56 protein-coding genes and 5 pseudogenes (2 of these 61 running past the window's edge) are annotated in these 55280 nt (G+C 64.0%); 27 read left to right on the forward strand and 34 right to left on the reverse strand.

Features of this window, described 5'->3' with window-relative positions; all coding sequences use genetic code 11:
* The 8 genes from AB6806_RS20685 to AB6806_RS20720 form a co-directional block, all read right to left on the reverse strand.
* A protein-coding gene (locus AB6806_RS20685) for an ABC transporter ATP-binding protein (RefSeq protein WP_370955431.1) crosses the window boundary here: on the reverse strand, positions 1 to 256 show its 5' end (the start). It extends 860 nt beyond the left edge of the window; the window shows 256 of its 1116 coding nt (coding positions 1-256); its start codon is at positions 254 to 256; its stop codon lies off the left edge, out of view.
* Positions 253 to 2193 (reverse strand): glycoside hydrolase family 127 protein, encoded by a 1941-nt coding sequence (locus AB6806_RS20690; protein WP_370955432.1) that lies wholly within the window; start codon positions 2191 to 2193, stop codon positions 253 to 255. The genes AB6806_RS20685 and AB6806_RS20690 overlap by 4 nt, the downstream gene beginning before the upstream one ends.
* Positions 2194 to 2224: 31 nt before the next feature.
* The gene (locus tag AB6806_RS20695; protein WP_112764252.1) at positions 2225 to 3088 is read right to left on the reverse strand and encodes a carbohydrate ABC transporter permease; all 864 of its coding nucleotides are present in this window, start codon (positions 3086 to 3088) and stop codon (positions 2225 to 2227) included.
* Positions 3088 to 4011, reverse strand: a complete 924-nt coding sequence (locus AB6806_RS20700) for a carbohydrate ABC transporter permease (protein WP_370955433.1) — start codon at positions 4009 to 4011, stop codon at positions 3088 to 3090. The genes AB6806_RS20695 and AB6806_RS20700 overlap by 1 nt, the downstream gene beginning before the upstream one ends.
* Before the next feature lie 213 nt (positions 4012 to 4224).
* A complete protein-coding gene (locus tag AB6806_RS20705; protein ID WP_370955434.1) occupies positions 4225 to 5469 on the reverse strand; it encodes an ABC transporter substrate-binding protein in 1245 nt (414 codons plus the stop codon).
* Positions 5470 to 5531: 62 nt separating this feature from the next.
* A complete protein-coding gene (locus AB6806_RS20710) occupies positions 5532 to 6578 on the reverse strand; it encodes a LacI family DNA-binding transcriptional regulator (protein WP_370955525.1) in 1047 nt (348 codons plus the stop codon).
* A 233-nt stretch (positions 6579 to 6811) separates the two neighbouring features.
* Entirely contained in the window at positions 6812 to 7591 is a 780-nt protein-coding gene (locus tag AB6806_RS20715) for an SDR family oxidoreductase (RefSeq protein WP_370955435.1), read from the reverse strand.
* Positions 7588 to 7917: a nuclear transport factor 2 family protein gene (locus AB6806_RS20720; RefSeq protein ID WP_370955436.1), complete on the reverse strand. Its 330-nt coding sequence runs from the start codon at positions 7915 to 7917 to the stop codon at positions 7588 to 7590. The genes AB6806_RS20715 and AB6806_RS20720 overlap by 4 nt, the downstream gene beginning before the upstream one ends.
* 159 nt (positions 7918 to 8076) lie before the next feature.
* On the opposite strand from AB6806_RS20720, the gene AB6806_RS20725 reads away from it, so the two are divergent.
* Both AB6806_RS20725 and AB6806_RS20730 read left to right on the forward strand, forming a co-directional pair.
* Positions 8077 to 8994 (forward strand): LysR family transcriptional regulator, encoded by a 918-nt coding sequence (locus AB6806_RS20725; protein ID WP_370955437.1) that lies wholly within the window; start codon positions 8077 to 8079, stop codon positions 8992 to 8994.
* 137 nt (positions 8995 to 9131) lie between these two features.
* A complete protein-coding gene (locus AB6806_RS20730) occupies positions 9132 to 10391 on the forward strand; it encodes a phospholipase D-like domain-containing protein (protein ID WP_112764258.1) in 1260 nt (419 codons plus the stop codon).
* Positions 10392 to 10779: 388 nt separating this feature from the next.
* Here AB6806_RS20730 and AB6806_RS20735 read toward each other — a convergent pair whose 3' ends face one another.
* Positions 10780 to 10965 (reverse strand): hypothetical protein, encoded by a 186-nt coding sequence (locus AB6806_RS20735; RefSeq protein ID WP_112764259.1) that lies wholly within the window; start codon positions 10963 to 10965, stop codon positions 10780 to 10782.
* Positions 10966 to 11196: 231 nt separating this feature from the next.
* Here AB6806_RS20735 and AB6806_RS20740 point away from each other — a divergent pair, with 231 nt between their 5' ends.
* Positions 11197 to 12474 carry a DUF763 domain-containing protein gene (locus AB6806_RS20740; RefSeq protein WP_142021481.1) on the forward strand — a complete coding sequence of 426 codons (1278 nt, stop codon included), beginning with the start codon at positions 11197 to 11199 and terminating at the stop codon, positions 12472 to 12474.
* 246 nt (positions 12475 to 12720) lie between these two features.
* Here the strand turns inward: AB6806_RS20740 and AB6806_RS20745 are convergent, their stop codons facing one another.
* Positions 12721 to 12915: a hypothetical protein gene (locus tag AB6806_RS20745; protein WP_370955438.1), complete on the reverse strand. Its 195-nt coding sequence runs from the start codon at positions 12913 to 12915 to the stop codon at positions 12721 to 12723.
* 73 nt (positions 12916 to 12988) lie between these two features.
* Here AB6806_RS20745 and AB6806_RS20750 point away from each other — a divergent pair, with 73 nt between their 5' ends.
* From AB6806_RS20750 to AB6806_RS20765, 4 genes are all read left to right on the forward strand, one after another.
* Positions 12989 to 13405, forward strand: a complete 417-nt coding sequence (locus tag AB6806_RS20750; RefSeq protein ID WP_370955526.1) for a DUF1236 domain-containing protein — start codon at positions 12989 to 12991, stop codon at positions 13403 to 13405.
* A gap of 184 nt (positions 13406 to 13589) precedes the next feature.
* Positions 13590 to 13760 carry a DUF892 family protein gene (locus AB6806_RS20755; protein ID WP_370955527.1) on the forward strand — a complete coding sequence of 57 codons (171 nt, stop codon included), beginning with the start codon at positions 13590 to 13592 and terminating at the stop codon, positions 13758 to 13760.
* 385 nt (positions 13761 to 14145) lie between these two features.
* Complete coding sequence (locus tag AB6806_RS20760) at positions 14146 to 14445, forward strand: PRC-barrel domain containing protein (protein ID WP_370955439.1); 300 nt, start codon at positions 14146 to 14148, stop codon at positions 14443 to 14445.
* Between the two features lie 128 nt (positions 14446 to 14573).
* Positions 14574 to 14795 carry a hypothetical protein gene (locus tag AB6806_RS20765; protein ID WP_133561252.1) on the forward strand — a complete coding sequence of 74 codons (222 nt, stop codon included), beginning with the start codon at positions 14574 to 14576 and terminating at the stop codon, positions 14793 to 14795.
* 768 nt (positions 14796 to 15563) lie between these two features.
* Here the strand turns inward: AB6806_RS20765 and AB6806_RS20770 are convergent.
* Genes AB6806_RS20770 through AB6806_RS20790 form a run of 5 tightly spaced genes read right to left on the reverse strand, consistent with a single transcriptional unit; the run spans position 15564 to position 20365 of the window.
* Positions 15564 to 16577 (reverse strand): proline racemase family protein, encoded by a 1014-nt coding sequence (locus AB6806_RS20770; protein WP_370955440.1) that lies wholly within the window; start codon positions 16575 to 16577, stop codon positions 15564 to 15566.
* 34 nt (positions 16578 to 16611) lie between these two features.
* Positions 16612 to 17400 (reverse strand): ABC transporter permease, encoded by a 789-nt coding sequence (locus AB6806_RS20775; protein ID WP_370955441.1) that lies wholly within the window; start codon positions 17398 to 17400, stop codon positions 16612 to 16614.
* 1 nt (position 17401) lies between these two features.
* Entirely contained in the window at positions 17402 to 18235 is an 834-nt protein-coding gene (locus AB6806_RS20780) for an ABC transporter permease (RefSeq protein ID WP_370955442.1), read from the reverse strand.
* Positions 18235 to 19290 (reverse strand): ABC transporter ATP-binding protein, encoded by a 1056-nt coding sequence (locus AB6806_RS20785; RefSeq protein WP_370955443.1) that lies wholly within the window; start codon positions 19288 to 19290, stop codon positions 18235 to 18237. The genes AB6806_RS20780 and AB6806_RS20785 overlap by 1 nt, the downstream gene beginning before the upstream one ends.
* A gap of 31 nt (positions 19291 to 19321) precedes the next feature.
* Positions 19322 to 20365, reverse strand: a complete 1044-nt coding sequence (locus AB6806_RS20790) for an ABC transporter substrate-binding protein (RefSeq protein WP_370955444.1) — start codon at positions 20363 to 20365, stop codon at positions 19322 to 19324.
* Between the two features lie 107 nt (positions 20366 to 20472).
* On the opposite strand from AB6806_RS20790, the gene AB6806_RS20795 reads away from it, so the two are divergent.
* On the forward strand, positions 20473 to 21492 hold the full coding sequence (locus AB6806_RS20795; RefSeq protein ID WP_370955445.1) for a GlxA family transcriptional regulator: 1020 nt from the start codon (positions 20473 to 20475) through the stop codon (positions 21490 to 21492).
* Positions 21493 to 21901: 409 nt separating this feature from the next.
* Here AB6806_RS20795 and fhuB read toward each other — a convergent pair whose 3' ends face one another.
* The 5 genes from fhuB to AB6806_RS20820 form a co-directional block, all read right to left on the reverse strand.
* Entirely contained in the window at positions 21902 to 23890 is a 1989-nt protein-coding gene (gene fhuB / locus AB6806_RS20800) for a Fe(3+)-hydroxamate ABC transporter permease FhuB (RefSeq protein ID WP_370955446.1), read from the reverse strand.
* Positions 23887 to 24816, reverse strand: coding sequence for an ABC transporter substrate-binding protein (locus tag AB6806_RS20805; RefSeq protein ID WP_370955447.1), 930 nt, complete (start codon positions 24814 to 24816; stop codon positions 23887 to 23889). Before AB6806_RS20805 ends, fhuB begins: the two co-directional genes overlap by 4 nt.
* Positions 24817 to 24820: 4 nt before the next feature.
* Complete coding sequence (locus AB6806_RS20810) at positions 24821 to 27253, reverse strand: TonB-dependent siderophore receptor (protein ID WP_370955448.1); 2433 nt, start codon at positions 27251 to 27253, stop codon at positions 24821 to 24823.
* 124 nt (positions 27254 to 27377) lie between these two features.
* Positions 27378 to 28367, reverse strand: coding sequence for a FecR family protein (locus tag AB6806_RS20815; RefSeq protein WP_370955449.1), 990 nt, complete (start codon positions 28365 to 28367; stop codon positions 27378 to 27380).
* A 46-nt stretch (positions 28368 to 28413) separates the two neighbouring features.
* Positions 28414 to 28917 carry an RNA polymerase sigma factor gene (locus tag AB6806_RS20820; protein WP_370955450.1) on the reverse strand — a complete coding sequence of 168 codons (504 nt, stop codon included), beginning with the start codon at positions 28915 to 28917 and terminating at the stop codon, positions 28414 to 28416.
* Between the two features lie 151 nt (positions 28918 to 29068).
* Here AB6806_RS20820 and AB6806_RS20825 point away from each other — a divergent pair.
* A pseudogene (locus AB6806_RS20825) lies at positions 29069 to 29259 on the forward strand (IS3 family transposase); the annotation flags it as partial.
* On the opposite strand, the gene AB6806_RS20830 reads toward AB6806_RS20825, so the two are convergent.
* A complete protein-coding gene (locus AB6806_RS20830; RefSeq protein ID WP_370955451.1) occupies positions 29232 to 29735 on the reverse strand; it encodes a type II toxin-antitoxin system VapC family toxin in 504 nt (167 codons plus the stop codon). The pseudogene AB6806_RS20825 and the gene AB6806_RS20830 overlap by 28 nt on opposite strands.
* Positions 29732 to 30037: a type II toxin-antitoxin system Phd/YefM family antitoxin gene (locus AB6806_RS20835; RefSeq protein WP_112764270.1), complete on the reverse strand. Its 306-nt coding sequence runs from the start codon at positions 30035 to 30037 to the stop codon at positions 29732 to 29734. Before AB6806_RS20835 ends, AB6806_RS20830 begins: the two co-directional genes overlap by 4 nt.
* Positions 30038 to 30260: 223 nt before the next feature.
* Between AB6806_RS20835 and AB6806_RS20840 the strand changes: the two genes are divergently transcribed.
* Complete coding sequence (locus tag AB6806_RS20840) at positions 30261 to 30389, forward strand: beta-propeller fold lactonase family protein (RefSeq protein ID WP_370955528.1); 129 nt, start codon at positions 30261 to 30263, stop codon at positions 30387 to 30389.
* A gap of 390 nt (positions 30390 to 30779) precedes the next feature.
* Here the strand turns inward: AB6806_RS20840 and AB6806_RS20845 are convergent.
* Both AB6806_RS20845 and AB6806_RS20850 read right to left on the reverse strand, forming a co-directional pair.
* Positions 30780 to 31834, reverse strand: a pseudogene (locus AB6806_RS20845) (IS110 family RNA-guided transposase).
* A 188-nt stretch (positions 31835 to 32022) separates the two neighbouring features.
* Entirely contained in the window at positions 32023 to 36078 is a 4056-nt protein-coding gene (locus tag AB6806_RS20850; protein ID WP_370955452.1) for an autotransporter domain-containing protein, read from the reverse strand.
* 888 nt (positions 36079 to 36966) lie between these two features.
* On the opposite strand from AB6806_RS20850, the gene AB6806_RS20855 reads away from it, so the two are divergent.
* The 3 genes from AB6806_RS20855 (at position 36967) to AB6806_RS20865 (ending at position 38997) form a co-directional block, all read left to right on the forward strand.
* On the forward strand, positions 36967 to 37920 hold the full coding sequence (locus AB6806_RS20855; protein ID WP_370955453.1) for a MarR family transcriptional regulator: 954 nt from the start codon (positions 36967 to 36969) through the stop codon (positions 37918 to 37920).
* Between the two features lie 326 nt (positions 37921 to 38246).
* Positions 38247 to 38408 carry a hypothetical protein gene (locus AB6806_RS20860; RefSeq protein ID WP_370955454.1) on the forward strand — a complete coding sequence of 54 codons (162 nt, stop codon included), beginning with the start codon at positions 38247 to 38249 and terminating at the stop codon, positions 38406 to 38408.
* A gap of 37 nt (positions 38409 to 38445) precedes the next feature.
* Positions 38446 to 38997, forward strand: a complete 552-nt coding sequence (locus AB6806_RS20865) for a transposase (protein WP_370955455.1) — start codon at positions 38446 to 38448, stop codon at positions 38995 to 38997.
* A 268-nt stretch (positions 38998 to 39265) separates the two neighbouring features.
* Here the strand turns inward: AB6806_RS20865 and AB6806_RS20870 are convergent, their stop codons facing one another.
* Positions 39266 to 39613 (reverse strand): hypothetical protein, encoded by a 348-nt coding sequence (locus tag AB6806_RS20870; RefSeq protein WP_370955456.1) that lies wholly within the window; start codon positions 39611 to 39613, stop codon positions 39266 to 39268.
* Positions 39614 to 39950: 337 nt separating this feature from the next.
* On the opposite strand from AB6806_RS20870, the gene AB6806_RS20875 reads away from it, so the two are divergent.
* The 8 genes from AB6806_RS20875 (at position 39951) to AB6806_RS20910 (ending at position 44440) form a co-directional block, all read left to right on the forward strand.
* Positions 39951 to 40427 carry an Hsp20 family protein gene (locus tag AB6806_RS20875; RefSeq protein ID WP_370955529.1) on the forward strand — a complete coding sequence of 159 codons (477 nt, stop codon included), beginning with the start codon at positions 39951 to 39953 and terminating at the stop codon, positions 40425 to 40427.
* 98 nt (positions 40428 to 40525) lie between these two features.
* Positions 40526 to 41035 (forward strand): Hsp20/alpha crystallin family protein, encoded by a 510-nt coding sequence (locus tag AB6806_RS20880; RefSeq protein ID WP_370955457.1) that lies wholly within the window; start codon positions 40526 to 40528, stop codon positions 41033 to 41035.
* Positions 41036 to 41109: 74 nt separating this feature from the next.
* Complete coding sequence (locus AB6806_RS20885) at positions 41110 to 41847, forward strand: NADH dehydrogenase ubiquinone Fe-S protein 4 (RefSeq protein WP_370955458.1); 738 nt, start codon at positions 41110 to 41112, stop codon at positions 41845 to 41847.
* A gap of 9 nt (positions 41848 to 41856) precedes the next feature.
* Entirely contained in the window at positions 41857 to 42204 is a 348-nt protein-coding gene (locus AB6806_RS20890) for a DNA-directed RNA polymerase subunit omega (protein ID WP_370955459.1), read from the forward strand.
* Positions 42205 to 42453, forward strand: coding sequence for an SPW repeat domain-containing protein (locus AB6806_RS20895; RefSeq protein WP_370955460.1), 249 nt, complete (start codon positions 42205 to 42207; stop codon positions 42451 to 42453).
* Between the two features lie 26 nt (positions 42454 to 42479).
* Positions 42480 to 42641 carry a hypothetical protein gene (locus AB6806_RS20900; protein ID WP_370955461.1) on the forward strand — a complete coding sequence of 54 codons (162 nt, stop codon included), beginning with the start codon at positions 42480 to 42482 and terminating at the stop codon, positions 42639 to 42641.
* A gap of 10 nt (positions 42642 to 42651) precedes the next feature.
* On the forward strand, positions 42652 to 44040 hold the full coding sequence (locus tag AB6806_RS20905) for a Do family serine endopeptidase (protein ID WP_370955530.1): 1389 nt from the start codon (positions 42652 to 42654) through the stop codon (positions 44038 to 44040).
* 181 nt (positions 44041 to 44221) lie between these two features.
* The gene (locus AB6806_RS20910; protein WP_370955462.1) at positions 44222 to 44440 is read left to right on the forward strand and encodes a hypothetical protein; all 219 of its coding nucleotides are present in this window, start codon (positions 44222 to 44224) and stop codon (positions 44438 to 44440) included.
* Positions 44441 to 44472: 32 nt separating this feature from the next.
* Here the strand turns inward: AB6806_RS20910 and AB6806_RS20915 are convergent, their stop codons facing one another.
* Positions 44473 to 46686, reverse strand: a complete 2214-nt coding sequence (locus tag AB6806_RS20915) for an amylo-alpha-1,6-glucosidase (RefSeq protein WP_370955463.1) — start codon at positions 46684 to 46686, stop codon at positions 44473 to 44475.
* Positions 46687 to 46703: 17 nt separating this feature from the next.
* Entirely contained in the window at positions 46704 to 47798 is a 1095-nt protein-coding gene (locus AB6806_RS20920) for a glycosyltransferase family 4 protein (RefSeq protein WP_370955531.1), read from the reverse strand.
* Between the two features lie 870 nt (positions 47799 to 48668).
* Here AB6806_RS20920 and AB6806_RS20925 point away from each other — a divergent pair.
* A pseudogene (locus AB6806_RS20925) lies at positions 48669 to 49507 on the forward strand (IS3 family transposase); the annotation flags it as partial.
* Between the two features lie 262 nt (positions 49508 to 49769).
* Here the strand turns inward: AB6806_RS20925 and AB6806_RS20930 are convergent.
* The 4 genes from AB6806_RS20930 to AB6806_RS20945 form a co-directional block, all read right to left on the reverse strand.
* Positions 49770 to 50390, reverse strand: a complete 621-nt coding sequence (locus AB6806_RS20930) for a uridine kinase family protein (protein ID WP_370955464.1) — start codon at positions 50388 to 50390, stop codon at positions 49770 to 49772.
* A gap of 1 nt (position 50391) precedes the next feature.
* The gene (locus tag AB6806_RS20935; RefSeq protein ID WP_370955465.1) at positions 50392 to 50859 is read right to left on the reverse strand and encodes an SRPBCC family protein; all 468 of its coding nucleotides are present in this window, start codon (positions 50857 to 50859) and stop codon (positions 50392 to 50394) included.
* The gene (locus AB6806_RS20940; RefSeq protein ID WP_370955466.1) at positions 50849 to 51187 is read right to left on the reverse strand and encodes an ArsR/SmtB family transcription factor; all 339 of its coding nucleotides are present in this window, start codon (positions 51185 to 51187) and stop codon (positions 50849 to 50851) included. The genes AB6806_RS20935 and AB6806_RS20940 overlap by 11 nt, the downstream gene beginning before the upstream one ends.
* Positions 51188 to 51313: 126 nt before the next feature.
* Complete coding sequence (locus AB6806_RS20945; protein ID WP_370955467.1) at positions 51314 to 51739, reverse strand: VOC family protein; 426 nt, start codon at positions 51737 to 51739, stop codon at positions 51314 to 51316.
* A 115-nt stretch (positions 51740 to 51854) separates the two neighbouring features.
* Here AB6806_RS20945 and AB6806_RS20950 point away from each other — a divergent pair, with 115 nt between their 5' ends.
* The 3 genes and pseudogenes from AB6806_RS20950 to AB6806_RS20960 form a co-directional block, all read left to right on the forward strand.
* Positions 51855 to 52418: a TetR/AcrR family transcriptional regulator gene (locus AB6806_RS20950; RefSeq protein WP_370955468.1), complete on the forward strand. Its 564-nt coding sequence runs from the start codon at positions 51855 to 51857 to the stop codon at positions 52416 to 52418.
* 28 nt (positions 52419 to 52446) lie between these two features.
* Positions 52447 to 52851 carry a DUF1428 domain-containing protein gene (locus AB6806_RS20955; protein ID WP_370955469.1) on the forward strand — a complete coding sequence of 135 codons (405 nt, stop codon included), beginning with the start codon at positions 52447 to 52449 and terminating at the stop codon, positions 52849 to 52851.
* Positions 52852 to 53147: 296 nt separating this feature from the next.
* Positions 53148 to 53778: pseudogene (locus AB6806_RS20960) on the forward strand (ATPase, T2SS/T4P/T4SS family); the annotation flags it as partial.
* On the opposite strand, the pseudogene AB6806_RS20965 reads toward AB6806_RS20960, so the two are convergent.
* From AB6806_RS20965 to AB6806_RS20975, 3 genes and pseudogenes are all read right to left on the reverse strand, one after another.
* A pseudogene (locus AB6806_RS20965) lies at positions 53756 to 53974 on the reverse strand (transposase); the annotation flags it as partial. The pseudogenes AB6806_RS20960 and AB6806_RS20965 sit on opposite strands and share 23 nt — an antisense overlap.
* Before the next feature lie 275 nt (positions 53975 to 54249).
* The gene (locus AB6806_RS20970; RefSeq protein WP_370955538.1) at positions 54250 to 54531 is read right to left on the reverse strand and encodes a hypothetical protein; all 282 of its coding nucleotides are present in this window, start codon (positions 54529 to 54531) and stop codon (positions 54250 to 54252) included.
* A 197-nt stretch (positions 54532 to 54728) separates the two neighbouring features.
* Complete coding sequence (locus tag AB6806_RS20975) at positions 54729 to 55007, reverse strand: alcohol dehydrogenase catalytic domain-containing protein (RefSeq protein WP_370955470.1); 279 nt, start codon at positions 55005 to 55007, stop codon at positions 54729 to 54731.
* On the opposite strand from AB6806_RS20975, the gene AB6806_RS20980 reads away from it, so the two are divergent.
* Positions 54967 to 55164, forward strand: coding sequence for an amidohydrolase family protein (locus AB6806_RS20980; protein ID WP_370955471.1), 198 nt, complete (start codon positions 54967 to 54969; stop codon positions 55162 to 55164). The two genes, AB6806_RS20975 and AB6806_RS20980, sit on opposite strands and share 41 nt — an antisense overlap.
* A gap of 67 nt (positions 55165 to 55231) precedes the next feature.
* Positions 55232 to 55280, forward strand: partial view of a gamma-glutamyltransferase gene (locus tag AB6806_RS20985; RefSeq protein ID WP_370955472.1) — the start only. 287 nt of this gene lie beyond the right edge of the window; only the first 49 of its 336 coding nucleotides appear in the window; it begins with the start codon at positions 55232 to 55234; the stop codon falls past the right edge of the window.

A 55280-nucleotide genomic window follows, 5' to 3' on the forward strand; every position in this document is an offset into this window, starting at 1 on the left:
CGCGCTTGGCCGGGTCGAGATCGGTGACGTCGCGGCCTGCGATTAGGATGTCGCCGTCCGTGACCTCCTCAAGCCCTGCGATCATGCGCAGCAGGGTCGACTTGCCGCAGCCGGACGGGCCGACGAAAACGATAAACTCGCCGCCTGCGATCTTTAAGTCGAGGTCATGAATGACGTCGACCGAGCCGAAGCTCTTGCGAACGCCCTTGAGTTCGATGGTGGCCTTGTCTGGTGCCTGGCTGTGTTGCGCGCTCACCGGCCGCTCCTGATCCAGACCAGCATCTCGCCGGGATCGCGATTGTCCCAGAGGTGATAGGGCACGAGGCGCGCCGTCGTGGCGGCATAATCCGGCGGATGCGCATCGTAGAGCCGTCCTTCCCGTCGCGGCCACTGCTCGCGCAGCACCTGCAGATCGATGGCCATCGCCCCGCCGAGATCGGGAACCGGAACCGTCTTTGCAGCCGAAAGGTCTGCCGGCACGACGAGAGCGTTGAGGTCGGCGACATTGTCGACCTCCTCGGCGCAATAGATCAGCGGGCCGCGCGCGATTGCGACCCGGCCCAGATCGGCCTTGACCGCCGGGTGGGCATGGAGCGCGCGCACCGGCATCGGCAGGTCGAGCGAGAGCCGATCGCCATCCTTCCATTCGCGCGACAGATGCACATAGCCGTCATCCTTTCCCGTTATCGCGAGGGCCTCGCCGTTCAGCGTGACGGCGGCCTGGTCACACCAACTGGGCACTCTCAGGAACAAGGTAAACTGCGCGGGCCGCTCCAGCCCGATGGTGACCGCCACTTTTCCGTCAGCCGGATAGTTCGTGACCTGCGTGAGTATCACGCGCGTCGCGCCGACGCTGAGGCGCGCCGTGCTGGCACCGTAGAGATGTACGGCGATGCCGTCCGCCGAAACGCCATACATATAACTGCCTATGGCCGTAACCGTGCGGGCGATGTTGGGCGGGCAGCAGGGGCAGCGATGCCAGGTCCAGCGGTGGTGGCCGCCGCGGCTCTCCAGCGGATTATCGTAGAAGAAGCGCGAGCCGTCGATGGAGAGACCCGAAAGGGCGCCGTTATAGAGCGCCTGTTCCATGATGTCGGCATAGCGCCGGTCGGGTCCGCGTCCGAGCATACGGCTCGCCCACATCACCAGCGCCACCGCCGCGCAAGTCTCGGCATAGGCGCTCTCGTTGGGCAGGTCGTAATAGTCGGTAAAGCCTTCGTTGCTGGCCGCCGGGCCGATGCCGCCCGTGACATACATCTGCTTCGACGTCAGATCCTCCCAGAGCCGGTTGAGTGCATCCGTCAGGCTATCGTCACCGAACTCGGTCGCGACATCGGCCATCCCCGAATAGAGATACATAGCCCGGACCGCATGGCCGACGACCTTGCCCTGCTCGCGCACCGGCAGATGTGACTGGTTGTAAAGATAGGTCTTGTGGCGCCATTGCGCCGGATCGACGCCGCGAGCCGCTGCCTCGACATCGAAATAGTGCGGCTGCTGGCCACGCTGCTCGACGAAATAGCGGGCCAAGTCGAGATAGCGCTGCTCGCCGGTGGCGCGGCCGAGCCGGACCAGCGCAAGCTCGATCTCCTCATGTCCGCAATAGCCGGGCCTCTTGTCGGGTGTGGCCCCGAAGGTCGCGTCGATATGATCGGCATAGCGGCACATCACGTCCAGCAGCCTGCGTTTGCCGGTGGCATGGCAATAGGCCACCGCCGCCTCCATCAGATGGCCGGCGCAATAGAGTTCGTGACAATCGCGCAGATTGGTCCAGCGCTGGCCCGGCTGCATCCGGACGAACCAGGAGTTCATGTAGCCGTCGGGCTGCTGGAGGCCCGCGAACATCTCGATGATTGCATCCATCTTCGCCTCCAGATCGGCATTGGGCTTGCGATAGAGCGCATAGGCTGCGGTCTCGATCACCTTGGCGACATCGGAGTCCCAGAACATCTGGACGTTGACCGTGTCAGGCGTGCCGTCCGAGCGAAGGTGCCAGGGCATCTTCACCTCCGGCACCGGCCGCGTCGGGTCGATCTGGTCGAACATGCCGGCGGCGACGCAGCGGTCGTAGAGGATCATCGCCGTGCGATCGGCGACCGCATCGATGCGTGCTCCCCAGAAGCCGTGCACGTCGACATCGGGAACGGCAGGGGGCCTGAAGCCGCTGGCCTTGGGCTGGTCGTGAGAAGTCATGGCGTCACCGCTTCTGTTGATGTCGTGGCGTTCACTTGACGGCGCCCGCGGTGAGCCCGCGGATATAATAGCGCTGCAGCAGCAGGAAGAGGGCGAGGCAGGGCGCCATCATCAGCATCACGCCGGACTGCACCGCGCCCCAGTCGATGCTACCGAACTGCCCGGAACGGACCGCCGCCATCATCACCGGCAGGGTGTATTTCTTCTGATCGGTCAGCAGGATCAGCGCCGCCAGGAACTCGTTCCACGAGGCGAGGAAGGCGAAGATCGCGACCGTCGCCACGCCCGGCAGCACCAACGGGAGCATCACCCGGCGCAGCATCAGCAGGACCGAGGCGCCATCGACGCGGGCGGCATCCTCGATCTCCTTCGGCACGGCGTCGAAGGCGTTGCGCATCATGAAAATCGAGAACGGCAGATGCAGCGTCACATAGATCAGGACGATGCCGGGCAGCGTGTTTTGCAGGCCGAGCTTGGTCAGGATCAGGAAGAGCGGCGTCAGGATCGACTGGAACGGGATCATCACCGTCGAGATGATCAGCACGAATAGGAGGTTCTTCAGCGGGAAGTTGAAGCGCGAAAAGCCGTAGCCCGCGAGCAGGCTGATGATGACCGTGACGACAACGGTCGCCGCGGCAACGGTCAGGCTGTTGCCGGCATAGGTCCAGATGCCGACGCCGTATTTCGCCAGGTTCTCGTAGCTTTGCGTGCTGAAGCCTTCGACCGGCCAGGGCGGAAGCGGCGGACGCGCGGCTTCCGAGGAGGGCTTGAACGAGACCAGCGCGCTCCAGGCGATCGGTGCGATGAAGAGCAGCGAGATGAAGAGCCCGATCGCGTGGTAGCGCGTCACGGCGAAGAGGCGGCGGCGTGCGGTGGCTGCCTTGCGATTTGACATCACGCGCCCTCCGGCGTGCGCAGCAGGCGCAATTGCACGACGCTGATCGTGACCAGGATCACCAGCAGCACCATCGACATCGCCGCGCCGTAGCCCAGGCGGAAGGAGACGAAGGACTGGCTGAAAATCCAGTAGACGGCCGTGACTGTGCTGTTTTGCGGCCCGCCATCGGCGATGATGTAGAACTGGTCGAATGCCAGCACCGAGCCCGCCACCGAGAGGATCAAGGCCAGCGCGATGGTCCGCCGCATCAGCGGCAGGGTGATGCGGCGGAAGCGCTGCCAGGACGAGGCTCCGTCCATGCGCGCGGCCTCCTGCACTTCCGCGGAAATACCCTGCAGGCCGGTCAGCAGGATGATCATGTTGAAGCCGGCCGTCTTCCAGACGACCATGACGATGATCGACCAGAAGGTGCTGTCGAAGGAGGCCAGGAGGTTCACGGGCCTGTCCGTCAGCCCGAGCTTAAGCGCAAGAGGCGAGAACAGCCCGACATCGACGTTCATCAGCCAGGCCCAGAGCAGGCTCGCCGAACCGAACCCGACCACAACGGGCAGGAAGATCGCCGTGCGATAGACCTTGATCATGGGCCGCGCCTTCTCGGCGAAGAGCGCGAGCGGGAAGGCGACGGCGAAGATCGCGATGGTGACGACCACCGTGTAGTAGCCGGTGAAACGCATCGCGTTCCAGAAACGCTGGTCGCCCATCAAGTTGACGTAGTTGGCGAGGCCGATGAAACGCGGCCGGCCGAGCAGCGGCCAGTTGTGCAGCGACATCCAGAAGGCCATCCCGAGCGGGACGAGAAAGAACACGATTACGAGCAGCACTGCGGGGGCCACGAACAACAGCCCTGCCATCTGCCGACGGCGGAGGCGCGCACCACGCCGCGTGGCGGATCGCTGCAGGGTAGGAACAGGCTGGGTCATCTCGAATGATCCGGCGAGGTCTGGTGGGCGGGCTCCGGCAGGCGCTGCGTCATGCCAGGACGACCCGCAGGGCCGGCCCGGAACCCCGAGCGGTTATCATCGGAATTGAAGTCGAGCGTCATCCGTAGCCTTCCGATCGGGCGCATCGGTTCTGGGCTCCGGCTCGCTGCTGCGTAGCGCCCGGAGCGACGAGGACAGCGAGCTATCGCGCGCTCACTTCCCGGACTGGTCGATGATCGACTGCATCGTCTTCTCGGCCTTAATCAGCGAGCCTTCGACGTCGTTGCCGAAGAAGACCTCGTTCAGCATCTGCTTCCACGGGCCTGTGCTGCTGTTGACGATGTCGTTGTAGACCGGGGAAGACGGCGTTCTGCCGATCTTCATGGCTTCCGTCGCGGTCAGATAGCGCTGGTCGAGATCCTTCACCGCCTCGGCTGCGACATCGGCCCGCGTCGGCAGGCTACCAAGTTTGGCGAGCAGGGTCTGGCCTTCCAGCGAGTAGACGAAGGTCAGGAATTCCTTGACCGCCGGCAGGTTCTTGCGCCCAGCCGTGACGACGAAATTGTCGCCGCCGGCGAAGGAGGCCTTGCCGCCGGTCTTGCCGGGAAGGAAGGTCACGCCGAACTCGACCTTGGGGTAGTTCTTGACGAGATTGCCGATCGCGAAGGCGCCGATCGGCGACATCCCGATCCGATCGGTCGCGAAGCCGCCGAAGAAGTTTGCGCCGGTATCGGTCTTGGCACTCTCCGGCACATAGCCCTTCGCGACGAGGCTGCGATAGAGCCCCACCGCATCACGCATCTGCGGCGTATTCAGCGTCGCCTTCTTGGCGCCGTCAGTCAGGATCTCGCCGCCCGAGGCCCAGACCAGCGGCATGAAGGTAAAGGCGTTGCAGCCGCCGCACGCACCGGAGAAATAGAAGCCGCGGACGTCGCCTCCGATAGCGTTGACCTTGCCGGCATAGTCCTCGATCTCGGCCCAGGTCGTCGGGCCCTTCTGGGGGTCCAAACCCGCCTGCTTGAACAGCTTTTTGTTCCACAGCATCACCGAAGCGTCGGCCGACATCGGGACGCCGTAGATACGTCCTTCGTACGTACCTGCTCCGAGATGCGCTTTGGAAAGTTGGTCGAAGAAGGGGAACCCCTTGACCAAATCGGTGAGATCTTCGAGTTGGCCCGATGCCGCGAACGCCGGCGTATAGACCAGATCGAGAGAGAGCAGGTCGGGTGCCGAGCCGCCAGCGGCAGAGATCGCGTATTTCTGGACCATCTCGGTATTCGGCACGATCTGCAGTTCGATCTGTGTCTTGTGCGCGGCGTTGAACGCCTTCACCAATGACGGCATGAAGGCTTCGCTGCTGGAGCGCGACCACATCGTCAGCTTCTGCTGCGCCAGGGCTGCGCCGGCCGATGCCTGTATGGCAACGAGGGCGAGCAAGGCTGCCTTGGATCCCTTCATCTGCATCTCCTCCGATTGCGGCCTTGGTTTTTGGCGGCCGTTTTTGGTTGCTCATGCTCTCGCTAAGACGAGCGTACGATCAGGCTGCAAGGCAGCTTCCAGACTCCCGTTTCGACCGCCTCGCCATTGACCAGGCGCAAAAGCGCCAGCCCGGCCTGCCGGCCGAGTTCCTTCAGATTCATGTCGACTGTCGTCAGCGGCGGGCGCGTTTCCTTGGCGACGATCTCCCAGTTGTCGAAGCCGACCACGGACACGTCATCGGGCACACTCACGCCGCGTTCGCGCAGCGCGTCCACCACGCCCCGCGCAATCTGGTCGTTGCCGCAGAAAATGCCGTCCGGCTTATCGGCGCCGGACCAAAGAGCCTCGATGGCCTGGTGACCCCAATGTTCCGACCAGGAGCCGAAAAGGATCCTCGCATTGCTCGTCGCGCCGACTTCGGCAAGCGCCTGTGCGAAGGCCGAGGCTCGTTCGTGCACCACCTGAAAATCCGATGGGCCGGTGACGTGAGCGATACGTCGGCGCCCTTGCGCCAAAAGATGGTTCACGGCTGCCGTCGCACCTTGGCGGTCATCCGACACCAAGGTGACAGCATTGCTCGGGCCGGCGGTCAGGGCATAGACGACCGGCACCGAAAGACGAGTGAGGTCCACTGGCAACGGTTTGTCGATGCGCTTGCCGGTCGCGATGATGCCGTCGACCTGCTTGTCGAGCATCGCATTGACATGAATCCTCGCCAGGTCCGGGTTATCTCCGATAGCGCAGAGAAACACCGAAACACCGTGGTCAATCAGCCCTTCCGAGATCCCGGCCATCAACGGCAGCGTGAAGCGGCCATAGGTATCGTTGGTCAGCAAGCCAACGCTGAAGCTGCGCTTGCGTGTCAGGCTGCGGGCCAACGCGTTCGGCCGAAAGCCGAGCTCCCGTGCAACACGCTTGATGCGATCGCGCGTTTCGAGCGAGACGCGCCCCGTGTCGTTGAGAGCTTTTGAAGCCGTGGCGGTGCTGACGCGCGCGGCGTGCGCCACGTCGTAAATCGTTACCCGCTCGCTGGGCCCCGTGTTTGTCACTTGTCCTCCGATCTGAGAAATCGGTTTCTCAGAGGATATAGCAGAAATTTATGTGTTGAGAAACCGATTTCTCAGGCTGTCTTTCACATTTGGCTCTACGCTTTGCCTGAACGACAGTCCGGTCGAGGCATCCGGGGAGACGGTCGGCGACCTTGGGAGGCTCTCTCATCAGGCAACTTCGCGACGCGATCTACAGGCATACCGCAGCCTTAGGAGCAGCAGAGCCAGGGATGGGTCCTGCCTCCAAGAGCTAACGCGACGGCTGAGGCCGCTTAAACTGTCGGCACCGTCCCGCCGTCGATCACATATTCGCTGCCGGTGATGCTTCCTGCTCGCTCTGACGCGAGAAAGGCGATCAAGCTTGCGACTTCGTCGGGCTCGGCCGGACGACCGACCGGTATTCCACCGAGCGAATCCATGATCATCTTCTTGCCAGCCTCAACGTCGACGCTGTGATGTGCGGCGAGGCGCTCCGCCAGAGCCAGGGACGCCTCCGTGGCGATCCAGCCGGGCGAGGCACGGACCACCCGCACCCCTTTTGGCGAAACCAGCTTCGAAAGGCTCTTGCTGTAGGAAGAGAGCGCGGCCTTCGCTGCGGCATAACCGATGGTCGCTTCCGGCAGCGGCATGACTCGCTGAATGGATGTGACATGGATGACGACACCGCTGCCTTGCGCCGTCATCGCCGGAACCAACTCGCGATCGAGACGAATTGCCGGCATGAGGTTGAGGTTGAGCTCTTTCTGCCATTCCTTGTCGGTAAGGGCCTCATATCCTCCGGCCGGGGCTGAGGAGCCGCCCAGCATGTGCACGATGATGTCGACTCCGCCCAAACGCACGCGGACGGTATTCGCCAGCTCTACACAGCCTTCCGGCGTTGTAAGGTCGGCCGACACGAACATCTCGGCCGGCAGGTCCTCTGGCTTCGACCGGGCGCTGGTCAGGACCTGGGCTCCCAGCTCTCGAAAGAGCTTGACCGTCGTGGCGCCTGCGCCACGTGTACCGGACGTCACGAGCGCCCGCTTGCCCTTGAGGCTGATGAATGGGCTCATAGGGTGATCTCCAGCTCGGCAATCTTGTCGTTCTCCAACCGGAAAGAGTAACGCAGATCGACTGGACTGCCTGGGAAGTCGCCCGCGACATGACTGGTGACAACAGTGCGGCCACGCTCCTGCACAATCAAAAATGGCGTGGCCGTGTAGCTGTATTTCTTCGATGATTCATTTTTCCACTGACGGATTTCATCCAGGCCGCTGTAGACACGACCTTCGTCGTGAACAGTTGCGTCGGGTGAAAAGCACAGCACTATTAATCTAGTATCTCGGGTTCGGTCGGCTTCAAAATATCGAGAGATTGCGAGCGGAAGTTCAATCGACATTCGTAATCTCCTGCTAGGTGAATTCATATTATAGTGACCTTGCTTTGACCTACCTCGGACGCTGTGCATTTGAGGACTTCTACTGACATCAATTTAGCGCTGGACACGGAGATTGATAATCGGGATAAATTGGTATGAAGCATCACGAAAATCGGGATAATGATCGGCCACACCGTCATTGAGCTGGACGCCGTCATGGCCATCGCGCGCCGGAAGTCGTTCCGCGCGGCAGCGGTCGAACTGCAGGTTTCCACCACTGCGCTGAGCAACATCATTGCGAAGTTCGAGCGGCAGCTCGGGGTTAGGCTGTTCAACCGAACAACCCGCAGCGTTTCGCTCACAGATGCAGGGCGGAATTTCGTCGAGCAGGTCGGTCCTGCCCTTGTCGACATTCACAGCGCCATGGATAGCGCCAAGTCGCAGCAGGAAACCCCTTCGGGTACGATCCGGATAAACGCCTTTCCCACCGCCGCGCGCGAGATCCTCGCACCTGTCATTCTGGAGTATCTGCGACGCTACCCGCAGGTCCATATCGACCTGGTCACTGAGGGGCGCTTGGTCGATGTGGTCGCAGGCGGCTTCGATCTTGGTGTGAGAAGCGCGGATTTTGTCCCAAGCGACATGATCGCCATCCCGATCGGACCGTCCAGGTCACATGTCGTGGTCGCCTCGGCGACATACATTGAGAAACACGGCAAACCCCGCGTGCCCCTCGACCTGCTCAACCATGCCTGTATCCGTATCAGGTTGCCCGACGGCGAGATCTATCGATGGCATTTTGAGAAGGACGACCAGCCTGTTCAAATCGACGTCAAGGGGCCCATCACACTAGACGAGGCTAGCCTTTCGCGGATTACTGTCCTCACCGGCATCGGCCTGGGCTTTTTTATGGAGTCGGATGTGCGCGGAGACATCCAAGACGGTCGTCTTGTCCAGGTCTTAGAGGACTGGATGAAGCCCGTGGCGCCACTTTGTCTCTATTACCCTGGCCGAAAGAACCCTTCTGCTGCGTTCAGAGAATTCATCGCTCTTGCGCGCGACTTCACCTCAGGCTTGGGAATGGCAGACGGTCGGTGAGTGTCGGGCCGACAGGGCCGCTAGCGATGAAACTTGCGGCCGAATTCGCGCGTTGCGTCCACGTGAGCGCGAGCCTGCGCTCGTTCCAGCGGCAATTCTTCTAACTCGCGGGTCAAATGAACTCCCGACTCCGTCAGATGGTCATTGGCATCGCATCTGCCGCACTTGGCGTGGCGGGGAGCGTTCTTATCGGGAACCTGTTGCCCGCCCCGCAGGAACTGCGTCAGCCGCTGCCACACAGCTTCGCTTCAGAGGATCGCCAGCTCAAGACCTCCATGGGAGCACTTTTCGGATCGAACTATATTCCCGGAAATTCCGTGGACACGCTCGTCAACGGCAATCAGATTTTTCCGTCGATGCTGCGGGCCATCCGCGAGGCGCGAGAAACGATCAGCTTTGAAACGTACATTTATTGGCGCGGCAACATTGCAAATGAGTTTGCCGATGCTCTGTCGGCCAAGGCTCGCGAGGGGTTGAGCGTGAAGGTCCTCCTCGATTGGGTCGGAAGCATTCCCATGGATCAGGCGCTCATCACGCGGATGCATGAAGCAGGCGTGCAAGTCGTCCGCTTCCGGCCCGTCAGTTGGTACTCGCTCGATCGTCTCAACAACCGCACTCATCGCAAACTTCTGATCACGGATGGCCGGCTTGGTTTCACCGGAGGGGTCGGAATCGGGGACGAATGGAACGGGGATGCTCGCTCGCCAAGCGAGTGGCGAGACAATCACTATCGGATCGAAGGGCCCGCTGCGGCCGAGTTGCAGGCGGCGTTTGCCGAACATTGGATCGAAGCCACAGGCGAGTTGCTGTTGGGGGGGCGCTACTTTCCAGAGATTCCACAACAGGGCGGAAACGCAGCGCAGATTGTGGTAAGTTCACCGCATCAGCGCAACGTGATGCACCTAATGTTGATGACGGCGCTGGCATCTGCAGAGCGCAGTATACGTATAGCCACCCCTTATTTCGTGCCCGACGAGATGACGAGGGCCCAGCTTCTGGAAGCTCGCCACCGCGGAGTGCAGGTCGAAATCCTGATTCCGGGCAATCAGACCGACGCTCGGATCGTCAGGAAGGCGTCACGGCACTTTTGGGGGGAGCTTTTGGAAGCGGGAGTTAAAATCAGCGAATATCAACCGACCTTCTATCACTGCAAGCTCGTGATCGTGGACGATATCTGGACGTCGATCGGATCGACGAACATCGATGATCGCGCGCTTCGCCTCAACGACGAAGCCAATATCAATTTCTTTGACAGAGGGGTCGCTGCATCCCAGGTCGAAATCTTCAACAAGGATCTCGCAGCCTCCAGACCCTACACCCTGGCCGACTGGCAACGTCGAACTGCGAATGAAAAGTTCTCTGACTGGCTTGCAACCCTAACGCGCTCGCAAATATAGCGGAAGGAGCTTCAACTAACCGCTGTCCCCGATGCCGCATCGTCGGGCGCGCCGAGCGAGCGGCTGGAGATCGCGTGTCGGCCCAAACCAAGTCGAGCCGCCGAACCTGATCCGGGAGTGGCCCGCCATCGCGAGTACGACGGGGTAGAGGACTCCGATGCGTCGCGAGGTCGCCAACCCGCCGACAACAAGACGGCTCTCAAATGATGGCCAGGACCGGCTCGAAGAATGCCATAGCGCAGGATCGTGCGGCGGTGTCGCAGTCCTGGAAAACGGGCCACACCGATACACACCGCTCGACCCGGCACGACAGTCTAGGTGCGCCGGTCTGGATGAAACTGTGATCGCGCCACACGATATCGATCGTGGCGCCCAACTGGTCTGACGTCTAGGTCGCGTCGCCACGCTCCTTCAGAAGTTCGTTCAAGCGTTCCTGTTTCGCGTTGATCTGCTCCTGCAAATTTTCTTCCTGAGCCGAGCCTGAGGCGGCTGCCGCCAACTCGGTCAGATCCGAGACTTGCCGGCGCAGGAGAGCGATCTGGTCGTTGAGTGCATCACGATTGCCATTGGCCATGCTCGACGTCTCCGGTTCGAATGCTGTCAGACCTCTAGGATCCCAGAATCAGGACGCTCCAGAGGCTCTGCTGTTCCGTCGGCAACGGAGATTTGCACGAGAGCCGGAGGTCGCCTTGCAATGCTGCTTCATATCCCGACTTGAGATGTTTGGTCGGTCGATGGACGCCTGGGCTGGCACAAGATCTCGGGCGAGATTATAAGGCTTGTTCCTTTTTCGTTCCCCGGTCTCATGACACGTCGATCAGGCAGCGCCGATCTCCCTTTGCATTACGGACGGGTTCCGCTCTGGCTCGGCGAACGCATGGCTAGGTTGGGCAGCGTCATTTGCGAAGCGATCATCCAGCACTATGGCAGGGACGAGCTGCTACGGCGCTTAGCACACCCTTTCTGGTTCCAATCCTTCGGCGCGATCATGGGTATGGACTGGCATTCTTCCGGAATCACGACCAGCGTCATCGGGGCGTTGAAACGCGGCCTGACGCCTCTTGCCGGCGAGCTGGGGCTTCATGTCTGCGGCGGACGGGGCAACCAATCCCGCCGCACACCTGCGGAGCTCGAACAGATCGGCGCCAAGGTCGGCTTCGACGGAACGGCCCTGGCGCAGGCAAGCCGGCTCGTCGCCAAGGTCGACAGCGCGGCAGTGCAGGATGGCTTCGACCTTTATCTGCACGGCTTCTTCGTAACCGATGACGGCCACTGGACGGTCGTGCAGCAGGGCATGAACGGGGATAACGGCCTGGCGCGGCGCTATCACTGGCATTCCGAGGAGCTCGGCAGCTTTGTCGAGGCGCCCCACGCTGCGATCGAAGGGCGAAGTGCAGGCAATATCATCAACCTCACCGATGCATGCGCAGATCACGCGCGCGAGGCCCAGGTCGCGCTGCTGCGCGAGCACGGGCCCGACGGGATCGTTCGGGAATTGGCGGCGTTGCAGCCGGCTCACCCCAGCACTGATCGGAGCGCTCCGCAATTGACCCTCCCACATCTCGTGATGCCGGCGCATCACGATGTCAGGCCCCAAGACGTGATGGTGCGACGCCTCCATGGCGCTTTGGCCGCTGCGGCCGACCGCGGCCCGGCCGATTTTTCCGAGCTCCTGCTCGTGCCCGGGATCGGCGCCCGCACGGTACGCTCCTTGGCGATGGTCGCCGAAGTGCTGCACGGTGCGCCCTGCCGTTTCAGCGATCCGGCGCGTTTTTCGCTCGCCCATGGCGGCAAGGACCGGCAGCCTTTCGCTGTGCCGATCAAAGTCTATGATCAGACGATCGCCGTCCTGCGCTCGGCCGTCAATCAAGCGAAGCTCGGTCAGGATGACCGTCTTGCCGCGATCGCGCGGCTGGACAGCGAGAGCCGCCGGCTGGAGCGGAGCGCGACAGGCCCGACGCTCGGCGAATATGTCGCCGAAGAACGGCGCCGTTCGCCTGCTTATGGCGGGCGAAGCGTTTTTGGCTGGGAGCGGTCCGAGGCAGGCGGGATCGACGCCGAAACGAGATCGCGACGCCGATAGAGTGCGGGCGGCCTTCTACTTCGCCATGATTCCCGCGAGGCGTATGCAGGTGGGTGCATGGTCGCTAGCCTCGTTCCAGCCGCGGACAGGGCGGTCAACCTCGGCCGCCATCAGCTGCTCCGCCAGATTTGTACCGAGGAGCACGTGGTCGAGGCGCAGGCCGCCATCGCGCCCGCATGCGTTCCTGAAACAATCTAGAACGTGTAGATGCGCTCCTCGGGGGCGCATGTTGCGCAGCGCGTCCGTTCAGCCTTGCGCGACGATCACCCGGAAGGCCCGCCGAACCTCGGGGCGAAACAGCGCATCGTCTACTTTTGCAGGATCGCGCAGGCCGTCACTGGCCGTTTGACGAGATGGTTTCATCATGGCTGTTGGCGCGCAGGCCTTGCGATACGTTTGGATTGCTCGGATCTGAAATGCGCCGAGAAACGAGGTCGTCACACGGACGCTTCCAGGGAACCGTTTATAAGACTTCTAAGTTGAGGCCTCCATCTGGGGGTAACGAGGAGGTGGACTGATGAAGAAGATCATTCTCGCTGCCGCGGTCGCGATGGTTCCGGTGCTGGCGTTCGCTCAGAACCCCGAAGCCGCGCGTGGTGGCGCTGCCGCTGGTGCGGCGACCGGCGCCGTCGGTGGCGCGATCGTCGGCGGGCCTGTCGGGGCGGTCGTGGGCGGCGTCGGCGGCGCCGTCGTCGGTGGTATTGCGGGCGACGCCACGCCACGCTTCAAGACCTATGTCAGGGCTCACGAAGTTCCGTCGTACACTTACCAAGAGGACGTGCGTGTCGGCGCGGTGCTCCCGGAGACGGGCGTGACCTATCGTGAAGTCCCGGCCGAGTTCGGCGCCAAGGGCTATCGCTACACCGTTGTCAATGATCGAACGGTGATCGTCGAGCCGAAGACACGCAAGATCATCCAGGTCATCGAATAAGACCCTTCGACCCCGCGCTGTCGGCGCGGGGTCAATCCCGCCTTGGGACGGCCTGCCCTCGCGCCGGGATATACGGGATAGAAGAGCTTTTCATTCGTCAGGTTAGCGGCCGGCCGAAAACGAGTAAGAGCGTTTTCTGTCGAACAATCCGCGCCGCTGGCGGTCGAGCGTTACGAGATGCCGCCTGGCGGTCGAGCGTTACGAGATCATGCGTTACGCACATTGGTCGCCTGGGCAAAGCAGCGGTCGCAATGACTGCGCATCGCTCCTCAAGCAGAACCTCGAAGAGGAAGCTGCGACCGACGAGCGGCTCGCGAAGCTGGCTACCGACGGCATCTATCGCACGGCTGCTTGAGCCCACAGCCCCGCCGGACATCCGGTGGGGTCTTTTTCTCTTTGGATAGTATAGGGGGCCGCGATGCTTTCGTCAGAGCCGGTTGTTCCGGCCGGGATCCCGCGCTGCGGATCAATGGCGTGACCATTCGGGGGCCGATCAGTTTCCGGGTGCACAGGGGCTCAGGACAATCTCGCTCGAGTGTTCCGTGATGGGCGTCCCGCCATCGCCGAGCTAATCCTCGGCCGTCGCCACGCCTCATAAGGGCGGCCCTCCTTGGACGTTCCTTCCAAAACTTCGGCGGTCGCTCCTTCGGCAGCGGCGGCCGTATTTGTTTTGAGCCGGTGCTGCGAGGAACGCGATCGCTTTCCGTCCGTTTGGTCTGTAACAACCCTCGGAGGAAACAATGGATCATTCTCAGCATATCCGCCTTTCAACGACCGATCTGACGCCGGACATTCTCGATGGCGCTACCATCTATGGGCCGGGCGACGAGGAAATCGGCTCGGTCTCGCATCTCCATGGCTCCGGCCCGATGGCGCAGGCCATTATCGATGTTGGCGGCTTCCTCGGGATCGGAGCCAAGCCGGTCGCCGTGCCGGTCAACCAGCTCGAATTCATGCGTGATGAAGACGGAAATGTGCACGCCGTGACGAACTGGACCAAGGACGAGTTGAAGGCGATGCCGGAGCACGTTGACCCCTGACGACGGCTTTCGATGAATGGCCCCGCTGGCTCCGGCCGGCGCGGCCATTTTTTGTCTAGCACCCACTTGCGAGCGGCGACGCCGGACCTAGATTTTTCATCGCAGATCCATTTTTTGGGGAAGGAGCCATGCCTTTTTCATCGTTGACGGACCCGGCTGATCTGGCCCGGGCCTATGCTGCGTTGGAAGCTGTATGGAACGAGGTGAAGCTGACTATTCCGGAGCAGGAGCACGATGAGCAGCGGCGGAGGATTGCTTATCTCGTCGCCGGATTTGCGCCGATGGCGCTCGACGAGGATGACCTCAAGCAAAATATCCTGCTCCACATTCGACAGGATGCCTTGGCCTGAAAGCGCTAGGGCTCCTTCATGACGCGCGGTGAGGCAAAGAAGAAGTAACGATGTCAAGGGGGCGGCGTGGAACCAACACAAACGTGCGCGGTTGTCCCGGCGCGCTCCGCTTAGCCCCCAGGCCGCGAGCGCTAGGAGGGAGCCGGCGGTCCAAGCGTTGGCTCCCTACTATACCGTCGTTCCGGACGCGAGCCGCGAATCTACTCACGGGACCGATCGGCAGGTAGATCACCGATTTCAGTAGCGACCGTTCGCCTGCGCGCGACGACGGTCATCAGGCCCGGCACTCCGAAAGGAAGCCGGGCCATTTTCGTTTCCCGGTCATCACGGGCTGCCGAACCGTAATTGAACCTGACGTGTTTGGGCTCAGCGCGCAGCTGGCGGTCTTGCAGTTGTCCCCCACCGCTTTTGGAAATGAGTGTTCGCGGCACGTCACGGCCCGTTTCTCTATTATCCCGGCTGCGGGCGGGTGCCGGGCTCGCTATGTGCGTTTATCGATCACATTCGGAAAATGTCGCCGGTGACTTGAAGTCGAGTCTGCTGCCGGACGGTCCTCCGTCAGCTTGTGGCACTTTACTTCGCCAGCCAGATCACACCAAAATGGTCGTGGAATTGCTCGTGAAGCGCCGTGTGCGACAGACTTCCGTTGCCCAGCATCCAAATGTTCGGTTAGGGCAAAGCGCCAAGCTCAGTTTATGGCGCATATCCAGCATACTCTCGCGAACGCGCCGGGCCAGCCAAGCTGGCTGTCCCGGCGCTGTGGATCGCTCATGCGACTAAGAAGCCGGCATCAACTGGATCGTCGCGGTTGATGGTCCAGCGTGCCGTGCCAAGTAGGCCAGCTGTGCCCTTCACAGTGGGGCGCACGGCGCGCGTGCCGTTCAGACTGGCTTCGCCAACCAGGCAACCCTCGAAGGTGCCGGAGCCGAGCAGGCCTTCTGAGCGGATCGACTGCTGCAGCTTCATCAGGCCGCGCGCCTCGAACATCGCCATCATCGCGCTGGTGCCCGTGCCGCCGGGCGAGCGGTCGAGCTGGCCGGCCGAGAAGACATGGACGTTCTTGTAGAAGGCGCCCTCGATCGTCGGCTCGTGCCAGAAGGTGACGAAGTTGAAGTTGTTGATATGGGCCGAGGCCGGGTGCTGGATCGCAACCTTCTGGCGGAGCTGCTCGCGGGCGATGATGCCGAGGCGCGAAAGCTCGGAACCGTTCTCCGGCGAGATCCGGAGCGAGGTGCCGCGCAGGTCGATGATGCCGAAATAATTGCCGCCCCAGACGATGTCGGCCTTGAGCGAGCCGACGCCCGGCAGGTCGAACGGCACGTCCTGCGCCGCGACATAGGCCGGCACGTTCTCGAAGCGGGTCCAGAGCACCTCCGGGCCGTCATTGGCGACCTCGGCCGTCACCAACCCGGCGGTGGTCTCGAAGCGGATGGTGGTGCGGCCGTTCTCGCCGCGCCGGACAAGGCCGAGTGCGACCATCGCCATGCCGACCGCGATCGTGCCATGGCCGCACATATGCGAGTACTGGGTGCCGTCGATATAGATCAGGCCGGCATCGTAGTCCGGGCTCGACGGCGGCGTCAGGAACACGCCGAACATGTCCTTGTGCCCGCGCGGCTCGCGCATCAGGGCGCAGCGCAGCCAGTCGTAATTCTCCTCTAGGAAGCGGCGCTTCTCCAGGATGTTCGATCCGGCCGGATAGGGAATCCCGCTATGGATGATGCAGAGGGGCTCACCCTCGGTATGCGTGTAGACGACGTCGAAGACATTCTGCTGGCGCATGTGCGGCTCCTTGGGAAAACAGCTGGTCGAGGGGTTAGCGGCGTCGCTCCGAGAGCACGTCGAGGCCGATGGCGAGGTCGAGCAGCACGATCACGAGGGCGGCGACGATGATCGTCAGGCCGGAGACCGCGGCGATGGTCGGGTCGATCGTGTACTGGACGTAATTGAACAGCTTGACCGGGATCGTGGTCAGCTCAGCCGTGGTGTTGAAGATGCTGAGCTCGACATTGATCCAGGAGGCGATGAAGGCGAAGATCGCGCCGCTGACGAGCCCACTGCGGATCTGGGGCAGGGTCACCAGGAAGAAGGTGGTCAGCGGCCGGGCGCCGAGATCGGCCGAGGCTTCCTCCAGGCTTTTTTGCTCGTCGGTCAATTGCGGCAGCACGGCACGCAGAACGAAGGGCATGATGATCACGACATGCCCGACGAGCAATGCCGGGAAGCTGCGCACCAGCCCGATCACGCTACCATATTGCAGCAGCGCCGCGCCGAGCACGACATGCGGCAGGATCAGCGGCGACATCAGCGTTTCCGCGAGGAGACCGCGGCCCGTGAAGCGATAGCGGGCGATGGCGATCGCAGCCGGAACCGCCAGCAGTACCGCAACGATGGTCGCGGCGACGGCGAGCAGCGTGCTGACCAGGAAGGCCGAGACGTAGGATGGGTCGCCCAGCATCTTGCCGTACCAGGCGAGCGTGACGCCCTGCGGCGGGAAGGCGAGGAAGCTGGTTGTGGTCAGTGACGCCCCGACGAGGACGACGAGCGGCAGCGCGAGATAGGCCAGCGCGGCGAAGGAGACGATCCGGATGAGAGCCGACACCATCTCAGGCCCTCCTCGGCTCACTGAGCCGTCCGGCGATGGCGACGAGCGCCAGCGTCAGCACCAGCATGGTGATGCTGAGCGCACCGCCATAGTTGAAGTCGAAGACCGAGTTGTATTGCTGGAAGATCAGCATCGAAAAGACGGTGATCCGTCCGCCGCTGAGCAGCGCCGGCGTGACATAGGCACTGACCGCCAGCATGAAGACCATGACGGCGCCGGCCATCAGGCCGGGCAGGCTGAGCGGGAAGATGATGGTGCGGAAGGTGGCGGCCGGCGTCGCGCCGAGATCGGCAGAGGCATGTTCCAGAGCTGGATCGACCTTGGCGAGCGCATTGCCCACGGCGAGCACGATGAAGGGCAGCAGGATGTAGACGAGGCCGATCAGGATGCCGAGCTCGGTGCCGAGGAAGCGCATCGGCCGCTCGATCAGGCCGAGCCCGATCAGCCCGTCATTGACCAGGCCATTGCGGCCGAGCAGCACCATCCAGCCGAAGGAACGCACGATGTTGCTGGTGAAGAGTGGCACGACCAGCAGGATCGCGCAGAACCGGCGCCAGGGCCGCCATTGCACGATGCGGACGAGATACCAGGCGAGCGGATAGCCGATCAGGACGCAGAAGAGCGTGGTCAGTGCGCCGATCCGGAACGTCACCCAGAGCACGTCCCAGTGATAGGCATCGGCGAGGATGCGAACGTAATGCGCGAAGGTCGGCCGGCCCGCCGGCGTCGTCAGGCTCGCGATCAGGACGACGACCATCGGCGCCAGGAAGAAAGCGACGAAGAAGGCCCCCGGCAGGGCGCAGAGCAGCAGGACCGGGCGCAGCGTTCGGCTCATCACGCATCTCCCGGCACGAGGCGGAGGTCGGCGAGGCGGATATTGGCGAAGACGGGCTGGCCCACGCTCAGGCCACCAAGTGCCGACGGCGCGAGTCGGGCGGCCAGCGTGGTGCCGCTGACGGCAAGGGCGACCGAGGCGTGGCTGCCGACATGGACGATCTCGGACACGACGGCCGGCAGAGCGAGGCGCCCGGCAACGGGCTCGGCCGTGACAAGGATATCCTCCGGCCGCAGCACGCCGGTGAGTTGGCCCTGCGGCGCATTGGCCGCGCGAAGCGTGATCGCACGATCGAGCAGCGAGAAGCTGCCGTTGCCGCGTCGTTCGACCGCCAGAAGGTTGGCGTCGCCGATGAAGTCGGCGGCGAAGCGGGTCGCCGGCTGCGCATAGATATCCTGCCCCCGGCCGATCTGCTCGATCCGGCCGCGATTCATCAGCACGATCCGGTCGGCCATGGTCAGCGCCTCCTCCTGGTCGTGCGTCACGAATAGGAAGGCGATGCCGAGCCGGTGCTGGATCTGTTTGAGCTCGCCCTGGACCTTCTTGCGCAGCTTCAGGTCGAGTGCGCTCAAGGGCTCGTCCAGCAGCAGCAATTTCGGCCGGTTGACGATGGCGCGCGCCAGAGCGACGCGCTGCTGCTGGCCGCCGGAAAGCTGCGCCGGCAGGCGCGCACCGAAGCCAGCGAGGCCGACAAGCTCCAGTGCTTCCACCGTACGCTTGACCGTCTCGTCCTTGGCGACGCCCTGCCGGCGCGGGCCATAGCCCACGTTCTCAGCGACGCTCATATGCGGGAAGAGCGCATAGTTCTGGAACACCGTGTTGAGCGGGCGCCGATAGGGCGGCAGCCGCGTCACATCCTCGCCCGCCAGCCGGATCGCGCCGGCTTCCGGTGTCAGGAAGCCGGCGATGCAGCGCAGCAGCGTGGTCTTGCCACAGCCCGAGGGGCCCAGCAGCGCGATGAATTCGCCCTGCTCGACAGCGAGTTCGATCGCCGTCAGCGCCGGCTGTCCGCCGAAATGCTTGGACAGGCCGTCTATGGCGAGGATGGGGCTCATGCTGCGGCTCGCGATGCTCGTTGCCATCAGCTCACTTGCGGGCGATCTGACGGTTCCATTCGTCGACGACGCGCGCGCGCAGGCCGTTGATCTCAGCCCAATCGAAGAGCTTTAGGTTCTTGACCGAGCCGGTCTCGCCCCAGGGCAGCTTCCGGGCGGTCTCGGGCTTCACCACGACGTTCTTCACGGACGGGCCGAGATAGAGCTTCTCGGCCAGACAGCCAGACGCTTCGGGCGTCAACGCCTGGTTGATGAACTCGGCAGCGGCCTCCTTCTTCGGCGTGCCCTTGACCAGATGCAGGCGGGCATCGGTAGCCCAGGCGCCTTCCTTGGGCACGACGAAGCCAATCGGCAGGCCCTTGTCGGCGAGATCCCAGGCGCCGACGTTGAAATGCGCGCCGATGATCGCCTCGCCGCTCTGATATGCGTTGGTCGCGGCGCCCGAGGAATCGAAGAACAGCGCGGCCTTGAGGTCCTTGATCTTCTTGAAGGTCGGGGAAAGATCGCCGGACGGATGGCCCCAGATCTTCGAGAGGAACATCACGAAGGGCACGCCGGATGAATTCGCCGGGGAGGGGATGGTAACGGCGTCCTCGAACTCCGGTTTCCAGAGATCGTTCCAGGAGGTCGGCGCGGCCTTGACCTTCTGGGTGTTGTAGGTGAGCCCAAGAGAATAATAGCCGGTGCCGACCGCATAGGTGGCCGCGCCGCTCTTGTAGATCGCTTCCGGCAGGGTGTTCGCGAGATTGGGGATCGCCGCCGGATCGAGATTGTCGGTCACCGCGGCGGCGAGCGCGAGTTCGCTGATGCCGCCATCCATCCAGGCGACGTCGATCGTGGGGGCGGACTTCTGCTGCTGCAATTTCGCCAGGGTGACGGTCGAGGTGCCGATCTCGACATTGACGGCGATGCCGGTCGCCTTGGTGAAGGGTTCGGCAACACAAGCCTTGAAGGCGTCGCCCCAATTGCCGCCATACCAGGCGACGGTGATCGACGAGGGCTGCTGTGCCAGCGCTGGAGCGGTGAGCAGGGTGGTGGCGAGCATAGCCGCGGCCAGCCGGATGGGTCGAGTCATCGTCGTTCTCCTCTGCCGAGCGTCTTTGCGCCTCTGTAGGAACATGTTGGCGCGGAGGCAGCAAAAGGCACTAGAATGCGCCGGCCCAAAATTTGAATAATCACGACATGAGCAACCTCCAGCTCCATCACCCCGTCAGCGACCGGTCGCAGCCCGGGGCTACGCCCGTCTCGCGGCTGCGGATCGGCTTCCTGCTGCTCGACCAGTTCACGCTCGCCGCCTTCTCCGGGCTCATCGATGTCTTGCGGCTGGCAGCAGACCATGGCGGACGCAGCCGCCAACTTCATGCCAGCTGGACGGTGATGAGCCTCGATGGGGAGCCGCGCCGCTCGAGCTGCGGCGTCTCGGTCACTCCGAACGCGGGCCTGCTCGAGCCCGCCGGTTTCGACTACATCGCCGTCTGCGGCGGCAACGACTATCTCAACGACGCCCTGCCCGACAGCTTGCTCGGCTATCTGCGCCGCGCAGCGACATCGGGTGTCCGGCTGCTCGGCATCTGCACTGGCACCTTCGCCATCGCCCGGGCCGGCCTCGCCGGCCCGCGCCGGGTCTGCGTGCACTGGAACGTGCTCGACGCGTTCAAGGAGCGTTTTCCCAAGGTCTCGGCCGGGGTCGAGCGACTCTTCATCGACGAGGGCGACCTGATTACCTGCGCGGGCTCGACCGCAGCAATCGATCTCGGCCTTTATCTCGTTGCCCGCCACTGCGGCCGCGACAAGGCCCAGCAGGCGATGCGGCACATGATGCTGCAGGACATGCGCCCGGCCGAGATGCCGCAGGCGCATTTCTATGCCGAGCTGGCGCCCAATCTCGACGTCAGGGTGCAGCAGGCGGCGCAGTTTATTGAGCAGCGGCTCGACAATCCCCCGCCGATCGCCGCCGTCGCGCGCTATGTCGGCGTCAGCTCTCGCCAGCTCGAACGTCTGTTCGGTGCCTCATTGGGGCAGAGCCCGGCGGCCTTCCAGCGCAAGCTTAGGCTCGACTATGCGAAATGGCTGATCCTGAACAGCAAGCGCTCGCTCACCGACATCGCCATGGGCACGGGCTTTGCCGACAGCGCCCATCTCTCGCGGGACTTCAAGGCGTCATTCGGAGAAACGCCGCGCGCCCTGCGCCAAAATAGGTAGGGCAGCGTGCATTGGGTGCTCCATTGCCTTTTAAGTAGCGAGTGTCCTCTTTCCGGTAGGAAGCTTGATGTCCGCACGAATCATAAATGCGGAGGTGCGCCGCGTCCGAAAATCCACTTTCGGCGTTGCTCCCCTCTAGCGAAGCCGATCTAGTTTGCGTTGCCGTGGCTCCTATCAAAAGTCTCGTCGAACGGAGGATCCGTTCGGCTGCGCGGCCCCTCCGACATTGTCAGATCACGGCTGGGCGATAGGGCGCGGCCGCCCGCAGCGACGACCGGACCGATGCCGGGGACCGCACTCAAGCCGATGCCGGCAAGCCACGCACTTGAGGACGGCCTTTACTAGCCGGAAATTTCCCGCCCCTTGATTGTGACTGCCTCCAAAATCCCGCCATCATGGCATACGCCTGTCAAACGCCTTGCCGGCGCAGGAGCCAGAGAAAATAGGGGCTTCCCAGCAGCGTCACTACGATGCCGGCCGGCAGCTCGTTGGGAAAAAGTGCGACACGCCCCAGCCAGTCCGCCGCCATCAGCAGCCCTGCGCCCATCAGCATAGCGCCTGCTAAATGCTGCACGGGGCGCGTCAGCCCGAGCATGCTCGCCATATGCGGTGCCATCAGCCCGACGAAGCTCATCGGACCCGCGATCAGCGTACCGCAGGCCGTCAGCAGGGCAGCCGCGCACAGCACCAGCAGGCGGCTTGCCGGCGATACACCCACGGCTTTGGCCGTAGGCATGCCGAGCGGCAGCAGCGCAAGCCAGCGAGCCAGTGCCAGCAACGAAACGAAGAGGACCGGTGTCGCGACGAGCATTGCGGCAGCGATCGTCTCGCGTACCAACGACATCGAGCCCGAGATGAGCCGAAGCAGCACGAGTCCGCGCGGGTCGCCGCTGCCGACGAAGAGAGCGACGACGACCGCGAAGGCGGTGTTGATCGCAATCCCTGCCAGCAGCATCCGGGCAGCGGACATAGAGGACCGGTTGGAAAGCAGCAGGAGTAACAAGAAGGTTGCCACTGCGCCCGCGAACAAGGCACCCGTCTGAAAGAGCGGATCCAGCGGGAGGTCGAGCAGCAGCGCGCCGATCATTGCCAGCATGCCGCCGGCACCGATGCCGAGGACCTCGGGGCTGGCGAGTGGGTTGCCGGTCAGGCGCTGGATTAGACAACCTGCGCCGGCCAGCATCGCGCCGGCCGAGAGCGCGCCCGCCACGCGAGGCCACCGCCAGGGCAGGAGCGCGTGGAGTTGCGCACCGCTCGCCCACTGCCAGCCCCGAACTCCCGGCGCGAAGCTGATTGCGACGCAGAAGACAAGCAGGCACAGGCAAAGGAGCGTCGCGAGAATAACCAGAGGACGGGAGGCTCGCGCATTTCGCCCGGCGCCGTCGCGGGGCAACTCACCAGAGTGGCTCAGCCGCGGCAAAAGTAGCAGGAGCAGCGGCACGCCGATGAGGGCCGTCGCCGTGCCCGCCGGGAGTTGCTGCGCGCCGATCCCGATTCGGGATGCGAGCTCGTCCGCCAGCCAGAGCAGCGCCGCCCCGACAGGCGGTGCCCAGACGAACTGGTCGTGCAGGCGCCGCGCGCCGGCCAGCCTGGTGACGGCCGGCGCTGCGAGACCGACGAAGCCGATATTGCCGACCGCGCTGACGACGAAGGCCGTTAATGCGATGGCGACGACGAGCCCGGCCAACCGGGCCAGCCCCGGAGAGAGGCCGAGAGCAGCTGTAATACCCTCATCGAGCCCCAGCAGCGTCAGTGGCCTCAGCAGCAGGGCCGTGGCAAAAATCGCGGCGAAGAAACGCGGCAGCAGATAGGCCGTCCCATCCCAGCCGCTCTGGGACAGGTTCCCACTGGCCCATAGATAAAGGCCCGCCACAGATTGATCGTTGAACAGGGCGAGCGCCGTAGCCACCGCTCCGCAGGTGATGTTGACGACGAGCCCGGCCAGAACAAGCCGAACTGGTGAGAGCGTGCGGCTCCAGCCGAGCAGGAAGACGAGCGTCCCCGCTGTAGCGGCGCCGGCGAAGGCAACGGCCTCGCGAGACGTCGCAAGCAGGGTCGGGGCATAGAAGGTCGCGCTTGCGATCGCCAAATAGGCTCCACTAGAAACGCCCAGCGTTGCCGGCTCCGCCAGGGGATTGCGCAGGATCTGCTGGAAAAGGACGCCGGCCAGCGACAGGGCCGCGCCGCACAGCATGGCGATGAGGGCGCGCGGAAGCAGCGCGTCTCGCAACAACAGCTCCGCCATCGCATTCCGATCCGGTGCGCGAATGATCCGCAGCCAGGCTTCCGGCGGCGCCAGCCGCGTAAGATCGAGCCAGAACAGGAACAGGGCTGGCGCTGCCAGTAGCAGGAGCAAGATGGCGCGGCAGGGCAGGGCACGCACGGGGTTCGCCGTCATAAAGCACCGTCCGGCGCTGTCAGCGCGTCGGCGAGCAGGGTTGCAAAGCGGGTGGCGGACGGCAGGCCGCCGTTATTTAGCACCTGTTCGACAACGCGGATGCGCCCCTCCCGCACGAAACGCAGTGCTTGCCAGAAGACGCTTCTGGCCAGTCGCACGCCGGGATCTGCCAAGAGCGGTGTACGAAGCAGGAGAAGACGAGCCCCTGCTTCGGTCAGCTGCGCTAGTGGAACCGGCGCGAACCCAATGGGTGAGGCCGTCTTCCAGGCGTTGACGAGCCCGAGCGCTGTCAGGATCGCGTCGAACAGGCCGTTCGCGGTATGGATCGTCACATAGCGCTCGTCGATCGGGCTCGCGAGGTAGATCGGCCTGCCGTCATACGACGCGAGCCTGGCGCGTGCCCGGAGCATGGCTTCATCATGGGCAAGTGATAGCTGGGCCGCGGCAGCCGGGACGCCCAGAAAATCCGCCAGACGAGCCGTCTCGCGCTGCGAGCGGGCAAGCAGCTCGCGGCTGGGCTGGAACACCGCGAAAGGCTCCGTAGGCGCAATGCGGCTCAGCAATGGCAGGGCCGGTGCCAGCGCCGGCGTTGCCAGGATCGCATCCGGGGCCAGCTCCTGGATGAGTTCAAAATTGGGGGCGAACAATAGGCCGACATCGGTCACACCGGCTTGCAGCCGCGGCGTGACGGCGTAGCGATCGTACCAGCCCGGCGCGGGCACGCCGACCGGAAGCCGGCCAAGCGCAAGCACGGTCTGGACGAGCCCCCAATCGAGCACGACGAGGCGCGACGGCGCCGCCCAGGCGCGAGGCTCTCTGGTCTCCGCTGCAAACGCCACCGCTGGCGGCGTCAGAGCGGCCGCCGCCGCCACCACCCGAAAGCTGTCGCGGCGCGTCAGGCCCTGCGGAGCTGATCTCTCGCTCAAGCCCTCACCACCGGTAGGACAGGGTCGCGTAAACGGTGCGCCCGACGCCCCAGCGGCAGCCGACAGCGGCGCAAGTGGAGACATATTTCCGGTCGAACAGATTGGTCGCGCTGACCGAGAGCTTAGTCCCCTTGAGTATCGGGCTCGCGGCGCCGAGATCGTAGTGCACGCCGGCATCGAACAAGGTCACGTTCGGGATCTTGATCGTGTTGGCATTGGTGGCGAAGAACGAGTCGACATAGCGAGCGCCCGCCGTCAAGCCGAAGCCGTTGAGCGGCCCGCTGCGGAAGGTGTAGTCGCCCCACAGGCTGGCGAAATTGCGTGGGGCGCCGGCCAGCCTCTTACCGACGGTGCCGTCATTGGCTTTCTCCACCTCGGCGTCGAGATAGGTATAGGAAGCGCGGACGCTCAAATTTTCGGCGACGGTGGCCACAGCCGAGAACTCGATGCCGCGCGAGCGGACCTCGCCCGTCTGCACTTGGCTGCCGATAGGGTGTGTCGGATCGAGATCCGCAGTCAGGACATTCTTCTGGCGAAGATTGAACACCGATGCCGTTAGTAGGGCATTCCACCCGACCGGCTGGTACTTGATGCCCGCCTCGTACTGCTCTCCCTTCGTCGGATCGAAGGCGGTGCCGGTTGCAGCCGTGCCCGCCGTCGGCTGGAACGAGGTGGCATAGCTGACATAGGGCGCCAGGCCGTTGTCGAACTTGTAGAGCAGCCCGGTATGCCAAGTGAAGGCGTGGCTGGCCTGCTGCGTCGTGACGCCGTTGACATGATTGCTGTTACTGCTGCTGACCCAGTCCTGCCGCCCGCCGAGCGAGAGGACGAAGCCGCCGAATTTGATCTGATCCTGTACGTAGACGCCGAGCTGGCGCTGGACTTGGTCGGCATTCTGGAAGACGCCCGGAAGCGGGATCAGCTGGCCATAGACAGGGTTCAGCAGATCGAGCGCCGGTGCCGCACCAAAGCGGGTGAAGTTGTCCCATTTCTTGTACTGATAATCGAGGCCGAGAATGGCCGTGTGCTGCAGCGGGCCGGTCACGAAATCGGCCTGCAGTTGGTTGTCGAGCGTGACCGTGTTGAGGTTTTCCTTGGCCATGTAAGCTTGGCGCTGGAGTGTGCGGTCGTCGGCGGCTACGCCGATAACCTGAGCCTCCCGATAGTTTAGGTCGATATGGCTGAAGCGCAGGTTCTGGCGGAACTTGAGAGTGTCGTTGAACCGATGCTCGAGTTCGTAGCCGACGGCCGCCTGGTTAAAGTCGAAACTCTCGAAATTGGGCTCGCCAGCGAAGAACGAGCGCGGGATCGAGCCATATCGATTGGGATAGAGCGTGCCGCGCAGCGGCAGGATGTTCCAGAAGCCTGCCTTGGGATCATGGAGATAGCTGGCGAGAAGCGTGAAGGACGTGTCCGCCGTCGGCCTCCAGGTCAGCGCCGGCGCAATGGCGACACGCTGCTGGTCGAGATGGTCCACCTGCGTGCCTGTGTCGCGGGCGATGCCGGTGAGGCGGTAGAGCAGCTTGCCTTCCGGGTCGATCGGCCCGCTGAAGTCGAAGGCCCCCTGGATGCGGTTAAAGCTGCCGGTCTGGATCTGGACCTCGTGAAGTGGAGTCGCGGTCGGCCGCTTGCTGATCATGTTGAGGAGGCCGCCGGGCGATGCCTGGCCGTACAGTGTCGAGGATGGGCCTTCCAGAACCTCGGCCCGCTCCAGAAAATACGGGTCGACGCGTGGCGTCGACCAGGTACCGGGCATGAGGCGCAGGCCGTCGACATAGGGATCGAGCGCAAATCCGCGGGCATTCACCGGCTCGAACCGAAAGTCGGCATCGTCGCTGAAATAGACGCCCGGCGCGTAGCGGACGGTGTCGCGGACGCTCTGCGCCTGCTGTGCGGTCATCTGCTCGCGCGTGATAACCGAGATGGTCTGCGGCGTCTCGAGGAGCGGCGTGCCGGTCTTAGTCGCGGTGGCGCTCTGCTGAGCGACATAGCCATTGACGGGGCCGCCGGCGACCTCGCCCTGGACGTCAATGGTGTCGAGCGCGATCGCGCCGCCGACATCGGCCGCCCCGCCGGCCACGGGGCCCGTGATCGTGACGGTGCTGGCGTTGGTGAAGCGGTAGTTGAGGCCCGACCCGCTAAGGATGCGCGCCAGCGCCTGGCCGCTGCTCATCGCGCCCTCGGCACCGGGCGATTGCTTGCCGCGGACCAGATTGGCGTCGAAGAAGAGCTGCACACCGGTCGTGCTCGAGAACGAGATCAGCGCCTGTGCAAGCGGCTGCGGGCGGATGTTGAAGCTCGCCCGCGCCGAAGCGGACTGCTGTGCCGATGCCGTCATCACGGACAGCGTTGCAAGCGAAGCGCCGAAGGCGAGCGCGAAGGCGAGCGACCGCGAATTGCCGGAGCGGGAAGGATCGATGGAGTAATCGCGACGCATGAACTGGCTGCCTCTTGGCCGCCCCTGCCGGGACGGTTTCATAAGGCGCGCCTGGACGCGCCCCCGATGATGGAGACACCCGGCCGGAGCGAATCAATGAACCTCGGCCCGAAAAAATTCGATTTTAGGAAGCCGGATATACGAAGGCGACGTAGCCGGTGGCATGGAAGATCCGGATCGGCAGCGTCTCCGCGATGGTCTGGAGGGCGGCCTCGGTCTGGCGTGTATCGAAAACCGCGGTGACGGGGATCGAACCAATCCTGTCGCTGGTCAGGATGATGCGCCCGCGCCGGTAGCGCTCCAGCTCGGCGAGCACGCGGCGCAGCGGCGTGTCCTCGAAGACGATGCGGTCACGGCGCCACGCCGCCACCGACGCGAGGTCCGCCTTGCGCGGCTGCTGCAGTCCCGCCCGATCGTAGCTGACCTGCCAGCCCTCCTCTATGCGCAACGCATCGGGCGCGCCGCTGCGGACTGCGACCGCGTTCCGGGCCACTGTCACGGTGGCCTGGCCCTCCACGAACTTCACGTCGAAGGCCGTGCCGAGTGCTCTTGCCGAGCCGGGCCCGGCGTCGACCACGAAGGGCCTACCGCCGTCGGTTGCGACGTCGAAGAAGGCCTCGCCCTGGTGGAGGCCAACCCGGCGTTCGCTGCCGGTGAAGCGTGTCGACAGGGCGGAATAGGTGCCGAGCTCGACCGTACTTCCATCCGACAGCCTGAGGCTCTTGCGTTCGCCTGCTCCCGTCTTGAACTCGGCCAATAGCCCAGATTTCTGGGCGATATAAACGGCAGCGAGGCCGCTTGCCAGGACGAGCGAGCCAGCGACGATATTCCGGCGAGAGAGGCGCGTGGGCGACTGCCGCACACGATCGAATTCGGGCTGCACCACGTCCAGCCGCCTCCAGATCTCGGCCGCCCGCGTCCAGGCCTCAGCATGGTCGGCGCTCTGGGCGTGCCAGATTTCGAATGCCCGCCGATCGCCAGTCGTCGACTTCTCGTCGCGCAGGCGCACGAACCATTCGAGCGCTTCCATCAAGATCGGGTCTGTCGCCTCTCCCTTCATGCGCCTTCCAAGATTGCCTCGCGAGCCCTGGCGATTCAGAAAGCCGGAGCCCATACGTCTATAATACCCGAGGGCTCGAAAGAACGAACGATGCTCCGCTCTACCGTACGAAATGCCGGTCGAGGTCCGCCAAGGCGAGGACGATGTGGGAAATCACCGTATTGCGCGAAATGCCCTTCCGGTCCGCGATCTCGTCGTAGTTCAGGCCCTCGAACTTATGGAGAACGAAAACCTCGCGCCGGCGTGGCGGCAGAGCCGCGATAGCCTCCATGACGCGCCGCAACTCCGAACGATGCAGCACGACGAGTTCGGGCGAGGGCCGGCTGTCGGGAACGGCGTGGAACTGCTCGTCCCCCAGCTCGACCTCACCGCGTCGGCCGATATCCCTAAGGTGATTGAGCGCTAGATTTCGTGCGGTGCTGGTGAGATAGGCAGGACGGTTCTCGATATCCTTCGCGTCGAGCGCGGCCAGCAGCTTCTCGAACGACTGATGCACGAGGTCTTCCGCCGCCTCGCCATTTCCGACGAGCCGTCTGATGATGCGCTGCAGCCGCAATCTCTGGGAGAGATAGAGAGCAGAGATATCGAGCGCTTGGGTTTGCATCCAGGGAGAAGGTCCTAGAACTTCGACTGGCTCGGTTGGCCGCCCGTTTCCGCTACGCCAGTACGATGAATCAAATTATCGTGCAATAACAATAGTTTATATTGCTTCTAAGCTGATTGGCCCGCCCGCTGAAGCCTTGGGGGATGTCGCTATAGCGCGCAAGAAGCATAAGCCTGAAGAGATCGTCGCGAAGCTGCGAAGGTGGACGTGTTGTCGTCGCAAGGTCGGCCGGTTGCCGAGGCGATCCGCACGATCGGAGTGATGGCCTTCATCTGTTATGGTTGGCGCAAGGGGTTCAGCGGCCTGAAGAGCGATCAGGTGAAGCGCTTGAAGGATCCCGAGAGCCTTCGCGTCTTGCTGGTGCGCGGGCTCAATGGGAAATGCATTGCGTCGTCATTCCACGGGTCGAACACGCTTGCTCCGGAGGGCTTCGCGTCCCTCACATTACGCGTGACCAGATAGAGATCATGGTCGATGGCGCATGCGGCGAGCAGCGTGTCGATCACCGGCGGCGCATGTCCGCTGGCCCGTTTCACCTCACCGGAGATTCGCCCCCAGCGCCGCACAACGTCGTCACCAAGCGCAAGCACACGCGGCCCGAACCGTTCGGCGAGCGCATCGCGCGCCGCGATGTAACGCGGCCGCTCGGTGTAGTCCGCGGGTAAGTCGTGGATGCCCTTATCGTACTCGGCCAGGGTCAGCACACTAATATGGAAAGTGTCCTCGTCCTGCCGGGCGGCCCAAGACTTCACCGATGGCGCGCCTTTCGGATTGATCAGAGCGGCGACGACATTGGTATCGAGCAGCCAGCCCTTCAAAGCTCGACATCCCGCCCGCGATCCGCCTCGCGTTCCAGGTCGAGGCCGCCGAGATGCAGGCTTTCCATGAACGCGACGAAAGGCGGGCGAGGTTTCGCTGGCGCGAGACGCTCGAACTCCTCGACGCTCATGACGACGACGGCGTCCTGGCCCCGCACCGTCACGTGCTGCGGGCCGTCCTCCCGGGCATGGCGCACCACCTCGCTGAAGCGGGCCTTCGCATCCTCGAGCTTCCAGCGTCCGGCCGCCGCTCGGCCGCCGGATGCTTTGCCTGTCCTCGCACGCTCTGCCTGTTTGCCCATCGATTCATGCCTAGTCAGCTAGTCAGATAAATAGCACGCGGCTCTGCGAATTTCCAGACCGCGGCGATGGGAGCGCGGCCGGGAATGGCGCGCTGGCGCGGCCCGCCCCGGACGGCGGTCCTGCCGGGTCGGGCGAGGCCGCGCCGTCCTCAACTGCCGTTCCGGCCTGTCTACCCCTACGTGCAGGCACGCCGGTACTCCGGTCGGGTGCGCGGACCGACCTCTGACGCCAGCCGACAATTTCACCACCGAAACGCAGCCGCGAGGCTTAAATATCGGCCTGCGGGGGCGCTCTCTAGTCGCGGCGGGCCAGAAGTCGAATTCTGCGACGCTATACGCCATCGACCCGTAATCCGATGCGATAAAGGAGCTTTAGAGAATCGTGCTCGGCAAGACGAAAACCGGTCGAGATCATCGACTTTCCATGATCGACTACACCGGAATTGAGCGGTAGGTTGCCGGCCAATCCGAACGTCCTGTGTGGATGGCTCCCGCGTTGCAAGGGGGTCTGTGACGGTCTGGCGTGCTGGTCGGGTACAGTCTTGTGTCCGGCCTGTTAGCGCGGTCATCGACCGCTGGCCCTGATGGTTTCCGCGGACGAGGTCCCATTCTGCTTTGCGGGCTTTTACGCCCTCGACCTTTGGCGGGTTGTCCTCATCCCGGTCTGACCGGTGCGCCATCATCTCGCAGGGTCCTCGCAACCTCCTTCGCGCGGGTAGCGCGCTGATTGGACGGCTAATTGTCAGGCTGCGGTCGAGCCGAGCACCGGCATGCGGTAAATCTCGCCTCGAACCATGATGGCCCAGATCGCCCGTGCTGCCCAGTTCGCCAGGGCGACGGTGACGAGCCGGATCGGCTTGCGACCGAGTAGCGCGTTCACGCGAGGATCCGCAGCATCGGGGTGATGCTTGTTGCGTCTGACGAGCGACGTCATGCCGGTGACCAGAAGCCGCCGCAGATATTGATCGCCCATTTTGGAGATGCGACCGAGGCGCTCCTTGCCGCCGCTGGAGTTGTTGAGCGGCGTCAGTCCCAGCCAAGCCGCGAACTAGCGCCCGGAGCGGAACTGGGTTGGATCGGTGACGGTGGCCGCCAACGCGCTCGCTCCGAGCACGCCCACGCCCGGCACGGTGGCGATGCGCCGCGCGAGATCGTTCGATCGGAACCAGGCCAGCAAGTCTCGTTCGAGTTGGCGGATGCGGTCCTGGGCCTCGATCGCTTGCTCGGCCAGGGCGCCGGTCACCTTGGCGGCGAGATCGGGAACCTCAAGTTGGCGGCGAGATCGGGAACCTCAAGCGCGCTGCCGGTCACAGCGCGTCGCACGAAGGCCAGGGCGTGGGTGATGCCCTTCGGGATATCGATGCCGAACTCGGCCAGGAGCCCGCGGATCATGTTGATGAGCTGCGTACGCTGACGAACGAGGAGGTCGCGGGTCCGATGAAGCGCCAGCGCGGCCTGCTGCTCGACCGACTTGATCGGGACGAAGCGCATGGTCGGGCGCGTGACCGCCTCGCAGATCGCCTCCGCATCAGCGGCGTCGGTCTTGCCCCGCTTCACATATGGCTTGACGTAGGCCGGCGGCATCAGCCGCACAGTATGACCCAGAGCGGCCAGCTCGCGCGCCCAGTGATGGCTTGTGCCGCAGGCCTCCATCCCGACCAGGCAGGGCGCAAGCTTGCGGAAGAAGGGCATGACCTGAGCTCGCCTCAGCGCTCGTCGGGCGAGAACCTCTCCTGTTCCGCTGATGGCGTGCACCTGGAAGACATTCTTGGCCAAGTCGATGCCGACAGTCGTGATCTCCGTCGTGGTCGCTCCAAGCTCGTGCTGCGTGACAGCACCACTGTGGCGCTGCAACTCCGGGAGCGGGAGCCATCCACCCCAGCTGCTTCCGGGCGGCGGGCCAGCATCCGCAACTTGCGCGGGTGAGCTCAGGTCCGCACGACATCTGTCAGGTTAGCGAGAGTGGACGTCGAGCTTGGCCGCCCTCAAAACAGCATCTCGACGCGTCCCTTGAGGGCGTGATCGCGGGAGCGTTCACCGATGGCGGCGGAGTAGGTCAAGCCGAGCACGGCGGCCTGCGATATCCGCCAGTCGAGCCCGGCCTCGGTGACGAGCGCCTCGCGGTCGATCCTGGCGGCGAAGACCGTGGCCGGGGTGGTGCCGGCGACGAAGGCGGTGCGTGCCTGCGGGATGAGCTCGCCAAAGCCGTGGCGCCAGCCGAGCATGGCGCGGGCGAACAGCGGCACCGCCCCAAGCTGCGCCTCGCCGCGCAGGCCCAGCGTGGTGAAGCCCAGCGTCTGGTCGCTGGAGAGCAGGCGCAGGGCCGCTGCCCCGCCGCGCTCGCTGCCGGCATCCGTGCTGACCCGGATCAGCGCCAGCTGCGCGAAGGGTTCGAGCGCGAAGCCGCTGAAGGCGAGGCCATAGCCGAGCTCGGCGAAGCCTTGCGCGACCTGGCCCGGACGCTGCAGGCGCAGGAGGTCGCCGAAGCCGCTGATTGAGACCTGACGGCGGATGTCGCTCTCGCTCCACGAATAGGCCGCGCCGGCATCGAAGCGCAGGCTGCCGAAGCGGGCCCCGGCATAGAGCGCGGCATGGCCGCTCTCGAGCCTGCCGCTGGAGAGACGTGCATTGAGGTCGAAGCGCGACTGGCTGTAGCCGCCGGCTACGCCGATCTTCAGCGAAGAGCCCGGCGCGTCATGAAGCATGAGATCCGCCCCGAGCAGCGCCCCGCCGCTGCGGTGGTTGAGGCTCGCGGCATTGCCGTCGCCATCGCTGTCGCCGGTGCTGCCGAAGGCCGTCCCCCAGAGCGCATAACGCGGCGGCGGCACCGGGGCCAGCATCGTGATCACACCCTTCCTGCCCGGCAGGTCGGCGCTGAAGGCGCCTGCGACCTGGCCTGGCGCCTGCGTCAGCAGTGGGCTGCGCAGATGGCCAAGGATGGTGTCGCGCACCAGCCGGCTCTCGTCGATCATCACCGAGACGCCCTGAGCATGTGCCTCGCCCGAAATGAGGTCGAAGCCGGCGCGGGCCTCGGCCGCCGTCGCCGAGATCAGTGTGTCGTAGACCGGATTGCCGCCTCCCAGACGCTCCGCCGCGGTCGCGATGAAGCTCTGGTTGCGCGTCTGAGCGATGTAAGGGCGCTGCCCGCCGGACCCACCGCCCGTGCTGCCGCCGCCATCGGGGCCGAAGCCGGTGTCGTTGCGGGTCATGGTCAGCGTGACGTTCTGGCTGTCATAGGCCAGTGACGGCGTGAGGAAGGCGAGGTTCGAGCTGACGCCGCTGAAGCTACCGCCGACCCCGCCCGAGGCGGTCAGGATGGTGTAGTTGGTCGCCGCCGCGTAATTGCCGGTCTGCGCCAGTACCTGCACCGTGCCGCCCGAGATCGTCGCCGAGCCCGAGGCCGCGATCCTGTCGCTGCTGCCGGAGGCGTTGACCTCGACCTGATAGGTCGAGCCCGAGGCGAACGCGACATTGCCCGAGACGGTCAACGTTCCGATCGAGTTGCCCGGCGCCACCGTGCCGCCGGCATCGGCGGCGACACCGCCGACCGCGCCGGAGCCACCGAGCGTCGCACCGCTCAGCACCGTCACCGCCGAGGAGCCGAGCGAACCGTTGACCGAGAGCTTGCCGGCTTCGATCGTGGTTGCGCCGGCCAGCGCGCTCGTGCCGGTCAGGTCGAGATTGCCCGCGCCGCGCTTGGCGAAGGAACCGGAGCCATTGATCGCGTTGGCGAAATTGGCGTCCACCGGCTGGTCGATGACGAGTGCGCCATTGTTCACGATCTGGCTGACGCCGAGGCTGCTGGCCGAGCCGATCAGCGTGCCCTGCGCGATCAATGTGCCGCCGGAATAGCTGTTGGCGCCGGTCAAGGTGAGCGAGCCGGCACCGCGCTTCTGCACGTCGCCCGTGCCCGAGATCGCACCGGCGAAGGCAAAGTCGTCCGAGCGATTGAAGGCGAGCGTCCGATTGTCGACGACAGGGCCGGTGATCGAGCCCGAGGTGCGGCCATCGCCGATCTGCAGGACGCCGTCGGCGATCATGGTCCCGCCGGCATAGCTGTTCGTTCCGGTCAGCACCAGCGTGCCGCTGCCGGTCTTCGTCAGGGCGCCGCTGCCGCCGATGCCACCCGACCAGGACAGGTCAGCATCGGTCTGGACTATGCCGCCTGCGGCATCGAGCACGGCATTGCGGGCCGAGGTGAAGCTCGCCGTCGTCCTCAGCGTGCCGCCATCGAGGCTCAGGCCGCTGGCGGCCGCGCCAAGATTGGCATCGGCCGAAACCTGGAGCACGCCGCCGGCAATTGTCGTCCCGCCTGTGTAGCTGTTGGTACCCGAGAGGATGAGCCTACCACCGCCCACCTTGACGATCGCCCTGCCGTTGCCATCGACGATGGTCGAGCCGATGCTGGCGACGACCCCATTGTCGACATTGAAGGTGCCGGCTCCTCCGCTCGCCGGCGCGATCGAGAGCGTGCCGCCGCTCAGCGCATAGCCGTCTGTCGAGAATTGCAGCGTGTCGAAGCCCACAGGGCCGACAACGCTCACTGGCCCGCCCGCGCTGCCGGCGAAGATGCCGACCGAGCCGCCCCAGCCAGCATTTGCGCTGCCAGTGCTGCTGGTCCAATTGCTGCCGAAGCCGGACCAGGTGCCGGCGCCACCGTCGACGGTGCCGTTGCCGGCGGTATTGGATCCGTCCCAGAACTGCATGCTCTGTCCGGCTCCGAGCACGGCGAAGTTGACTTGTCCCGCCACAGCCGTCTCCACTTGCGCGCTGGCGATGGTGAAGCCGTCCTGGGTCGAGGTCACGCTCTGGCTGTCGAAGCTGCCGGTGAGCGTGCCGCCATAGTCGAACAGGCGGTAATAGCCGGCCGCCGCAGCGCTCGCGTCGAGCGCGCCGCCGAGCGTCAGGTTGCCGGCAACTTCGACGAGGTCGTTGCCGGTGACGGGATCGCTGCCGCCGACCACTCCCGGCGTGTTCAGCTCGAAGACCGAGGTCGAGCCGCTGTTGAGCGTCAGCGATCCAACCGTCAGCGTGCCGGGGCTGTGGTCCGCCGACATGGTGCCGTCCACCGTCACGGCCCCGGCGATGCTGCCGGTCCCGGACAAGGTCGCGCCGGCTGCGACCGTCACCGCCCCGAGCCCCGTCAGGGCGCCGTCGACGCGGAGCTCGCCGGCGGAAACCGTCGTGGTGCCGCCATAGATGTTGGTTCCGCTCAGCGTCTGCCGGCCCGCGCCCTCCTTGACGATGCCTCCCGCACCGCCAATCGAACCGGCAAAGACCTGGTTGGTCGCATTGCCGAAAGTCAGCGTGTTGCTGCCCAGCGAAACGGTGCTGCCGCCAACGCCGGAGAACGCGCCGATAGTTCGGTTGCCGAATGCTCCATTGATGTCGAACTCGGCGCCCGCGGCGGCAAGGCGGAGGCTGCCGCTCGTGGCAAGGCTGCCCGAGCCGGCCAACGCCAGCGTGCCAGCCGCAATCGTGGTCCCGCCGGTATAGATGGTGGTGTCCATCAGCGTCTGCCTGCCGGAGCCCTGTTTGACGATGCCCCCGGTGCCGCCGATCGCGCCGGCGAAGGTCTGGTCTGTTGCATTGCCGAAGGTCAGCGTATTGGCGCCGAGCGTGATGGCGGTGCCGGTCACACCCGACAAGGCGCCGATGGTCCGGTTGCCGGATGTCCCGCTGATGTCGAACCCGGCGCCTGCGGCGGCAAGGCGGAGGCTGCCGCTCGCGGCAAGGCTGCCGGCGCCGTCCAGCGCGAGCGTGCCGCCCGCAATCGTCGTGCCCCCTGTATAAGTGCTGGTGCCCGTCAGCGTCTGCCTGCCCGTGCCTTCCTTGGTGAGCGCGCCGTCGCTGCCCGAGACCGCGCCGCTGAAGGAGGAGTTCGCATTTTGCGAGCCTACGGTCAGACCCGCGCCGGTACCGAGTGCGATCAGCCCGCTGCCGCTGAGGCCGTTCACTGCCAGCGAAGAGTTCAGTTGGTGCGTCCCGTCGATCTGGAGATTGGTGGAGCTTTCCACTGCCGCGGGGTTGCTGGTCGCCAACGTTGCACCGGGGCGAACCTCGAGAGTACCGATGCTGGCGCCGGTGCCGGTCCAGGTGCTGTCGCCAGTGAAAATGAGACGCGACGCTCCCGTTATGCTGGTTGAAAATGTTCCTCCGCCGATCGTAAGTGATTGTCCGGCAATGCCGATCTGGCCGTTGCCCTCAAGACGGGAAATCCTGGCGGCCTCGTCCGATAGATAAAGCGTCGCGTCATTGTTGATCGTAAGGGATTTGGCCAAGCTCAGCGCCGCATTGAGCGACAGAACGCTCGCACTTCCAGGCTTAACGGTCAGAGCCGTCAATGTCCCGCCATCCAGGACAAGATTGAGATTGATTCCACCTGTCCCGTACCAACCATTGAAGTTGATATTGCCAGTATCCGAGGCCGATCCGAAATACACGGTCGATCCGGTCAGGAAACTGTGAAAATAGACATTCATTGAGCGTCCAGAGACGGCAGACAGACGACCGATGGAACCTGTATCCGTGATAACAAGGCTACCAAGACTGAGATTGTCTAGGGCGCGGATATGACCGTCCGTCCCGATGAACATTACTCTGTCGTAAGGGAATGGATTGTCAGTCGAAACGTTAGCGAGTCCGCCGATGTTGCCAGTAGTCTGGGAAAGCGCAGTTTCGCATACGAAATCCTTCAAATGTATAAGCAGCGTCGTCAAAATCAATGCCGCATAGAAAACCGAGCGATCCGATTTAATCAAAACGGTGCTACCGCCGCTATCTCGCCGGCTTCCTCCTAAATCCTTTGAGCGGGTAGCGATCTTTCGCATGGCGGGATATCAATTGGCTCAATCAACTGTCGTCGGGCAAACGCATCAAGGCCATGCCGACCTCACGTCGCAAAGTCCAAAATCTGCAAGCATCCGGCCATGCATGATGTTCCGGAACCGGCCACCCGTGCCGGCATGCTCCACCGCTCAATCGCGCTCCATATCGACAGAGGTCCGTGGCCTTATGCCGCCAGTCTAATCGGCCGCGGCGGGTTTCGCGATGCTTTGCGCTTGTACTGCGCCGCAATGAGCCAGCCGCTGGCAACGTCCTGGCCGGCGGACAAATTCTTCGGCCAAAAGCTGCGCTATCTCGTCTCCTTTGTTCTGATCGGTCTCGATGCGCGCTGGCGCCGGGGAGACGGCGAGGCGCCGACGCTGGCCGCACTCCAGCGTATCGCGCCAGCCAGTGCCCGGCAGATCGCGGAGCTGGTCGGCACGCTCAAGCTGGGCGGTTACCTCGTCGCGAGCCGGCTCCCGACTGACCGTCGAGCTTTGCGGTTGAGCCCCTCGATGACGCTGCTTCAGGAAATCGGCCGATCACCCCTGGCCTTTCTCGGCGCCTCCGAGCACCTCGATCCGGCTGCGTCGCCGATAGCTGCGAGGCTTCGATTGGATTCTGCGGGGCTGGCGGATTGGCTTGGAGCCTCCTACGAGATGTTTCTGCAGGAGGATCTCTACTTCGCGCCCTTTTGCAATGTGGTCGAGTTCACCGGGCAGGACTGCGGTTATCCGGTTCTGTCTGCCGTTCTTGCCGCACACTATGCCGCGTTGGCGGGCGCCGCTGCGCCGGCGCCTCTCTCCTATGGCGGGCTGGCCGAGCGATTTCGCGTCTCAAGGCAGCACGTCGGCAATATCTTTGCCAATGCAGAACGACGCGGCTGTTTCAGCGTCGACCGCGGGGGGCGCAGCGTTGCCGTTTCAGCAGGCTTTTTGTCGGAATTCGAGACCTGGGCGGCAGGCCAGATGGCACACTACCGCCTCCTCGCTGAGCGTGAATTCGATACTCCCAGCCGGATGGCTCGTTCCTCGAATGATGAGCCAAGAGCCGAATGACGTCGCTATGGGCCGAGAGCCGGCATCTCGCTTCAAAGCTGCTAGAGCATCGGATTGAAAATTGGGGATCGCGGGATTCCCTTGAGCGGGCCTTTGTGATCCACCGTTTTTTGGAGGTGGATCATGGGTCGCAGTTATTCGCATCTCAGGTCGCGGGTTGTCCGCTTCGTCGCGGGGCATTCGCGCCGGGCGGCCGCGCTGCATTTCGGGGTGAGTGAAAGCTTCGCGGTGAAGCTGCTTCGGCGTGTGTCGCGTCTGAAGACGGCGCACCCGCGCGTCAGGGGTATCCGCCCGGCAACCGGCTCGACGGGCACAAGGCCTTCCTGGTGGCGCAGGTCGAGGCCGCGCCGGACATCATCACGATGCCGGAGCTCGCCGCCCGCCTGGAGAGCGCAAGCGGGGCGGTTCTGTCGCGCATTCTGTGCCGGCTGGGCTTCACATATAAAAAAGTGCTGATGGCGTCGGAAGGCGTACGCGGACATCCGTGAGCAGCGTCACCTTTGGATCACGCGCCGCCAGCCGCAGGTGCGGCTCGAGGCGCACCGGCTCGTCTTCCTCGACGAGACCGCGATCGCCACCAGGATGGTCAGGCTGCGTGGCCGCAGCTTGCGCGGCGAGAGGCTGCGCGAATCGGCTCCCTCCGGGCACCGGCGGACGCAGAGCTTCATCGCAGGCCTGCGCTGCCATGGCCTGACCGCGCCCTGGATCGTCGACAAGGCGATGGATCGCGTCGCCTTCGACCTCTACATCGAGACCCAGCTCGCCCCGACCCTCGCCAGGGGCGACGTCGTCATTCTCGACAATCCCGCCATCTACAAGGGCAACCGCGCCGCGCCGCGCAGTGCCTCGCCGGCAGGGGCGCCTGGTTCCTCTTCCTGCCGCCCCTACAGCCCCGACCTCAACCCGATCGAAATGGCCTTCGCCAAGCTCAAAGCCCATCTGAGAGCCGCCGCAGCCACGACCTTCGACGCCCTCTGGCGTACCGTCGGCACATCTGCGATCTCATCACCCCGGCAGAGTGCCGAAATCTCTTCAGACACGCCGGATACGCGTCCGATTAAGCGTCCGAGACTCTAGCGGAAGCTGCTTGTCGGGGTGCGCAGGCCGTTGTGCGGTGCGCGCGGCGGAACCAGACACGGCAACTGTGGCTGGTGCTCCCTGCTCGACGAACCACGAAGATCGCGACCGGCGCGCTCGCCAATGAGACCACCGGGCGATATGGGTGAACAAGCTGGATGCAGGCTCGCATCGGGGCGACCTTCGGAGCGCGGCTCTTCAGCAGCCGGCAAGCTGATGAGCCGACTCCAAAGCGGCCTTGACGAAGCCCAGCAGCTCCATTCTACCGCTAAATCGCCCTGTTTCCGAACTCGTGCTCTCCACTATGTACGGCAGCCTTTTGGCAGGAGCTATCCTCTGGAGCGCGATCGAGCTCGACCAGCGCATCCATCACCTCATCGAAGCTGACGGCCCGAGCGGCGAATGGCGGATGGCGCAGTGACGGGCAAGAGGCGATCGCGCAGGCGTCCGACGCCCAGGACGAAAGGACGGCGCGCTTCTCCGCGAGCGAGAGCGTAGCATCAGCGAGCACGTCCCGGGGATGCCCGTAGTGGCAAGCTGGGTGGAAGAGCCGGTCAATGACGTCGTCCTTATTGCCGGCGCGGACCGGCGCGGTCGAAAGCATGGTTTGGCTCATCGGGGCCTCCTGTCTATCTCCTTCTGGCGAGCACGAAGCGTCGTGCGTCTGTCAATCTGGTCATCGGATGGCGGCCTTCAAGATACATTGGCTATCGAAACTCCGTCTCCTGAACGACCATCACCGCAATAAGTGGTCGCACTTTTACGGGTTGCTTTAGCGCCTCTCCTGCTGCGCTCTGTGATCGCGGCGATGGCCTTGCGATCGATCGATGGGCTCAAGATCTCAAGCTCTTGACACGGTGATGCTCTTTCCTAAATCGCTCCTTACCGGCTGCCAGTTGGGGCCGGTTATAGACCAACTCTTGTATCCATGTTGCTCAAAGGAGGATGTGGCTATGGGAACCACTTTCGACTTTACTCCCCTGTTCCGGTCGAGCATCGGCTTCGACCGAATGCTGAACGCTCTCGACGCCGCGAGCCGCGTTGAGCCGATCAACAACTGGCCGCCTTACGACATCGCCAAAATGGGCGAGGACGATTATCGCATCACGATGGCGGTGGCCGGCTTCTCGCAGGACGAGCTGACCGTCACCCAGGAGCAGAACATGCTCATGGTGTCGGGCCAGAAGGTGGGTGAGAATGATGACCGGTATCTGCATCGCGGCATTCCAGGCCAGGCGTTCCAGCGCCGTTTCGAGCTCGCCGACCATGTGAAGGTCGTCGACGCCAGCCTTCTGAACGGCCTGCTGACCATCGACCTCAAGCGCGAGCTTCCCGAGGAGATGAAGCCGCGCCGGATCGAGATCGCGACCGGAAAGGCGCTGCCCAAGATCGAAACGAAGGCGATGGAGCCCGCGAAGCAGGCGGCCTGAGGCCACTTCAAACGACGCAACCCGAATGCGGTGCCGGGGACGAGCCCGGCGCCGACGGGACAATATTGCCCATCACACGAACGGAAAGGCGTGATTCAATGAGTGTCCGTGATCTGATCCCCTGGAGCCGTGGCAACGGCAACCAGGTTCCAAGTGTCTTCCGCGACGGCGATCGCGACCCGGTTCTGTCGCTGCACCGCGAGATGAACCGGCTGTTCGAGGACGTCTTCCGCGGCTTCGGTTCGGGCCTGCCGTCCTTGGGCGGCGCCTCTGCTTTCGGCGGGGGCTGGCCGAGCGTCGAGATCTCCGACGGCGAGAAGGAGATCAAGGTGACGGCCGAGGTACCGGGGCTCGAGGAAAAGGACATCGAGGTCCTGCTCGACGACGGCGTGCTGACCCTAAAGGGCGAGAAGCGCTCCGAGACGGAGGACAAGGACAGGCAGTTCTCCGAGCGCTTCTATGGCCGCTTCGAGCGCCGCATCCCGCTTGGCACCGAGGTCAAGGAAGACAAGGTCGATGCGCGCTTCAGGAACGGCGTGCTGACCGTGACCTTGCCCAAAAGCGAGAAGGCGCAGTCTCAGGTCAAGCGCATCGCGATCAGGAATTGATGCATGGCAGGCGCCGGCGGCGGGCCCGATCGCCGCCGCCGGCAGCATCCTTCGCCAGACAAGGGAGGGATGAGATGGAGACAACTGGACAGATTAAGGAAACGACGAAACTGCATGTCCCGCCGGGCTGGCCGTCGAACGACAACCGGCACAAGCCGCTTGCGATGGGGCGCTCAACCTTTCCCGATGACGCCGTCGCCTGGATCTACAAGCCATCACGGTCCGTGATGACCTCGGGCAAATCGCCGACGAAGGGCTGGCGTCTGCGCTTCGTGCCGCGCCGCGCGCCCTTCTTCGAACCGTTGATGGGCTGGACAGGCGGCGAGGATACGCTGTCCCAGGTCGAGCTCGATTTTCCGACGCGGGAGTCGGCCGTCCGCTACGCCGAACGGCAGGGGCTTGCCTATGTCGTTCAATCGACGAATGGATCGGCGCGGGACCGGCGGCGGAGGCGGGGGGCGGCCCATACCTTCTCCGACGCGACGCTACAGAAACTCGGGCTGAAGAACCTTCAGGACAGCTATGGACGCGCCATCGACGGAGCGGCAAACCGCAACGACCCGCCCGGTCCGCAGAACTGGAAATCGCCGATCGACGTGGTCCGCGACCCGATGCTGTCGCTCGATGCCAAGCGCTCGGTTCTGATCAACTGGGCGTTCACTGAGTATCTGATCGACCAGGCGACGAACGAAGGCATGCCGGAGAACCACCGGCCCTCGCGCCTCGATGAGGTAGAGCAGGCCTTGCTCGCGCTGGAGCGGGGGTTGACGAGCGTCCATCGGCCCCGGCGCGGCAGGCGGCATGAGGCATGAGGTGCGGCGATGGACCCGCTCGTCGTCTTCGATTGTGAGAAGGTTCTGCCGAACCGCTTTGCCGTGGCGCTGACGGCAGCCGCGCGCAGCCGGGCGCTCCGCAGGGGGGCCTTGCCGCGGTCGCAGGCAATGGCCGTCGGCGCGGACGAGCTGGCGCTGCGCGAGATCGCCGAGGGCGCGTTCACCCCGGTCGAACTCGCTCAGTTCCTGGGCGGGCCGGGCCGAGCTGATCTGCTTCCCGCTCCCACCCGGCAGCAAGAGCATTGCCCCGGCGCTCCCGACGAGGGCGTCGAGGCACCCGTCCCCAGCTCGCGGGGACGGTTCATTGATGACGCAACCAACCAACAAGGAGGATGAATGATGCTGAAATCGCTGTCTTTCAACCGGACGACGCTCGATGTTGTCGCCATCGTCGCCGGTTTCGGTCTGTTCCTGTCGCCCTGGTATCTCGGCTACGCAGCCGAAGCTTATGCGGCCCGCAACGCCTGGATCGTCGGCGCCGCCGTCGTGGCCTTCGCCGCCCTGGCGCTATTCGCCTTTCATCAGGTCGAGGAGTGGGCCAACCTCGCGCTTGGCCTGTGGACAGTCATCGCCCCTGGGCGGTAGGCTTTAGCGCGGTCTCTAGCGCTGTCATGGCCGATGTCGTCGCCGGCTTGGTCATCGCGATCCTGGCGGCGGCGAGCCTGTGGCACGACAACGACCGACCCTGCTCGAACCGGCCCGGCCTCGTGCCGGGCCATTTCTTTAACCCACCGTCTGACGTCAGACGGAAAGGGATGATGCCGATCGTCTGATCAACGGGAGATTGCTCGTGTTCAAGATCGTCGGAGGGCTTCACCCGACCTCATCGCTTTCTGTGCCGCTCTGGTTCTTGCAGGAGGCCTGCCATCGTCGACTGGGGGACAACCGGTTTCCGGAAAGGCAATTGAACGTCCCACGGTTGCGCCGGTACTTGCGCGGGTGACACCAGCGGTGGTCAATATCGCGGTCGTCGCGGAAACGCCGGCCGCATCGAATCAGCTCTACAGCGACCCCTATTTCCGACGCTTCTTCGATCTTCCGGAGGCACTGCCTCCGCGACAGCGCATGAGCGCCGGCTCCGGCGTCATCGTCGATGCAGCCAGGGGCCATGTGCTAACCAACCATCACGTCGTCGCCAATGCGCGGGAGATCACGGTCACGCTGAAGGATGGGCGGCGGATGCGTGCCGAGCTCGTCGGCTCGGATCAGGCGACCGACATCGCCCTGCTCAAGGTCGGGGCGAGCAACCTCGTCGCGCTCGAGGCCGGCGATTCGGATAGCCTCCAGGTCGGCGACTACGTTGTCGCGATCGGCAATCCCTTTGGCCTCGGGCAGACGGTGACCTCCGGCATCATAAGCGCTCTCGGTCGCAGCGGCATCAACAACGAAGGCTACGAGGACTTCATCCAGACCGACGCTTCGATCAATCCTGGCAATTCGGGCGGTGCGCTCGTCACGCTCGACGGCAAGCTCGCTGGCATCAACACCGCGATCCTGAGGCCGGCCGGCGGCAATATCGGGATCGGCTTCGCCGTGCCGAGCAACATGGCGGTTTCGGTCATGCGGCAGCCGATCGCGCATGGCGAGGTGCGTCGCGGCAGGCTCGGCGCTGGCATACAGGATCTCACGCCCGATCTGGCACAGGCGCTCGATCTCGGCGATCAGCGCGGCGCCGTCATCGCCAATGTCGAGTCCGGCTCGGCGGCCGAGAAGGCCGGGTTGCGGGCCGGCGACGTCGTCACTGCGGTCGGCGGACGTCCCGTGCACGGCGCGACGGATCTCAGGAACAGGATCGGCCTCACCCCCGTCGGGACCCGGATTGACCTGACGGTCAAAGCCAGCGAGGGGGAGACGCTGATCAGCGTGACGATCGCGCAGGAGGCAACGGAGTCGGGCAATCATTCGGGAACCGCGTTCGACGGCGCCCGCCTGCGGGAAGCTTCGAGCGAAGAGGCTCGCCGGCTTGGGGCCGCCAGTATCTTAGTCGAGAGCATCCTTCCCGGCAGCCCTGCCGCGCACGCCGGTTTGCGGCCAGGCGACGCGATCGTGGCGGTCAAACGGGCCCCGGTCTCTTCAATCCAGGACCTGTCTCGCCGTATGGCCGGGACCCGTGCGACATTGGCCATAGAACTGGTCCGCAACGGCGGCCGCCTGCTGCTGATCGTTAGGTAAGTCGACGAGAACCCATGGATATCGACAAGAAAACGCAGATCGCCGAAGTCGCCGCGATGCCCGTGTCCGGTCCGGATGGCGCCATCGATCGCTGAGCGGTGATATCATTTGTCGGCGGGAGGGTTCACCTGCCGCGCCTCCCGCCCTATCTCCTCAACAGGATCAAGCGAGGAGGACCGGCATGACGGCCGAAGACATCGTCGCGATTCTCGGCCCGGTCGACGCGACACTGGTCGCGGACATCGGTCAGATTGGCGCGACGCGTGAAGAACTCGCCCAGGCCTGGGCCTGGTTTAATGCGGACGAGCCGCTGATCAATGATGGCCGCCCCTTGCCCTCCGGTCGGGTCGCCGAGCTGGTCGGCCTGTTCGAAACACTGGAACTCGACCCCGAGGATTGAAACCCGGCGGCGCCCGGTCGCCGCCGGTACGCTCAGCTCGTCGTCAGGACCCGCAGGGCCCCGCGCCGCTCAAGCACGTCGACGACAACCTTGGCCCCGGAGCGGCGCAGCGTCACGTCGGCGCCGCCGCCGTCAAGCACGAGGTTGCGCAGCGTGACCTCGTCGAGGAACTCCGGCAGCGTCGGCTCATCGAAGGTGACGTGCCGCCGCCCCGGGTCAAAGCCAAGACCGAGGCAGCTTTGCAGCATGAAGAGCGGCGCTACTGCTGCCCAGGCCTGCGGCATGCAGGCCACCGGATAGAAGGTCGGCCCGCGCGTATGCTGGCGGGGAAAACCGCAGAACAGTTCCGGCAGGCGGCGTAGATCGATATAGGTTGAAGCGGCGAAGAGCCCTTCGAAGATTCGCGCCGCCTCGCGCTTGAAGCCGTAGCGGGCGAGGCCTGCGGCGATCAGGGCATTGTCGTGCGGCCAGACCGAGCCGTTGTGATAGCTCATCGGATTGTAGCGCGCTTCCGTGCTCGACAGCGTGCGCACGCCCCAGCCGCAAAACAGACCCGGCCCCATCAGCGTGCGTGTGAGCGCGGCAGCACGCTCTGGCAGCGCGATGCCGGTGAGCAGTGCGTGGCCGGCATTCGACGTCCGCACCCGGCAAGGCCGCTTCTCCCCGTCCAGCGCGAGCACATAGGTACCGAGCGCTTCATCGAAGAAGGCCGCGTCGAAACTCTGCCGGAGGCGCTCCGCCCGGCGCTCGAAGTGCGTCGCCTCCGCCACATGGCCGAGTCCGCAGGCAATCTCGGCAGCGGCGCGCCAGGCGCCGTAGACATAGGCTTGCACCTCGGCAAGTGCGATCGGCCCCTTTGCCAGAGCACCGTCATCATGGAAGACGGAATCGTAACTGTCCTTCCAGCCTTGATTGATCAGCCCCTCTTCGGTCCGCCGTCCGTATTCGACGAAGCCGTCGCCATCGCGATCGCCATGCTTTTCGATCCAGCCGAGCGCCGCCTGCACATGAGGCCAGAGCCGGCGCGCCGTCGCGAAATCGCCGGTCCGCTCAAAATGGGCGCCCGCCAGCATGACGAAGAGCGGGGTGGAATCGACGCTGCCGTAGTAGCGTCGGAACGGCACCTCCCTCAATTCCGCCATCTCGCCATGACGCACCTCGTGCAGGATCTTGCCGGGCTCGGCATCGGCCTCGGGGTCGAACTCCCTCGCTTGGTTGACGGCGAGATGCTGGAGCACGCCGCGGGCGATGGCGGGATCCAGCCACAGCGTCTCCAGCGCGGTGATCAGCGCGTCGCGCCCGAACACCGTGCTGAACCACGGGATGCCGGCATAAGGATAAGGGCCCTCGGGCGTGTCGGTGACGAGCATGTAGAGGTCGGAGACCGAGCGGCGCACCGCCTCGTTGAAAATGTCGTTCGAGGTGACGACCGCCACGGCCCGTGAGGCTGAGGAACGCAGCGCCCGGCGCGCATCCCTCAACGCGCGAAGGAACGCGGGACGCGCCGGTTCATCGTCAACCTTGTCGCAGGCGATCTCCAGCACGAGCGTACTGGCTTCGCGCGGAGCAAGATCAACGACGAACGTCGCGCGATCCGCCGCGAGTTCTTGCGGCATCGGATCGAAGCGCAGCGTCGTCTCCCTTCGGCGTCCGTCGAGCCCCAGATAGGCGAGCGTGACGCGATCCGATGCCATCTTCGGTTCTTGCAGCGCACCCCGGCGTACCCGCACGGTGCCGCGTACCTCGAATAGATCGGAGAAGTCGGCGGCGAAGGCGATGTCGATCCGCACCCGCCGCAGCCGGTTGTCGAAATTGCGGATGGCGATACGCTCATGGCAGGCGCCGTTCCACAGGAAGCGGGACCGACGCAGATGCAAAAGGTCATGTTCCAGGACCAGGCGGCCCTTGGCATCGAATAGGTCCGGGTTGGTGAGGTCGCATGTCGCCGTCGCGTTATCGTCGCGTAGCGTCGAGGACAGCAGCATTGGCCGCCGCCCGTCAATAGTCAGGTAGAGGTGCGAGAGATAACGGGTGTCGCGATGATAGACGCCCTCAGGGCTACCCGGCCCAGCGAGCGCATCACCATTGTGGTCGAACACGGCGAAGGTATCGCCGTGCTTGAGGGTGCGCGGCCGCCGCTCCTGAAGCGAGGCGGCGGCCGGGATGAAGAACTGCGCCAGCGGTGCACCGGGGCCGGCTGGGGCCGGCGCATGGGCGACCGCTTCCGCGCTGGTGCTGCCGTGCATCAGCTTCCTCCCATTCGTCAGGCGACCGCCCGCAGATCAATGTCGCTGACGATCTCAGCCGGACGCCTTGTGGCGGCGCGGCGCAGGCCCGGCAGGTCGCGATAGATGGCGAGGTAGTCCTGCGCCATCCGCTCGGCGGTGAAGCGCTCCTCGAAGGTTGCGCGCACCTTGGCGCGGTCGAGCCGGTGAATGCGCCGGGCTGCGGCGACGGCTTCGTCGAGGTCGCGCACGATGAAACCGGTGACGCCGTCCTCGATCACCTCGGGCACCGATCCGTTGCGGAAGGCGATGACCGGTGTGCCACAGGCTATCGCTTCGATCATGACGAGGCCGAACGGCTCCGGCCAGTCGATCGGGAACAACAGGGCGCAGGCATTGCCGAGGAATTCGGCCTTGTCATGCTCGCTGATTTCCCCGACGAACTCGACATTGGGATGCGAAGCCACCATCGGCCCGATCGTTCCGTCCCAATAGGCTTGGTCGGCCTTGTCGACCTTGGCGGCGATCTTCAGCTTCATGCCGGCGCGCGCGGCTATCTCAATGGCGCGGTCCGGTCGCTTCTCGGGCGAGATCCGACCCAGGAAGGCGAGGTAGCCGTCCTTCGGATCTGGGCTGAAAGGTAGAATGTCCTTCGGCAGCCCATGGTGCACCGTGCCGGCCCAGTTCGCCATAGGCAAGGGTCGGCGCTGGTCGTCGGAGATCGAGACCAGCGGATAATGCGGTAAGAGCGAGTAGAACGGCGGCAGATCCGGCAGGTCGAGCCGTCCGTGCAGCGTCGTGACCATCCGGTCGACGAAGGCGGCGGCGAGCGGGTAGTGCAGGAAGTCGATGTGGAAATGCAGGACATCGAACTCCTCGGCGCGGCGGCGGACCTGTTCGAGCATGAGCATGTGGTACGGTAGAGGGTCACGGACGGCCGGATTCAGGCGCAGGGCCATGTCGCAGCACGGGACGAGCTCGGCCCTTGTCTTCGAGTCGGCGCTCGCAAAGAGCGTGACCTCATGTCCCTGACGGACGAGTTCATCGGTCAGATAGGACACAATGCGTTCGGTGCCTCCGTAGAGGCGTGGCGGGCAGGACTCCGCGAGCGGAGCGATCTGGGCAATCTTCATCGACAAAACCTCCTCATTCGAGCAAAGCGTTGACAATGAGCACCTACCGGAGAGGTCCTCCGGCCACCCGCATGGGCGTGGCCGTCGTTCCGGACCTCCTAACTGGAGCCGCAGCTTCCTGATCGAGGTGCGGCCGATCCGCATCCTCGAATCCCGTTCGCCCGGCATAAGGCCGCGACGAACCAAACAACAGCGGCCATGCGGGACAGGACCTCCTCCGTTGGCGGTGTCATGGAGATGCGAGCGGGCGGAACACCCGTGCATCGCGGTCGAGTTAGGGAGCGCCGCCCGAGCCTTCAAGATCCGCAGAGCATGGCTTTGCGAGGGCCGGAGTCGGTTTAAGGGCTCAGATCACGTTGCCCTGGCTACCGGTTATTCGGATAGGCACGTCAACTTCATGAACCCGGTGGTCCAGAATTAACACTGCGGCAGGAACCCTGCGCTAGATGGACGACATGGAAAACCCCTTCTTGATCGCAGCCGGTATGATAGCCGTGGTGGCGCTTGCCTGGCTCGTGTCCAATAGGTGGGGCTGATCCGGAGAAGACGCAGCCCAGCTCAGCCACGCGGCAGGCACGCCGTCGCTGCGCATCATCGCTCCCGTTCTGCCCGGCCCAATCGCTCGGTGCTAGGCCTTTTTCGTTTTAGGCGGTGTCGTGGCAACGCCGTGCTGGCGCTGTGACGGACTGGCGGTGCGTTCCATTGCCTTGCAGACGTGAGACAATGTGTGAATTGCCTTCAAAACTTGACGGCGAGCACGCCTTTGAAGGAATGGTCCTGGGCCTCCTCCGCGAGCTGGCCGGTATTGATCCACCCCCGTTGAATTGGTCCACCCTGAGTATGTCTTTTTTGGCAGACAGGAGGACCGCAATGCCGAAGAAGCGCCACAAGCCCGAAGAGATTGTCGTGAAGCTACGCCAGGTCGATGTGTTGGTCTCGCAGGGGCAATCCGTTGCCGATGCGATCCGCTCGATCGGCGTGACGGAGGTTAGCTATTACCGGCGGCGCCGAGAGTTCGGCGGCCTGAAAACGGATCAGGTGAAGCGGATGAAGGATCTCGAGGCCGAGAACGCCCGCCTTCGCCGTGCCGTCGCGGATCTGACGCTCGACAAGTTGATCCCGAAGGAGGCGGCTTCGGGAAACTGGTAAGCCCCGAGCGTCGCCCTGTCTGCATCGAGCATGTTCGGCTCGCCCTCAAGGTTTCGGAACGGCGGGTCTGCCGTGTGCTCGGGCAGCACCGCTCGACCCAGCGCCGGATCCCGCACGGACGCGACGATGAGGAGCAACTTATCGCCGACATCGTCGAACTGGTCCGCCGCTATGGCCGCTACGGCTATCGCGAGATCGCCGCGCTGCTGCGCTCGACGGCAGGCTGGGTGGTCAACGACAAGCGGGTCGAGCGGATCTGGCGACGCGAGGGGCTGAAGGTTCCGGCCCGACAACCCAAACGAGGTCGGCTCTGGCTGGGAGACGGATCCTGCATCCGTCTTCGCGCCGAGCGGCCCAACCATGTCTGGTCCTACGACCTTGTCGCGGACCGCACCCATGATGGGAGAAATTATCGCATGGTCAACATCCTCGACGAGTTCACCCATGAATGCCTGGCGATCCGCATCGATCGCAGGCTGAAGGCGATCGACGTCATCGACGTGCTCTCGGATCTGTTCATCCTGCGCGGCGTGCCGGAGCATGTTCGGTCAGACAACGGGGCCGGCGGATGAGGATAATCGGCCGAGGTCGTCACGAGCCATGCGCCATGATCACCTGATGGACCGCATCGCCCATGATCTGGCCATTTTAGCCCTGGATGAAGCCGTCCCGCGTTAGTAAGTCGCGCCGTCGGGGGCGGTCCCGGTGACAAACTGTGACCCCGGTTTCAGGAGCTGATCCAGAGTGTGCGCCCCGGCCCGCAAACGTCATCGGGTTCGCGATCGCCAGTGATGAATTGCTGCGGCGTAATGGCAGGCATTGCTAGGCTCCGGAAAATTCTACGATGATATCGAAGGCGGCTGGCGGCATGATTGTCTGGAAGTAGAAATCTTCCGCTTCGTGCCATTGCCGTTCCCAACGGCCAATAACGCCCTCGCGCGCCAGGAGGCGGACCGTTCGTGCCTCGTCCGCCACGACCAGCACGACCCGCAGGTCGACCCGATCAGCCAGTTCCGGTCGGCCGGCATAAACGCCTTCGACGATCACGACCGGCTTTGGCACGAGCCTGGTCGGCTGATCGCAAAGCCGGCCATCGAAGGTTTCCCAGTCAAACGCCTGCCAGACGGCCTCACGACCGGTACGCAGGACTTCCAGCACGTGACGTTGCCGCGTCCAGTCGATGCAGGCGGATGCGCGAGCCCGAGGGCTATCGTCGCGAAGCGCGATGCCGCCCACATAGAAATCGTCCCCCTCGATGATGGCGGCGTCGAGCCTGTCCGCCAGCGTCCGCGCCAGCGTGGACTTGCCTGCGCCGCTCCGCCCGTCCAGGGCAACAACAAAGGGCCTGGTCATTCCCTCTGCCCGCGCGGCGATCATGGCCGCAAGCGCGGCCGGTTCGTTCAGCACCCGCGGCATGCCTTTATCCCCGGTCCGGTCGAGCATCTCAGAGCCCTCTCGCCAGTGCCTCCAATTGGTTCAGGCATGTTCCCCAGCCCTCAAGGAAACCCATCTCCTCGTGCTTGACGCGGTCCGCATCATTCTTATGCAGCACCAAGGCGCGGTAGAGCGTGCCGCCCTGCACAGCCTGCATCGTGAAGTCGGCGGTCATGAATGTCTCCGCATTTGGCCGGAATCCGGGGCCCAGTGCATCGGTCCAGACAAGACGCCGCTCCGGCTCGGCCAGCAGGATGCATCCGGGGGTTTCGTCCATCTCCGCTCCCTCGGGCGAAGCCATGACGACTGAGAATATTCCTCCAGGGCGGGCGTCTATGACGGCGCGCGCCACCGTCCAGGGCTGAGGAGCGAACCATTGCTTGAGCAACTCGGGCTCTGTCCAGGCGCGCCAAAGCTGGGCGGGAGTGGCGCTGACCGTCCGCTCCAGCACAAGATCGAGATTGGAATCACGCGTCATCAATTTTCCCTTCATCGTCGAGGTTGGTGAGAACTGCATCGAGGCGGTCGAGCCGCGCCTCCCAAAGGGATCGCTGTTGGCCGAGCCAGCCTTCGGCGGCTTTCGCCGTTTCAGGTTTGAGCCGACAGGTGCGGATGCGGCCGGCTTTGTCGGATTCGATCCAGCCGCCGGCCTCAAGCACCTTCAGGTGCTTGAGGAAACTCGGCAGCGCCATGTCGTGCGGCGCGGCCAGCTCTGAGACCGGCGCCGGGCCCGCCGCCAGACGGGCAATCACCGCACGCCGGGTGGGATCGGCAAGGCCGTGGAAGATCGAATCAAAGTTAGCCATATGGATATCTATATTGCAGAGCGTTTTTCGGTCAATACAGTTAGCTGATCGGCTATCTCTTTTTCGCGATTCAAGATTGGTTCGGATGCAGGTGACGCCAGTTCAGTCTGACAGCCGGTGCGGAGATCACTGCGGCAAGGCGTCAGTGCTGTACTGCGCAGTAAATGCTCCCTGCGGCGGAATCGGTTTGATGATATCGATCAGCACACCGTTGGGATCTTGCATGATGAAATGCCGCTGGCCGAAGTCTTCATCGCGAAGAGTGAGCAGGATCGGGAGCCCGGCAGCGATTACCTGGGCGTATATCCCATCGACGTCGTCAACCTCGAAGTTCAACAGAACGCCCGACGCGCGTCCCCGGGCCGCTTCCGGAATTGTCGCATGATCGCCCTGGAGGATCGCCAGGTTCACGGCCTCGTCGTTGACGGATTGCAGATGAACATACCAGTCGGCTTCGAACATCGGTCGAAACGAGAAATGCTCGATATAGAAGGCTGCGGTCGTTGAAACGTCGTCGACCATGAGGACAGGGTAGTAGCTGGTGATTTTCATGCTTCCCTTCCCTTTCTGATAAACATACAGTCTGCATGTATGTCAAAATAACAAACAGGCAGGCTGTATGCAAACGGAGTCTCAGCGGCGCAGCAACCCCAAGCGGAGCGCCGAGATGCGCGCGCGGCTGACGGCGACGGCACGGCGGCTGTTCGTGGCGGCAGGCTATGCAGCCACCAGCACGCCTGCCATCGTGGCGGAGGCCGGGGTGACCCGGGGCGCGCTCTATCACCACTTCCCCGACAAGCAGGCAATATTCAGGGCTGTCGTCGAGGCTGAATCCAAAGCTGTATCGGACGCTATCAATGCGTCGGATGCGCCGGACATGTCGGCGTTGAAGCGGCTCCTTGCCGGTGCCGAAGCCTATGTTCTCGCGATGCGAGAAGACGGCCGGGTGCGGCTGTTGCTGATCGAGGGACCCGCCGTGCTCGGACGCAATGTGATGCGTGAGATCGAGGCTCGGCATGGCGACGCAAGTCTGAAGGTGGGTCTTCAGGAGGCAATGACGGAGGGCGCCTTGCGCCGCTTGCCGATCGACGCGCTCGCGTCGCAGCTCTCGGCCATGTTCGAGCGTGCCGCTATGGATGTCGCCGAAGGCATGGCTTCAGAGGACGTTGTTGTGGTGATCGAGCAGATCCTGCGGGGCCTGGCGAACCCGGAAAAAGGCGCTCGGCCTTAGGACAACACAGGAAAGGAGAAGGAAGGCGATGTCCTATTTTGATTGTTATCTCATTCCTGTCCCTACGGATAAGCTGAACGCATACAGGTCCTTTTCCGAGCGGATAGCCAAGGTATATCGCGAATATGGCGCCGCCAGCGTGATCGACTGTATCCTTGATGCACGGACGGCGGACGGCACGCAATTCCACGCGGAGGGCGCCCGAAGCCAGGTCGAGGACGCCCAGCTTCGCGATTTCAACGCAGCCGCGGCCGCCAAAGAGGGAGAAACCGTCATTCTGTCCTGGACGGAGTGGCCGAGCAAAAGCAGCCGCGACGAGCTGTTGCCGCGTGTCCTGGCGGACCCGCGCGTTCAGCCACAGGACGATGAGGACATGATCTTCGAGGGCTCCCGGCTGGTTGCGGGTGGATTCTTCAAGCTTCTTGAAACCTGACGCCGTCGGCCTCCCAGAAGAGAGCGGGTAAAGCAACTTTGCCGTTTGGCTCGCGGAATCTCGCCCAATAGCGGCCACGCACCTTGCCCAGTGCGAGCTTGCACTCAACCGTTCGCGCCGTTGAGTGGTCGTCGCTAAGATTCTTTCAAGTAACCGTTGAGCCCGCCGTTTTCCTGTTTTTGTACGCCACAGTACGACGACCACATTTCGGTTGTTGTCATGCCCTGAATTCTGGCTCTTCTACTGATTCCTAATCCAGGGCGCACTTCGCGTGTCCGCACGAGAACGGGGACGACATGGCGGCCACTCATCAGAAATCGGAGGCGATCCTTCGCAGCGCGCGATGCTGCGCACCGCTGTCGGGTCGGCGATCGCCCAATTTCTGGAAGACCCCACGATCGTCGAGGTGATGCTCAAACCCCGATGGGCGGCTCTGGATCCACGGCCTCTCCGACACGGGTGAACGGCCGTCGACCGCTGATGGAGAACGAATCGTCGGCCTCGTCGCGCACCATGTTGGCGCCGAGGTTCATCCTGGCAGCCCCCCGTGTCTCTGTCGAGTTGCCGGCAACAGGGGAGCGGTTCGAAGGCCTTCTGCCTCCCGTCGTCGCCGCACCGGCCTTCGCGATCCGCAAGCCTGCAGTCGCCGTCTTCACGCTCGACGACTATGTCGTGGTCGTCATCATGGCGGCCGACCAGGCTGAAGCGCTGCGGATTGCCGTCGCCAAGCGCCGCAATACCCTCGTTGCCGGCGGCACCTCGACCGGCAAGACGACGCTCACCAACGCGCTTCTTGCCGAGGTGTCGAAGACCTCCGACCGCATGGTGCTGATCGAAGACACCCGCGAGCTGCGATGCGACGCACCGAATCTCGTCGCCGTGCGGACGAAGGACGGCGTCGTCTCGCGCGGCGGAGCCGGGCGTTCTCGGCCTCAAGCTCCTTCATCCGTCTCACCTGATCCGTCTTCAGGCCGCCGAACTCACGGCGCCAACGGTAGTAGCTCACCTCCGTCACGCCGATCGAGCGGATCGCATCGGCAACGGATTGCCCCTGCGAGACCAACACATCGACCTGGCGCAGCTTCGCGACGATCTCTTCGGGCTTGTGACGCTTCTTCGGCATTGCGGTCCTCCTGTCTGCCAAAAGACATGCTTCAGGGTGGACCAATTCAACGGGGGTGGATCACGCTCAGTGGTCGCAGGTGAACGAGGCCATGGACTCTGATTGCCCGCTTCCGGGCCTTGAGGTTATGTGTCCGCTGGTGCCACATGCCGACCGCGAGAAAACGATGCTTAACGATGAAGCCGGGCAAGCACCACTGGCGGTAGTTGATTAACACGCGGCCGGCCGCGCGCTGACAGAGACCAAAAAGTCCATCGCCAAGTCCACGATCGCACTCAACAGTGTCGCGCCACTCGAATGCTCCACCGCAGCTGGAGAACCTCGGTCATTAGCGCGTTGACGTGCGGGTCATGTTCGTCGACCAGGATTGCCTCGACATGCGGCTCGTCGGCATTGACCGGCACATGTATTCGGCGAGGTCGCCGTTCATGATCCGGCCCGAGCGCCTGAACATCACTGGCTCCTAGGCTGGCGACAAGATCGACCTCCCGGAAGCCGATGCGAGCCAGCTCCTCGTCCAGGGCCAACCGATGGCTGATGACGTGATGAGCGCCCAATTTCGTAACCCCATGTGACTGTCTCGGGGCGTGAAGCTGTGGCGATGACTATGAGATTGGTCAGCCGCCGGGCCAACTGGATTAGCATCGAGCCGATTCCGCCGGCCCGTTGATGATTAGGAATGATTGGGCCCTCCTATCATCGCCGCGAGGGACCCGCAGACGATCAAACAATAGCTCCCAGGCGGCCTGTGTGGTCAGCGGAACCGCTGCTGCCTCAGCAGAACTTTGGGCTTATGACCGATGATCCGCCCATCCGCGACGTGCAACTCGGCATTGGCGCCCGGCCGATTGACCGCGCCTGCGTAAAAGACGGAGTCTCCTACCGCGAAGAGCGACACGTCGGCGCCAACCGCCTCGACAACGCCTGCAGCATCGAAGCCCAGGACGCTCGAATTCGAGCTTCGTGCGCGGGTTCTACCGCTGCGTGAGGTTGTGGAGACAGCAACGACGACGGCGGCGAAGCTTTGTCGCATGAAAGGCGAGATCGGGGTGCTGGCGCCCGGTTCGTATGCCGATCTGCTGGTCGTCGATGGCGACCCGACTCAAGACCCGACCCTGTTCCAGAACGATGGCCAGGCACTGCGCGCCATCATGAGGAGCGGGCGCTTCTTCAAGAACGAACTGAACTAGGCGAGAGACCCGTCATGCGCGGAATGATCTTCGCGGCCCAGCCCGAAGCGGCGGAACGGGCGCCGAAATGCTGAGGCGCGGCGGCAACGCCGTCGACACCGCTATTGCCTGCGCCT

Source organism: Allobosea sp. RCC_152_1 (assembly GCF_041360765.1).
In the GTDB taxonomy this organism is placed as follows: Bacteria; Pseudomonadota; Alphaproteobacteria; order Rhizobiales; family Beijerinckiaceae; genus Allobosea; species Allobosea spartocytisi.

Excerpts from the sequence above, each read along its gene's own strand:
- AB6806_RS20720 (WP_370955436.1), bottom strand. The coding sequence starts at position 7,917 with ATGTCGATTGAACTTCCGCTCGCAATCTCTCGATATTTTGAAGCCGAC.
- AB6806_RS20775 (WP_370955441.1), bottom strand. The coding sequence starts at position 17,400 with ATGGTGTCGGCTCTCATCCGGATCGTCTCCTTCGCCGCGCTGGCCTAT.
- AB6806_RS20945 (WP_370955467.1), bottom strand. The coding sequence starts at position 51,739 with ATGAAAATCACCAGCTACTACCCTGTCCTCATGGTCGACGACGTTTCA.
- AB6806_RS20795 (WP_370955445.1), top strand. The coding sequence starts at position 20,473 with ATGAGCAACCTCCAGCTCCATCACCCCGTCAGCGACCGGTCGCAGCCC.
- AB6806_RS20950 (WP_370955468.1), top strand. The coding sequence starts at position 51,855 with ATGCGCGCGCGGCTGACGGCGACGGCACGGCGGCTGTTCGTGGCGGCA.
- AB6806_RS20955 (WP_370955469.1), top strand. The coding sequence starts at position 52,447 with ATGTCCTATTTTGATTGTTATCTCATTCCTGTCCCTACGGATAAGCTG.
- AB6806_RS20810 (WP_370955448.1), bottom strand. The coding sequence starts at position 27,253 with ATGCGTCGCGATTACTCCATCGATCCTTCCCGCTCCGGCAATTCGCGG.
- AB6806_RS20870 (WP_370955456.1), bottom strand. The coding sequence starts at position 39,613 with ATGAGCCAAACCATGCTTTCGACCGCGCCGGTCCGCGCCGGCAATAAG.
- AB6806_RS20900 (WP_370955461.1), top strand. The coding sequence starts at position 42,480 with ATGGCCGATGTCGTCGCCGGCTTGGTCATCGCGATCCTGGCGGCGGCG.
- AB6806_RS20730 (WP_112764258.1), top strand. The coding sequence starts at position 9,132 with ATGGTCATTGGCATCGCATCTGCCGCACTTGGCGTGGCGGGGAGCGTT.
- AB6806_RS20930 (WP_370955464.1), bottom strand. The coding sequence starts at position 50,390 with ATGCTCGACCGGACCGGGGATAAAGGCATGCCGCGGGTGCTGAACGAA.
- AB6806_RS20885 (WP_370955458.1), top strand. The coding sequence starts at position 41,110 with ATGGAGACAACTGGACAGATTAAGGAAACGACGAAACTGCATGTCCCG.
- AB6806_RS20760 (WP_370955439.1), top strand. The coding sequence starts at position 14,146 with ATGGATCATTCTCAGCATATCCGCCTTTCAACGACCGATCTGACGCCG.
- AB6806_RS20880 (WP_370955457.1), top strand. The coding sequence starts at position 40,526 with ATGAGTGTCCGTGATCTGATCCCCTGGAGCCGTGGCAACGGCAACCAG.
- AB6806_RS20780 (WP_370955442.1), bottom strand. The coding sequence starts at position 18,235 with ATGAGCCGAACGCTGCGCCCGGTCCTGCTGCTCTGCGCCCTGCCGGGG.
- AB6806_RS20975 (WP_370955470.1), bottom strand. The coding sequence starts at position 55,007 with ATGCGACAAAGCTTCGCCGCCGTCGTCGTTGCTGTCTCCACAACCTCA.
- AB6806_RS20770 (WP_370955440.1), bottom strand. The coding sequence starts at position 16,577 with ATGCGCCAGCAGAATGTCTTCGACGTCGTCTACACGCATACCGAGGGT.
- AB6806_RS20695 (WP_112764252.1), bottom strand. The coding sequence starts at position 3,088 with ATGTCAAATCGCAAGGCAGCCACCGCACGCCGCCGCCTCTTCGCCGTG.
- AB6806_RS20890 (WP_370955459.1), top strand. The coding sequence starts at position 41,857 with ATGGACCCGCTCGTCGTCTTCGATTGTGAGAAGGTTCTGCCGAACCGC.
- AB6806_RS20855 (WP_370955453.1), top strand. The coding sequence starts at position 36,967 with ATGCATGATGTTCCGGAACCGGCCACCCGTGCCGGCATGCTCCACCGC.
- AB6806_RS20895 (WP_370955460.1), top strand. The coding sequence starts at position 42,205 with ATGATGCTGAAATCGCTGTCTTTCAACCGGACGACGCTCGATGTTGTC.
- AB6806_RS20935 (WP_370955465.1), bottom strand. The coding sequence starts at position 50,859 with ATGACGCGTGATTCCAATCTCGATCTTGTGCTGGAGCGGACGGTCAGC.
- AB6806_RS20785 (WP_370955443.1), bottom strand. The coding sequence starts at position 19,290 with ATGAGCCCCATCCTCGCCATAGACGGCCTGTCCAAGCATTTCGGCGGA.
- AB6806_RS20690 (WP_370955432.1), bottom strand. The coding sequence starts at position 2,193 with ATGACTTCTCACGACCAGCCCAAGGCCAGCGGCTTCAGGCCCCCTGCC.
- AB6806_RS20765 (WP_133561252.1), top strand. The coding sequence starts at position 14,574 with ATGCCTTTTTCATCGTTGACGGACCCGGCTGATCTGGCCCGGGCCTAT.
- AB6806_RS20725 (WP_370955437.1), top strand. The coding sequence starts at position 8,077 with ATGATCGGCCACACCGTCATTGAGCTGGACGCCGTCATGGCCATCGCG.
- fhuB (WP_370955446.1), bottom strand. The coding sequence starts at position 23,890 with ATGACGGCGAACCCCGTGCGTGCCCTGCCCTGCCGCGCCATCTTGCTC.
- AB6806_RS20920 (WP_370955531.1), bottom strand. The coding sequence starts at position 47,798 with ATGAAGATTGCCCAGATCGCTCCGCTCGCGGAGTCCTGCCCGCCACGC.
- AB6806_RS20915 (WP_370955463.1), bottom strand. The coding sequence starts at position 46,686 with ATGCACGGCAGCACCAGCGCGGAAGCGGTCGCCCATGCGCCGGCCCCA.
- AB6806_RS20910 (WP_370955462.1), top strand. The coding sequence starts at position 44,222 with ATGACGGCCGAAGACATCGTCGCGATTCTCGGCCCGGTCGACGCGACA.
- AB6806_RS20740 (WP_142021481.1), top strand. The coding sequence starts at position 11,197 with ATGACACGTCGATCAGGCAGCGCCGATCTCCCTTTGCATTACGGACGG.
- AB6806_RS20835 (WP_112764270.1), bottom strand. The coding sequence starts at position 30,037 with ATGGGCAAACAGGCAGAGCGTGCGAGGACAGGCAAAGCATCCGGCGGC.
- AB6806_RS20705 (WP_370955434.1), bottom strand. The coding sequence starts at position 5,469 with ATGAAGGGATCCAAGGCAGCCTTGCTCGCCCTCGTTGCCATACAGGCA.
- AB6806_RS20715 (WP_370955435.1), bottom strand. The coding sequence starts at position 7,591 with ATGAGCCCATTCATCAGCCTCAAGGGCAAGCGGGCGCTCGTGACGTCC.
- AB6806_RS20820 (WP_370955450.1), bottom strand. The coding sequence starts at position 28,917 with ATGCAAACCCAAGCGCTCGATATCTCTGCTCTCTATCTCTCCCAGAGA.
- AB6806_RS20940 (WP_370955466.1), bottom strand. The coding sequence starts at position 51,187 with ATGGCTAACTTTGATTCGATCTTCCACGGCCTTGCCGATCCCACCCGG.
- AB6806_RS20700 (WP_370955433.1), bottom strand. The coding sequence starts at position 4,011 with ATGACCCAGCCTGTTCCTACCCTGCAGCGATCCGCCACGCGGCGTGGT.
- AB6806_RS20815 (WP_370955449.1), bottom strand. The coding sequence starts at position 28,367 with ATGGGCTCCGGCTTTCTGAATCGCCAGGGCTCGCGAGGCAATCTTGGA.
- AB6806_RS20875 (WP_370955529.1), top strand. The coding sequence starts at position 39,951 with ATGGGAACCACTTTCGACTTTACTCCCCTGTTCCGGTCGAGCATCGGC.
- AB6806_RS20790 (WP_370955444.1), bottom strand. The coding sequence starts at position 20,365 with ATGACTCGACCCATCCGGCTGGCCGCGGCTATGCTCGCCACCACCCTG.
- AB6806_RS20735 (WP_112764259.1), bottom strand. The coding sequence starts at position 10,965 with ATGGCCAATGGCAATCGTGATGCACTCAACGACCAGATCGCTCTCCTG.